68 protein-coding genes, 1 tRNA gene and 1 pseudogene (1 of these 70 only partly in view) are annotated in these 51801 nt (G+C 66.6%); 25 read left to right on the plus strand and 45 right to left on the minus strand.

Going from position 1 to position 51801, the window contains the following annotated elements; translation table 11 throughout:
* A pseudogene (locus ACFSGJ_RS16320) lies at positions 1–103 on the plus strand (IS5/IS1182 family transposase); the annotation flags it as partial.
* 72 nt (positions 104–175) lie between these two features.
* Here the strand turns inward: ACFSGJ_RS16320 and ACFSGJ_RS16325 are convergent.
* The 3 genes from ACFSGJ_RS16325 to ACFSGJ_RS16335 all read right to left on the minus strand — a co-directional run bounded on the left by ACFSGJ_RS16325 (position 176) and on the right by ACFSGJ_RS16335 (position 2171).
* Complete coding sequence (locus ACFSGJ_RS16325; protein ID WP_390264215.1) at positions 176–574, minus strand: TIGR02588 family protein; 399 nt, start codon at positions 572–574, stop codon at positions 176–178.
* Complete coding sequence (locus ACFSGJ_RS16330; RefSeq protein ID WP_390264218.1) at positions 574–1425, minus strand: TIGR02587 family membrane protein; 852 nt, start codon at positions 1423–1425, stop codon at positions 574–576. Before ACFSGJ_RS16330 ends, ACFSGJ_RS16325 begins: the two co-directional genes overlap by 1 nt.
* Positions 1426–1550: 125 nt before the next feature.
* Positions 1551–2171 carry a hypothetical protein gene (locus ACFSGJ_RS16335; protein WP_390264221.1) on the minus strand — a complete coding sequence of 207 codons (621 nt, stop codon included), beginning with the start codon at positions 2169–2171 and terminating at the stop codon, positions 1551–1553.
* 277 nt (positions 2172–2448) lie between these two features.
* On the opposite strand from ACFSGJ_RS16335, the gene ACFSGJ_RS16340 reads away from it, so the two are divergent.
* From ACFSGJ_RS16340 to ACFSGJ_RS16360, 5 genes are all read left to right on the plus strand, one after another.
* Positions 2449–2742 carry a hypothetical protein gene (locus ACFSGJ_RS16340; protein ID WP_390264224.1) on the plus strand — a complete coding sequence of 98 codons (294 nt, stop codon included), beginning with the start codon at positions 2449–2451 and terminating at the stop codon, positions 2740–2742.
* 68 nt (positions 2743–2810) lie between these two features.
* The gene (locus ACFSGJ_RS16345; RefSeq protein ID WP_390264226.1) at positions 2811–2984 is read left to right on the plus strand and encodes a hypothetical protein; all 174 of its coding nucleotides are present in this window, start codon (positions 2811–2813) and stop codon (positions 2982–2984) included.
* A 925-nt stretch (positions 2985–3909) separates the two neighbouring features.
* On the plus strand, positions 3910–4098 hold the full coding sequence (locus ACFSGJ_RS16350) for a hypothetical protein (protein WP_390264229.1): 189 nt from the start codon (positions 3910–3912) through the stop codon (positions 4096–4098).
* Between the two features lie 4 nt (positions 4099–4102).
* Complete coding sequence (locus ACFSGJ_RS16355; RefSeq protein WP_390264232.1) at positions 4103–4516, plus strand: hypothetical protein; 414 nt, start codon at positions 4103–4105, stop codon at positions 4514–4516.
* Positions 4506–5063 (plus strand): MucR family transcriptional regulator, encoded by a 558-nt coding sequence (locus tag ACFSGJ_RS16360; protein ID WP_390264235.1) that lies wholly within the window; start codon positions 4506–4508, stop codon positions 5061–5063. The genes ACFSGJ_RS16355 and ACFSGJ_RS16360 overlap by 11 nt, the downstream gene beginning before the upstream one ends.
* Before the next feature lie 95 nt (positions 5064–5158).
* Here ACFSGJ_RS16360 and ACFSGJ_RS16365 read toward each other — a convergent pair whose 3' ends face one another.
* Both ACFSGJ_RS16365 and ACFSGJ_RS16370 read right to left on the minus strand, forming a co-directional pair.
* Positions 5159–5494, minus strand: a complete 336-nt coding sequence (locus tag ACFSGJ_RS16365) for a hypothetical protein (RefSeq protein ID WP_390264238.1) — start codon at positions 5492–5494, stop codon at positions 5159–5161.
* A 13-nt stretch (positions 5495–5507) separates the two neighbouring features.
* Positions 5508–6140 carry an N-acetylmuramoyl-L-alanine amidase gene (locus tag ACFSGJ_RS16370; protein WP_390264241.1) on the minus strand — a complete coding sequence of 211 codons (633 nt, stop codon included), beginning with the start codon at positions 6138–6140 and terminating at the stop codon, positions 5508–5510.
* A gap of 253 nt (positions 6141–6393) precedes the next feature.
* On the opposite strand from ACFSGJ_RS16370, the gene ACFSGJ_RS16375 reads away from it, so the two are divergent.
* The gene (locus ACFSGJ_RS16375) at positions 6394–6630 is read left to right on the plus strand and encodes a hypothetical protein (protein WP_390264244.1); all 237 of its coding nucleotides are present in this window, start codon (positions 6394–6396) and stop codon (positions 6628–6630) included.
* Between the two features lie 542 nt (positions 6631–7172).
* On the opposite strand, the gene ACFSGJ_RS16380 is transcribed toward ACFSGJ_RS16375, so the two are convergent.
* From ACFSGJ_RS16380 to ACFSGJ_RS16525, 30 genes are all read right to left on the minus strand, one after another.
* Entirely contained in the window at positions 7173–7541 is a 369-nt protein-coding gene (locus ACFSGJ_RS16380; protein ID WP_390264246.1) for a hypothetical protein, read from the minus strand.
* Between the two features lie 13 nt (positions 7542–7554).
* Positions 7555–10995 (minus strand): hypothetical protein, encoded by a 3441-nt coding sequence (locus tag ACFSGJ_RS16385; RefSeq protein ID WP_390264249.1) that lies wholly within the window; start codon positions 10993–10995, stop codon positions 7555–7557.
* Positions 10996–11077: 82 nt separating this feature from the next.
* Positions 11078–12136, minus strand: a complete 1059-nt coding sequence (locus ACFSGJ_RS16390; protein ID WP_390264252.1) for a pyocin knob domain-containing protein — start codon at positions 12134–12136, stop codon at positions 11078–11080.
* On the minus strand, positions 12136–14679 hold the full coding sequence (locus ACFSGJ_RS16395) for a phage tail protein (RefSeq protein ID WP_390264255.1): 2544 nt from the start codon (positions 14677–14679) through the stop codon (positions 12136–12138). Before ACFSGJ_RS16395 ends, ACFSGJ_RS16390 begins: the two co-directional genes overlap by 1 nt.
* The gene (locus tag ACFSGJ_RS16400) at positions 14679–15077 is read right to left on the minus strand and encodes a DUF6950 family protein (RefSeq protein ID WP_390264258.1); all 399 of its coding nucleotides are present in this window, start codon (positions 15075–15077) and stop codon (positions 14679–14681) included. Before ACFSGJ_RS16400 ends, ACFSGJ_RS16395 begins: the two co-directional genes overlap by 1 nt.
* Entirely contained in the window at positions 15074–15622 is a 549-nt protein-coding gene (locus ACFSGJ_RS16405; protein ID WP_390264260.1) for a hypothetical protein, read from the minus strand. Before ACFSGJ_RS16405 ends, ACFSGJ_RS16400 begins: the two co-directional genes overlap by 4 nt.
* Positions 15623–15630: 8 nt before the next feature.
* Positions 15631–16740, minus strand: a complete 1110-nt coding sequence (locus tag ACFSGJ_RS16410; protein ID WP_390264263.1) for a phage head spike fiber domain-containing protein — start codon at positions 16738–16740, stop codon at positions 15631–15633.
* The gene (locus tag ACFSGJ_RS16415; RefSeq protein ID WP_390264266.1) at positions 16737–18776 is read right to left on the minus strand and encodes a tape measure protein; all 2040 of its coding nucleotides are present in this window, start codon (positions 18774–18776) and stop codon (positions 16737–16739) included. The genes ACFSGJ_RS16410 and ACFSGJ_RS16415 overlap by 4 nt, the downstream gene beginning before the upstream one ends.
* Positions 18758–19042, minus strand: a complete 285-nt coding sequence (locus tag ACFSGJ_RS16420; RefSeq protein ID WP_390264269.1) for a hypothetical protein — start codon at positions 19040–19042, stop codon at positions 18758–18760. The genes ACFSGJ_RS16415 and ACFSGJ_RS16420 overlap by 19 nt, the downstream gene beginning before the upstream one ends.
* A gap of 26 nt (positions 19043–19068) precedes the next feature.
* Entirely contained in the window at positions 19069–19428 is a 360-nt protein-coding gene (locus ACFSGJ_RS16425) for a hypothetical protein (RefSeq protein ID WP_390264272.1), read from the minus strand.
* A 2-nt stretch (positions 19429–19430) separates the two neighbouring features.
* On the minus strand, positions 19431–19859 hold the full coding sequence (locus tag ACFSGJ_RS16430) for a phage tail tube protein (protein WP_390264275.1): 429 nt from the start codon (positions 19857–19859) through the stop codon (positions 19431–19433).
* Between the two features lie 14 nt (positions 19860–19873).
* A complete protein-coding gene (locus tag ACFSGJ_RS16435) occupies positions 19874–20293 on the minus strand; it encodes a hypothetical protein (protein ID WP_390264278.1) in 420 nt (139 codons plus the stop codon).
* Complete coding sequence (locus ACFSGJ_RS16440) at positions 20293–20616, minus strand: head-tail joining protein (RefSeq protein WP_390264281.1); 324 nt, start codon at positions 20614–20616, stop codon at positions 20293–20295. Before ACFSGJ_RS16440 ends, ACFSGJ_RS16435 begins: the two co-directional genes overlap by 1 nt.
* A 4-nt stretch (positions 20617–20620) precedes the next feature.
* Positions 20621–21643: a major capsid protein gene (locus ACFSGJ_RS16445; RefSeq protein ID WP_390264284.1), complete on the minus strand. Its 1023-nt coding sequence runs from the start codon at positions 21641–21643 to the stop codon at positions 20621–20623.
* A gap of 25 nt (positions 21644–21668) precedes the next feature.
* Positions 21669–22067 (minus strand): head decoration protein, encoded by a 399-nt coding sequence (locus ACFSGJ_RS16450; RefSeq protein ID WP_390264287.1) that lies wholly within the window; start codon positions 22065–22067, stop codon positions 21669–21671.
* Positions 22068–22203: 136 nt separating this feature from the next.
* Positions 22204–23625: a S49 family peptidase gene (locus ACFSGJ_RS16455; RefSeq protein WP_390264290.1), complete on the minus strand. Its 1422-nt coding sequence runs from the start codon at positions 23623–23625 to the stop codon at positions 22204–22206.
* Positions 23622–25124, minus strand: coding sequence for a phage portal protein (locus tag ACFSGJ_RS16460; protein WP_390264293.1), 1503 nt, complete (start codon positions 25122–25124; stop codon positions 23622–23624). The genes ACFSGJ_RS16455 and ACFSGJ_RS16460 overlap by 4 nt, the downstream gene beginning before the upstream one ends.
* Positions 25124–25348 carry a phage head-tail joining protein gene (locus ACFSGJ_RS16465; RefSeq protein ID WP_390264296.1) on the minus strand — a complete coding sequence of 75 codons (225 nt, stop codon included), beginning with the start codon at positions 25346–25348 and terminating at the stop codon, positions 25124–25126. Before ACFSGJ_RS16465 ends, ACFSGJ_RS16460 begins: the two co-directional genes overlap by 1 nt.
* Positions 25349–25350: 2 nt before the next feature.
* Complete coding sequence (locus tag ACFSGJ_RS16470; RefSeq protein WP_390264298.1) at positions 25351–27525, minus strand: terminase gpA endonuclease subunit; 2175 nt, start codon at positions 27523–27525, stop codon at positions 25351–25353.
* Complete coding sequence (locus tag ACFSGJ_RS16475) at positions 27525–28190, minus strand: hypothetical protein (RefSeq protein ID WP_390264301.1); 666 nt, start codon at positions 28188–28190, stop codon at positions 27525–27527. The genes ACFSGJ_RS16470 and ACFSGJ_RS16475 overlap by 1 nt, the downstream gene beginning before the upstream one ends.
* Positions 28191–28316: 126 nt before the next feature.
* Positions 28317–29033: a hypothetical protein gene (locus tag ACFSGJ_RS16480; protein ID WP_390264304.1), complete on the minus strand. Its 717-nt coding sequence runs from the start codon at positions 29031–29033 to the stop codon at positions 28317–28319.
* A 10-nt stretch (positions 29034–29043) separates the two neighbouring features.
* On the minus strand, positions 29044–29385 hold the full coding sequence (locus tag ACFSGJ_RS16485) for a DUF2513 domain-containing protein (protein WP_390264306.1): 342 nt from the start codon (positions 29383–29385) through the stop codon (positions 29044–29046).
* Positions 29386–29501: 116 nt separating this feature from the next.
* Positions 29502–30296 (minus strand): hypothetical protein, encoded by a 795-nt coding sequence (locus tag ACFSGJ_RS16490; RefSeq protein WP_390264310.1) that lies wholly within the window; start codon positions 30294–30296, stop codon positions 29502–29504.
* Positions 30293–30883 (minus strand): hypothetical protein, encoded by a 591-nt coding sequence (locus ACFSGJ_RS16495; RefSeq protein WP_390264313.1) that lies wholly within the window; start codon positions 30881–30883, stop codon positions 30293–30295. Before ACFSGJ_RS16495 ends, ACFSGJ_RS16490 begins: the two co-directional genes overlap by 4 nt.
* 207 nt (positions 30884–31090) lie before the next feature.
* Positions 31091–31735, minus strand: coding sequence for a DUF1376 domain-containing protein (locus tag ACFSGJ_RS16500; protein ID WP_390264316.1), 645 nt, complete (start codon positions 31733–31735; stop codon positions 31091–31093).
* A complete protein-coding gene (locus tag ACFSGJ_RS16505) occupies positions 31728–32105 on the minus strand; it encodes a hypothetical protein (RefSeq protein ID WP_390264319.1) in 378 nt (125 codons plus the stop codon). The genes ACFSGJ_RS16500 and ACFSGJ_RS16505 overlap by 8 nt, the downstream gene beginning before the upstream one ends.
* The gene (locus tag ACFSGJ_RS16510; RefSeq protein ID WP_390264322.1) at positions 32102–32608 is read right to left on the minus strand and encodes a DUF1937 family protein; all 507 of its coding nucleotides are present in this window, start codon (positions 32606–32608) and stop codon (positions 32102–32104) included. Before ACFSGJ_RS16510 ends, ACFSGJ_RS16505 begins: the two co-directional genes overlap by 4 nt.
* Positions 32605–32874 (minus strand): hypothetical protein, encoded by a 270-nt coding sequence (locus tag ACFSGJ_RS16515; RefSeq protein ID WP_390264325.1) that lies wholly within the window; start codon positions 32872–32874, stop codon positions 32605–32607. Before ACFSGJ_RS16515 ends, ACFSGJ_RS16510 begins: the two co-directional genes overlap by 4 nt.
* A gap of 207 nt (positions 32875–33081) precedes the next feature.
* Entirely contained in the window at positions 33082–33318 is a 237-nt protein-coding gene (locus ACFSGJ_RS16520; RefSeq protein ID WP_390264328.1) for a hypothetical protein, read from the minus strand.
* 183 nt (positions 33319–33501) lie between these two features.
* Positions 33502–33930 carry a hypothetical protein gene (locus tag ACFSGJ_RS16525; protein WP_390264330.1) on the minus strand — a complete coding sequence of 143 codons (429 nt, stop codon included), beginning with the start codon at positions 33928–33930 and terminating at the stop codon, positions 33502–33504.
* A gap of 346 nt (positions 33931–34276) precedes the next feature.
* On the opposite strand from ACFSGJ_RS16525, the gene ACFSGJ_RS16530 reads away from it, so the two are divergent.
* Positions 34277–35014 (plus strand): S24 family peptidase, encoded by a 738-nt coding sequence (locus ACFSGJ_RS16530; protein ID WP_390264332.1) that lies wholly within the window; start codon positions 34277–34279, stop codon positions 35012–35014.
* Positions 35014–35397 carry a hypothetical protein gene (locus ACFSGJ_RS16535; RefSeq protein ID WP_390264335.1) on the plus strand — a complete coding sequence of 128 codons (384 nt, stop codon included), beginning with the start codon at positions 35014–35016 and terminating at the stop codon, positions 35395–35397. The genes ACFSGJ_RS16530 and ACFSGJ_RS16535 overlap by 1 nt, the downstream gene beginning before the upstream one ends.
* Positions 35398–35646: 249 nt before the next feature.
* Here ACFSGJ_RS16535 and ACFSGJ_RS16540 read toward each other — a convergent pair whose 3' ends face one another.
* Positions 35647–35871: a hypothetical protein gene (locus tag ACFSGJ_RS16540; RefSeq protein WP_390264338.1), complete on the minus strand. Its 225-nt coding sequence runs from the start codon at positions 35869–35871 to the stop codon at positions 35647–35649.
* Between the two features lie 71 nt (positions 35872–35942).
* Between ACFSGJ_RS16540 and ACFSGJ_RS16545 the strand changes: the two genes are divergently transcribed.
* From ACFSGJ_RS16545 to ACFSGJ_RS16555, 3 genes are read left to right on the plus strand one after another with little or no spacing between them, the layout of a single operon-like run.
* The gene (locus tag ACFSGJ_RS16545; protein WP_390264341.1) at positions 35943–36071 is read left to right on the plus strand and encodes a hypothetical protein; all 129 of its coding nucleotides are present in this window, start codon (positions 35943–35945) and stop codon (positions 36069–36071) included.
* A gap of 8 nt (positions 36072–36079) precedes the next feature.
* Positions 36080–36337 (plus strand): hypothetical protein, encoded by a 258-nt coding sequence (locus ACFSGJ_RS16550; RefSeq protein ID WP_390264343.1) that lies wholly within the window; start codon positions 36080–36082, stop codon positions 36335–36337.
* Positions 36334–36669, plus strand: a complete 336-nt coding sequence (locus ACFSGJ_RS16555) for a hypothetical protein (protein WP_390264346.1) — start codon at positions 36334–36336, stop codon at positions 36667–36669. The genes ACFSGJ_RS16550 and ACFSGJ_RS16555 overlap by 4 nt, the downstream gene beginning before the upstream one ends.
* Before the next feature lie 8 nt (positions 36670–36677).
* Here the strand turns inward: ACFSGJ_RS16555 and ACFSGJ_RS16560 are convergent, their stop codons facing one another.
* Positions 36678–37268: a hypothetical protein gene (locus tag ACFSGJ_RS16560; protein WP_390264348.1), complete on the minus strand. Its 591-nt coding sequence runs from the start codon at positions 37266–37268 to the stop codon at positions 36678–36680.
* 170 nt (positions 37269–37438) lie between these two features.
* Here ACFSGJ_RS16560 and ACFSGJ_RS16565 point away from each other — a divergent pair, with 170 nt between their 5' ends.
* Genes ACFSGJ_RS16565 through ACFSGJ_RS16605 form a run of 9 tightly spaced genes read left to right on the plus strand, consistent with a single transcriptional unit; the run spans position 37439 to position 42332 of the window.
* A complete protein-coding gene (locus ACFSGJ_RS16565; RefSeq protein WP_390264350.1) occupies positions 37439–37849 on the plus strand; it encodes a hypothetical protein in 411 nt (136 codons plus the stop codon).
* A gap of 22 nt (positions 37850–37871) precedes the next feature.
* On the plus strand, positions 37872–38858 hold the full coding sequence (locus tag ACFSGJ_RS16570; protein WP_390264353.1) for a DUF2303 family protein: 987 nt from the start codon (positions 37872–37874) through the stop codon (positions 38856–38858).
* Between the two features lie 50 nt (positions 38859–38908).
* Entirely contained in the window at positions 38909–39232 is a 324-nt protein-coding gene (locus ACFSGJ_RS16575) for a hypothetical protein (protein WP_390264357.1), read from the plus strand.
* Positions 39233–39269: 37 nt separating this feature from the next.
* Complete coding sequence (locus ACFSGJ_RS16580; RefSeq protein ID WP_390264360.1) at positions 39270–39791, plus strand: hypothetical protein; 522 nt, start codon at positions 39270–39272, stop codon at positions 39789–39791.
* Entirely contained in the window at positions 39784–39963 is a 180-nt protein-coding gene (locus ACFSGJ_RS16585; RefSeq protein WP_390264363.1) for a hypothetical protein, read from the plus strand. Before ACFSGJ_RS16580 ends, ACFSGJ_RS16585 begins: the two co-directional genes overlap by 8 nt.
* Positions 39960–40199 (plus strand): hypothetical protein, encoded by a 240-nt coding sequence (locus tag ACFSGJ_RS16590; RefSeq protein WP_390264366.1) that lies wholly within the window; start codon positions 39960–39962, stop codon positions 40197–40199. Before ACFSGJ_RS16585 ends, ACFSGJ_RS16590 begins: the two co-directional genes overlap by 4 nt.
* Positions 40196–40831, plus strand: a complete 636-nt coding sequence (locus ACFSGJ_RS16595; protein ID WP_390264369.1) for an HNH endonuclease — start codon at positions 40196–40198, stop codon at positions 40829–40831. Before ACFSGJ_RS16590 ends, ACFSGJ_RS16595 begins: the two co-directional genes overlap by 4 nt.
* Positions 40828–41097: a hypothetical protein gene (locus tag ACFSGJ_RS16600; protein WP_390264371.1), complete on the plus strand. Its 270-nt coding sequence runs from the start codon at positions 40828–40830 to the stop codon at positions 41095–41097. Before ACFSGJ_RS16595 ends, ACFSGJ_RS16600 begins: the two co-directional genes overlap by 4 nt.
* Before the next feature lie 20 nt (positions 41098–41117).
* On the plus strand, positions 41118–42332 hold the full coding sequence (locus ACFSGJ_RS16605; protein ID WP_390264374.1) for a tyrosine-type recombinase/integrase: 1215 nt from the start codon (positions 41118–41120) through the stop codon (positions 42330–42332).
* A 51-nt stretch (positions 42333–42383) separates the two neighbouring features.
* Here the strand turns inward: ACFSGJ_RS16605 and ACFSGJ_RS16610 are convergent.
* Positions 42384–42460 (minus strand) — tRNA-His (locus ACFSGJ_RS16610).
* Between the two features lie 101 nt (positions 42461–42561).
* Here ACFSGJ_RS16610 and ACFSGJ_RS16615 point away from each other — a divergent pair.
* The gene (locus tag ACFSGJ_RS16615; protein WP_390264376.1) at positions 42562–42783 is read left to right on the plus strand and encodes a DUF6324 family protein; all 222 of its coding nucleotides are present in this window, start codon (positions 42562–42564) and stop codon (positions 42781–42783) included.
* Here the strand turns inward: ACFSGJ_RS16615 and ACFSGJ_RS16620 are convergent.
* From ACFSGJ_RS16620 to ACFSGJ_RS16645, 6 genes are all read right to left on the minus strand, one after another.
* Positions 42764–43231, minus strand: a complete 468-nt coding sequence (locus ACFSGJ_RS16620) for an MmcB family DNA repair protein (protein WP_390264379.1) — start codon at positions 43229–43231, stop codon at positions 42764–42766. The two genes, ACFSGJ_RS16615 and ACFSGJ_RS16620, sit on opposite strands and share 20 nt — an antisense overlap.
* A 255-nt stretch (positions 43232–43486) precedes the next feature.
* Positions 43487–43789: a hypothetical protein gene (locus ACFSGJ_RS16625; RefSeq protein WP_390264382.1), complete on the minus strand. Its 303-nt coding sequence runs from the start codon at positions 43787–43789 to the stop codon at positions 43487–43489.
* A gap of 93 nt (positions 43790–43882) precedes the next feature.
* On the minus strand, positions 43883–44350 hold the full coding sequence (gene nusB, locus ACFSGJ_RS16630; RefSeq protein WP_390264385.1) for a transcription antitermination factor NusB: 468 nt from the start codon (positions 44348–44350) through the stop codon (positions 43883–43885).
* Positions 44347–44871: a 6,7-dimethyl-8-ribityllumazine synthase gene (locus ACFSGJ_RS16635; RefSeq protein WP_390264388.1), complete on the minus strand. Its 525-nt coding sequence runs from the start codon at positions 44869–44871 to the stop codon at positions 44347–44349. The genes nusB and ACFSGJ_RS16635 overlap by 4 nt, the downstream gene beginning before the upstream one ends.
* Positions 44872–45969 carry a 3,4-dihydroxy-2-butanone-4-phosphate synthase gene (ribB, locus tag ACFSGJ_RS16640; RefSeq protein ID WP_390264390.1) on the minus strand — a complete coding sequence of 366 codons (1098 nt, stop codon included), beginning with the start codon at positions 45967–45969 and terminating at the stop codon, positions 44872–44874.
* A complete protein-coding gene (locus tag ACFSGJ_RS16645) occupies positions 45966–46586 on the minus strand; it encodes a riboflavin synthase (RefSeq protein WP_390264392.1) in 621 nt (206 codons plus the stop codon). The genes ribB and ACFSGJ_RS16645 overlap by 4 nt, the downstream gene beginning before the upstream one ends.
* A 238-nt stretch (positions 46587–46824) precedes the next feature.
* Between ACFSGJ_RS16645 and ACFSGJ_RS16650 the strand changes: the two genes are divergently transcribed.
* From ACFSGJ_RS16650 to ACFSGJ_RS16660, 3 genes are all read left to right on the plus strand, one after another.
* Positions 46825–48144, plus strand: coding sequence for a capsule biosynthesis protein (locus tag ACFSGJ_RS16650; RefSeq protein ID WP_390264395.1), 1320 nt, complete (start codon positions 46825–46827; stop codon positions 48142–48144).
* Positions 48145–48229: 85 nt separating this feature from the next.
* A complete protein-coding gene (locus ACFSGJ_RS16655; RefSeq protein ID WP_465262136.1) occupies positions 48230–49357 on the plus strand; it encodes a polysaccharide biosynthesis/export family protein in 1128 nt (375 codons plus the stop codon).
* 5 nt (positions 49358–49362) lie between these two features.
* Entirely contained in the window at positions 49363–51381 is a 2019-nt protein-coding gene (locus tag ACFSGJ_RS16660) for a capsular polysaccharide biosynthesis protein (protein ID WP_390264399.1), read from the plus strand.
* Here ACFSGJ_RS16660 and ribD read toward each other — a convergent pair.
* Positions 51378–51801, minus strand: partial view of a bifunctional diaminohydroxyphosphoribosylaminopyrimidine deaminase/5-amino-6-(5-phosphoribosylamino)uracil reductase RibD gene (gene ribD / locus ACFSGJ_RS16665; RefSeq protein ID WP_390264402.1) — the final stretch only. 683 nt of this gene lie beyond the right edge of the window; 424 of the gene's 1107 nt are visible here — the last part of the coding sequence; its start codon lies off the right edge, out of view; the stop codon is at positions 51378–51380. The two genes, ACFSGJ_RS16660 and ribD, sit on opposite strands and share 4 nt — an antisense overlap.

Consider the following 51801-nt stretch of genomic DNA (forward strand, 5'->3'; position numbering starts at 1 on the left):
CAGGCTGAAGGACTGGCGCCGTATCGCCACACGCTATGACAGATGCGCCACGACCTTCCTCTCCGCCGTCGCTCTCGCCGCAACCGTCATCTTCTGGCTTTGAAAATCAATGAGTCTGGAGCCTAGGTGTCTCTCCACCCATGCCTGCCGAGCCACAACTTCGCTCCGCCACCTATCAAGGCGCAGAATACCCGGTAGCCTGCAACTTGACTTGATACTCCGATGGATCATTCTCGAATATCAGGCCGCCCGTTCGTTCCGCCTTTTGGGGCAGGTAGTCGAGCGTCATCTCGCTTTCCTCGACGACCTCGCCACCGTCCATCAGCGCGCCTTTCACGACAAGGTTGGCGGCCGTGGAATTGCCGTTGTTCTGGGCAGTGAACTCCACCAGGTGCCCGTCAGAGAGGGCTCGGTAGGACGTGGGCGTGATGATGATATCCGGCGGCCCGGACGGATAGGTCACGCCGAAATAGATGAGGTATCCGAGGGTCGCCGCAATGAACGCCGCGCCGATCCCCGCGACGGCCCATTCGAGCCAGGAAGTGGATTCGGGAAGCTGTCGCTTGTCATCCATCAAAGAACCAGCCGTGCGACGGCCGCTCCCAATGCGCCTGGAAAGGCGAGCACCACGGCCGCGCTCAGGACCTCTTCCATCGACGATCCCGCGGTCCGCCCGAACAGCCAGAGCACGCCCAGGCTGACCAGCAGCACGACTGCATATCCACCGCAGCTGTAGCGTAGGAAGAGGCTGATGAAGGACTGATCGCCCCGGGCCGAGCCGCCCCGGAAGCCCACCGAATAGACGAATGCATGGATCAGCGCCAATGACAGCAGCAGGAGGCCGATCTCCTGCCAGGTCGACATCTTGTAGGCGATCAGGATCATTTCCTCGGTGGGCGCGACGTTCAGCGACAGGTAGAGCGCGCCTGCGCCCATCAGGAACAGCTCGCTCCAATAGGACTCGCGGCTTTCCCCTTCTCCCTGCGCCTTGCGCGCATCGCCCAGCTGGCTGCGCGCCAGCATGGCGCCGATACTCGCCGGCACCGTCTGGATCACGATCTTTCCGACGACCTCCCGCGCGGGCATGTCGGCCGTCACTATCCCGAGCAGACAGAGGATGGTTCCGGCTGCGATACCCGCCACCACAACCGCCACAAGAACATCGGCCACATCATCGCGCAGCCGGTTCGTATAGCGAAACCCGCCGAGGCGGGAGAGGCCGAGCAGCAGTGGCAAGACGACGACCAGCATGATCGCGATGCGCCACGGCTCGAGGTAGAAGCCGAGCCACCACATCTCCATCGTCATGAGCATGGGGAGCGAAAAGAGCAGCGCGCCGGCGAAGGCCCGCCCCACCCCCACCACGAACTCGCGCGTGTCGGGGGCTGTCACCTCCTGATGGTCGAGCGGTCGACCGGCTGGCATGGACGGCATCTTCGTGGAGACCTTGTTCGCGCCGAGCGCTGGGATAGACGCTAGACAGTCCTTCAGATCATTCTAGCGGTGCGGCGGCCCGGGGCAATGCCCTGGACCGAAGCAGATCGCCAGGATCACTCTTCCGCTTGGCCTTCCGACGCCAGCTGAATGATCGTCCCGATGAGCAGGCCTGAGAAGGTGATCTGTGCATCGTCGACGTTCAGCGGCATCGAAGGCCGGTTCGGCGTCGTGATGGACACGGAGACGATGTCGTCCCCGTCCTGCGTCAGGCAGATCCGGTCAGAAAGCGCCATGGGCTCTGCGCCCTCCTCGACACGGTCTTCGGCTTGCGTCCGCTCGATGTAGCCGCAGGCAAGCGATCCCGCCATCGCATCGCCGCCATCGATGCGGATCATGAAGAGCCGCACGGGGTTCGTTACATATCCCTCGCCCAGGGCGTTGGTTCCTTCGCTCAGGTTGCGCGACAGCAGGTCGAGCATGGCGCGCTGCGCGGCCGGCGTCTCGCCCGAGGTCGGGGGGTCTTCCGCATGCTGGCCATTCGCATCCGCCCCCGGCGCCGGAAAGATCCGCAGCGTGGCACGGCCGATCGTCTCGCCGTAATAGGCGACGAACTCGTTCTCGAGCAGCGCGTAATCCACCAGCTCCATGTCGTTGATGTTGTGCGGGATATAGTCCGCGTAATCCTCCGGTGCAGCGGCGGCCTGAGTGGCGGCCAGAAGGGCAAGGGCTGTCATCGCGAACATCCTGCGGGGCATGGGCACAGTCTCCGTATTGCTTTCGGGTTTAGGGCGGGGATATCTCGCCGACCCTCCAGCCAATGGCGGGGAGCGGCGTGCGGTTCCGACTTCATCGGTTCAGGGCGGGTATCTGCCGGAGCGACGGCGACAGAAAGCCTTTTTTGGGTTGTGCGTCTGGCAAGAACCCGCCCACCACAACCGTAGCGAGCACTTCCCGCATTGGTTGTGGCTCGTCCGACCTGTAGATTCCTTCGATCAGTACGGGAGACGTGTGGTGCGGAAGGAAGTCAGTCTCGAGCTCGACGGTGATGCGTTAGCACTTTGTGCCAGCATTCGGGCCTTCATCCTGGCGAGCGGCGCGCCTGCGCGCGGGATGAGCGTGCGTGTGACGGCCTCGGGACCGTCGGATGCGGAGCGGGATGCATCCGACGCGCTGTATAGCGATGTTTCGGGGTTTGACCTGGAAGCGGACGGGGGGCTGATCGTCCATTTGCCGGACGGGGCGACGCTTCGGCTGCCCCCCGCTGCCTGGAACAAGCTGAAGATCAGCCTTCGGCCCGCCTCTTGAATCCACTCAACCGGGACTGGGTCTGCTCGCTTTTGCGTGTCGCGCCGAACGTCGTGCTCGGTCCATTGATGGCGAACCACTACGACGCGATCGACATCATCGACATCCTGAGAGGTGCCGCCTTCCAAGGCCGCTTCCTGGCGGCAGCGCCCGCCATTCCACGTCCAGCATTTGTTGAGCAGGAATTGCGGGCCGCAGCGGAGAGTTTTTCTGTCGAAGTCCTCGTGCCGGAGCGGCCGTGATCTTTCGCAGGCACATGCACCCTGAATCTTGCAGGAGATGTGCCCTACGGGGATGCGCGGCATGGGTAGTCCACTCGCCTCTCCTCGAGAGACTAAGAACCCTCGTTCGGCAGCAACCCCCTAAGGGCCACAGCCTGTGGAATAGCCGCCCGACACCACTTCGGGACGCCCCTTCCGGCCGCGCCTCGAGCAGCGCAAGCGCGAGATCGTATCGAGCTTGAGGTGCATCGGATCACGAAGATGCTCCGGCCATTCCCGGAGCATCTTCTCGGACGTATGACCGCACCGGCAGATGAGGAGGACGTAGTGACCCTTCGGCTTCATGTGAGAACGTTTGCGGAACATTCGGCGATTCTGGAAGCCGCATATCCGTGCTATGGTCGCTGGGAATCGTCACGCCCTCGTGAGGCCGCATGTGCAACCTCTACACCCAGACCCGCAGTCAGGATGCGATGCGGCACCTTTTCGGGCCGCGCCTGACGGCCGACCGAACGGGCAACCTCGCGGCGCCTAGCGGGCTAAGCGCGGCATGGCGCCCCATCACTCTTCATTGTGTTTTTCCCAAAGAGGCATCGGTGACCTGTCGAACCCCGGCTTGACAATCTTCAGGGGCTTCCCGTCCCGCGCAAGGGAGCGCCAAAAAAGAAAAAGCTCCGGAACGGATCCCGGGGCTGGTAGGCCCGAACATCAACCCGCTGTTGCAGCAGCAAGTCAGAGGAGGCAGATCCAGTGCTTAGATTACCCTGAGTGCCCCTCATCCGGACAGAGATCACATTACGCTCTGTTCCCGATGAGGGCAAGGCCCGTGCATAAAAAAATCGTCTTCCGCTGCATTTTTTCTCTTGCCGAATGTCCCAAAATGTCCCATAATAGCTCATGAGGCAAGGGGATCGGCCCCGGCCCAGAGGTCCAAGGAGACACGGAAATGGAACTGCACGAAATTTTCGCCCATTACGTTCGTGGTTCGCAGGGGTTCTGCATCGCGGTCGACACGCACGGCGGATTTGAAATCAGCCGTGACGAAATCGAACGGATTGCGGAGCGGGCCGAGAACGCCGAACAGTTTATCGAAATCTGGGAACATGAAAACTGGTGGACCGATGCCCAACAGTAAGCCCATGCACCGCGCCGAGTTCGAAAGGCTCGGCGCGACCATCTGGGGCGGGCACGGCTGGAAATCGGAGGCCGCTCGCGCTTTCGAGGTCAACCGCAAAACGATCTCGCGGTGGATCGCCGACGATATGGTGCCCGACTGGGCGGCAACCCGACTGCGGGCGATAGGGCACATCGCCCCCCCTCCTGGAACAACAGCAGACGAGGACCGTGACGACGCCTGCGCGGAGGCGATTGAGGGAGAGCTGTCTCGCCTGATGGAACTGGCGACGGATGCCGGCTGGCAGCGCGCCGAGATACAGGTGGCAATCCTTTCGCTGACCGTCACGGACATGATGGCACATGCCGGAACAGAGGCCACTATGGAATTGCTGGATCAGGCCAAGGCGTTGCTCCAGCAGAGTGACCATGGCCGATAGCAAGCCCGGGCTGGTCCAGTGCCTGGAGTGCGGGCGGTGGTTTCGGGCTATCGGATCTCACCTCACCCGCGTCCATGGCATGACAGCTCGGCAATACAGGGAACACCATGACCTGCCTGCGGGCCACAAACTGGCGTCGGATGATTTGCGGGAGGCACAGTCCCACCGAACGCGGGCGATGATCGAGGATGGCACTCTGCGCAACGACCCTGTCACCGCATCCGAGGCGGCGAGGACGGCCGGTCGCGGTAACCGTACCGCTGCCGACTTGGCCCGACAGGCCGATATCGCCCGCAGCATCCCTCGCAAACAGTTACCGCTTGGCGCGAAACGTGCTGACGGTAGGGATGCCGACCGGGCACGCGAAACGCAGCGCCTGCGGCGCGCAGGAATACGGACTTCCCCCGGACCTAAAATCACCCCTGAGAACATAGCGGCAGCGAGGACGATGTGGTTCGACCTGTCTCTATCGCGGCAGGAAGTGGCGGCTCGCCTTGGAGTCCGCCTCAGCACGCTATACCGCCGTTTCGGCCCACGGGGCCGCTGACTACCAGCACCCCCCGCGCCAGCCCAGGGCTCGCTCTACACCCAGACCCGCAGTCAGGATGCGATGCGGCAGATCTTCGGGCCGCGCTACAATGCCTACCTCCCCCGCCCCAGCACCTCCCGCACCTTCCCGCTGATCAGGTTGCCCAGCACCTCGGGCGGCGGCGCCAGGCGCTTCATCGCACCGGGAACGCTGCGGGTGACATAGGCCGTGACCTCCTCCGCGATGTTGTCGGGATGCGACTTGCCACGGGCAAGCGCTGCGCGGATGCCGCTCATGATCGCCTGGTGCAGCGCTTCCCGGTGACGGGCGTCGATCTCGACCCCGGTGCGCGCGTGAAACCGCGCGGCCATCCAGCCGATCAGGCAGGTGATGATGAGCCCTAGCAGCTCGAGGATATAGGGCATCATCGCCGCGAGTATCGTGTCCATGATCGTTCTCCTTTCAGGCAGCCGCCAGCCAGGCCGGGACGTTGAAACCCGGGCAGGCCTTGGCGGCGTATTGGTTGTGGCCGGTGATGAGGGTGATGGCGCTGCGCCCGCGGATCTCCGCGATCAGCTGGCGCAGGGCTGCGTCCTGAGCGGGTGTGAAGTTGGCGGCGAAGGCATCCCGTTCCGAGGAGCCGTGGCCGCCGAGCAGGCAGATGCCGATCGTGCCGGAGTTGCGGCCCACCGTATGGGCGCCGATCTCCGTCTCCGCCCTGCCCTGCGCCCGGGCGCCATCGCGATCGATGATCCAGTGATAGCCGATGTCGCGCCAGTTGTTCGGGGGCGACATGTGCCAGCGCCGGATCTCCGCCACTTTCTCCGCGAGCGGCCGACCTGCCATCCAGTCGGGCCGTGTGGCTGCGCAGTGGATGATGATCTCACGCACCGGATGGCGGGTTGCACCCTGGTGGATCATCGCGCCACCAGCTGGTGCCGGTCGGGGTGCAGGCGTGGCAGCCCGGCCGTTCGCATCGATCAGCGCCTGCGCGGCCGCGCGGGTGCGCGCGCCCCAGAGGCCGTCGATCGGACCCGGGTCATACCCGAGATCGCGCAGGCCCGTCTGGACCCGCGCCAAGGCTTCCTTGGTCATGGTGGTGCTCCATATGAAAAAGCCCCGCACGGGGCGGGGCTGGGGTTAATGAAAGGTTGAGATGTCACATCAGCGGAGTAGCCTGATGCGGTTAACGAGGGCGCCGGGTGTGAGTCGCAGGCAGCGGGTCCGGGTGATCCGCTGCCTGCTTATCTGCAAGTTCCGCCCCTTCATCCGGCTGCGCCATCAGCCTGGACCGGAACATCTCCCCGCGGACCCGCGTTTGCGCAGGCAACGTGAGAAGGGGCTGAACATGGCGGAGAACGAGCTTGGATCAGGCGAAACCGACCACAAATTCAACACGGCAGCCCTCCGCATGACCTTCGGCCGCTCGACGATCGAGAGCGAGGTTTCGATCTCGTCGGGCGGGCTGCTGGCGATCGGCGGACTGGTGTCCAGCATCCTCCTTTCGGTGACCGCGCTGGTCTGGGTCTCGACGCGAAAGCTGCCGGAGGACTCGGTGCCACCCGGGATCAGGAAGGAAAGGTGAGGCGGGGTTTCCGCATCACCCTCCTGAGCCTTCAGCCACAGCCAAAGGTTACCGCCTGAAGTTCGTGGTGCTCCACCAGGACGGGTCACGAGACGGGAGGTCCCGCTCGAGACCCATGTCCCGCAGAAGATTGTCATCGAGATTGTCCAGGGACACGCGACTGGACGAAGGGAAGATGGCGGAGAGCAGGCCGGCCACGCGGGCCGCCGCTCTTGTAACACAGGAAAACATGGAAAGAGTCCTTCAGCGCACAGAATGCAGCCGTGAAAGCTGCTATCGGGCAGATCGAAGAACCGGGTTAAGGTGCTCGATCAGCCCTGCGAGTTAGCGAGATGCCAACGACGTCGCAGGGCTCCAGTGGGTCCGGAGCGATCAAGGCGGTAGACTGGATGTGACACCTGATCCTCCTTTCTGATCGGCTGATTCCATTCTGTCGCGGAAAAGCGGCGACGCCGAAGCTTCTGCAGCAGCATCTCCCCACCTGTCAACACGCAATTCACGAGGCGTCGCCGGAGACCGGAAGCCGCCAAACTCTGCGCCGCCTACCCTCCCCCGCCCTGCTGGGCGATCTGCCGCAGCATCTGGTTGGTCTCCCGCTGGGCGGCCTTCAGCTCCTCGAGCGACCGCGCGAGGGCGTCATAGCGTTCACTGGCCCGGGCCTCGTTGACCTCCAGGCGCTGGATCGACTGACGGTGATTGACGATATCGGCTCGGATGTCCGTGATCTGGCGCTCATGGGTCGCACGCATCCCCTCCAGGGCGGCGCGGGCGTCGCGCTCGATCCGCGCCTGCTCCGTCAGCATATGACCCTGGTTGATCTGAAGCGCGACATATCCCGCGATGAGCGAAGCTGCGATCGCCCCGAGGTTCAAGAGGTTACCGAGCGTGATCCCGCCGGAGAGTGTGGGCACCTATGTCCTCCTGTCAGGCCGCCACCACGGGGCCGATAGCAGGCCCATCCACGGTGGTCGTGCCGTAGACGTTCGCCCGGGTGTTGCGCGGGGCGATCATTGCGCCGAGATCAGCACTGGTAAGGGTATAGTTGACCCCGGACGCCCCACTGATCACCGAGCCATTGCGAAGGTGGCGCACGGTATCCGTGGTATAGGGTTCTACTCCCTCCCATGTCGGCTTGATCATGGTAATCACCTGCCCAACACGCGGCCCCGGCAGCGGCGCGCCGCTTTCCGGATCTGTAAACACCTCGTAGCTGTAATAGGGCAGGTTCAAGGCGCGAGGCTTGCCGAGGATGGGCGGGGTCGGGAGGCTCATAACCACTTCGGTCTGGCCTGTTGCATCAGTGCCCGTTACCTCGCAGGCAAATTGCTTGTAGTCGTCAGTCGCAGCGAAGGTGTAACTTTGGCCCGTCGCGACCGGAGTCGGGTTTCCGATCTCAAACCAGCGGAAAGCATAATTGATCGCGCCGGTACCAACCCACACCCGAGGATCGCACGTCGCGGTCTGGCCGCGCTCGTACGAAGGGGCTGTAATAATCGGCAGCTCGATGTTGGTCAGGACGGCCGTGCTGGCCTGCAGCATCACAGCCGCCCAATCGACGCCAAACACATGTCCCGATCCCGTAGTCAGCCGCTGATACCCCTCTCGGATCAAGCCCCCCGTCGCGACGGTGCTGCGCAAGACTGCCCGCGTCCCGGCGATGCAGCTGCCGACCTGCGGCATGCTGTTGACCTGCAGGCCGAGGCGAGGCGCCCAGCCGACATGCTGATCACTGCCACCCGAGACCGCGGCAAACTGCGTCGTTTCGGCGCTGAGGAAGCCGAGATTTGAAAGGCTGCAAGGCCCCTGCGTCCGGAAGTCGCGGAAGACCACGGAGCGGGATTGCGGCGCCACCGCATCCGCGATGAAAGCCCCCTCGATGTTCGGATCGGCTGGATTGTAGATGCCCCGCAGGACATATGTCTCGATACCGTCAATGCTATCGGGTCCATATGCTGCGGACTTTCCGGCGTCATTCATGATCAGACTGCCGCCGATCTCCGCTCGGTTCAATTCCGCGAACGCAAACCCGTGACGCCCGCTGCCGGCGACGAAATTGCGGTAGTGGACGCGCAGGTCCTCAACGCCGTGTGCAAGGCCCGCACTGCCATAGGTGTCCGAATAGTTGGACAGGCTGGAACCAAAAGCACCCGGAACGAAATCGCCGACGTGACCAGATATATCGAGGCTGATCTTCTTGGGTTGCATCGACGTTCCGGCCTTCGCGATGATAAACGGTGACCGGACCACCCCAAAATCACCCTGCATCTCAATGGACGTGTCCTCGACGGCGCCGAAAATCGTCAGGAGCGCATTGGGACGCCAGCGGCCCGCCGGATCGCCATATTCGTACTCCTGATACTCGGTCTTGGCTTGGATGCCGGTCGCCATAAATCCGAGAACCTTGGATTGGGGATGGTTCGCGACAACCGCAATGCCGCCAAGCGAGCCTTTGGTGTTGTGGGCAAAGCACCTCACGATATCCCCCATGCCCTGGTAGTAATTCGCGCCCCCGACGTAGAGCAACCGGGCGCGACGGCTCTGGCCAAATACGCCATTGTACCCGATGTTTTGTGCGCCGCCGTCGAACCCGAAGAGCATAGCAAAGTCGTCGCCAGAAACACCCGACGCGCCATGCACAGTGGAGTCCCGCCCGCCCTGCCAGCGGAATCCGCCGGACCCAGGGCGCGTGTCCTCGGTATAGACCCATGGCGAGTAGACATTGCTGTCGATCAGAGCAAAGTTCATGGCCTGCGAGCCATGATAGATGATGTTGATGCCGTGCAGCTCACTCTTCCGGAAACGCCCCAGGAGCCCGTTGCCGGTCATCGGAACCGTTGACCCAGAGACTTCCTTTGTGAACGGTTCGAGACGCAGTCCGAATAATCTGACGTTATCCAGATATGGGAAATCCACCCGATTGCCCCAGAGGCTGTAATTCATGCGCACGAAGGCGCCGGTATTGTCGCGGGTGGCCGCAAGCCGCGCGCTGTCGGGCATTTCGAGCATGAAATTTCCGCCGCTCGGCAGGTTGATCTGATGGAACGGGATGTGCCCTGCAATCCGCACCGCGCGGCCGGTGCCCACCGCTGCAGCCAGTGCCGCGTTTATGATCGCATTGTTGTAAGGTGCAATTTCGAGGTCATTGACCGTTGAGTCCGCGGACGCCTCGCGGAGCGATGCCATGTCTACATAGCCGCGACCGCTGTTGATCATGGCCGTGCGGATCGTGTCATCCCACATCTCGATACTCTGCACCTCGATGGTGATCCCGGCGTAGTTCCGGAATTGCAGCCGCGCATCGACGGTCTGGTACGCAGCGGCTTCGAACCGCGCCTCATGCGTTACATATGACGTGCCGATATCCGTCCAGTTGCCATTGACCGACACCGATGCCCCGCCGCCGCGCGGCACGAAAGTCATCTGCCACCGGAACGAGGCGCCCGCAGCCGACGCCCGAAGACGGATCGCCTGCCGCAGAAAGTCCACGTCGATGCTTTTGACCTCCGGCACCTCGCGGATCTGATTGAAGTTCGCGTTGGGTACGTCCGGCTGGCCCGTCAGGACCATGATGCCCCCGAAACCAGCGATGGTCATGCGGCTGGTGAACTGCGTGGCCCACCCGGTGATGCCCGACGCGAAAGACGGGCGCGCGAAAAACTGCCGCTGACGCCAATCCCGCTCCACCCGCGCCACCTGCGCCGGCACCGCGGCGGCAAACCCCGCGGCATCCTCCGCATACCCCTTGGCGCTCTTGGTCCCTGCCCCACCCGGCGTCGCGCCCTCGGCCCATTGCTGCGCCAGCGTGGCCCGCTGTTGCGCCAGGCCTGCGCTGATCTCCGCATCCTCGGCCTTGGCATCGGCATAGGTCGCACTGGCATCGGCCGCGCCAGCCGCCATCTCCGCAGCCGAGGCGCGCTGATTGACCTGCGGCAGCAGCACGCCCTCGACTGTCTGGCGCTCGCCGGCCACGACGCCCCTGTCCTCCCCGGTCTGCCTTACCGCATCGCGGATCTCGCTGATCACGGCGGGCGGCTGGGGCTCTTCATCCTGCCAGAGGGCGAGGACGGCCTCCTCTTCCTGCGGCACGACGGTGTGGAAGGTCTGGAAGCGGTTGCCCTCGGCATCGCGGACGCGGACCTTGTAGGTGCCGGGGTTGAGCGGGATCTCGCCCCGGCCCTCTTCATCGGCGGTGACGGTTTCCAGGGCCGGCACCTCGGTATCCTGGCCCACCGGGCGCGGGACCTCGGTCGCCTGCAGGAAGGTGATCGTGCCACCGGAGAGGAGCTTGCCGGCCGGGGTGACCAGCCGGAACCGCATCAGGCAGGGCGTGGGATCGGCGACAAGGGGCGGGGTCAGGTCGTTCATGCGATGTCCCTGTAAACGGTGGCCATGCAAAAAGCCCCGCGCGTGGCGGGGCTGTGAGAAGGAGGTTCGGGGTGGTGCGGGGTCAGGCGCGGCGGACACCGTAGACGCGCACGCTGCCTGCGCTGAAGGTGCTGTTCATGATCTGGATCGCGTTCACGACGCCATCAGGCGCATGGTAGGCTGCGACCGGAACGCGGGAGGACCCGGTGGTCGCCTGTGACAGCATGACCGTCCGGCCGGGCGTGCTCATGTTCCTGAGCAGGATCTCGCCCGCCAGGATGCCGGACGCGCCGCCCCGGTTCAGGCGCATGACATCGCCCGATCCCGTCGCCGAGACGCCATCGGTCACGCCGCCGCCATACCCTGTGTTCTGCCAGGAGGCGCCGTTGTTGTAGCTCACACGAACCGCGGTCGCGTCGTTGTTGACGACGAAATCGAACACCACGCGGATATCGGACCAGCCGGCGAGCCCCGTGAAGTCGATCTGGTTGACGTTGCCTGAATGCGACCATTCGCCAAGGAGCGGCTCGGCATAGCCCTCGCGGAGGAAGCGCTGCCATGCGCCCCAGACCTCATTGGCCCGGGCGCGATGCCAGATCTCGCCGGTGTTGATGTTGGTCACGACCTGCGTTCCGCCGGCGCCGCCGTTCCGGAACGAGGCAAAACCGGCATAGACGCCTGTGGGCGCAGGGCCATTGGCCGCGCCCGCTGCCGCCCCGAAGAACCCCCCGCGGATCGCTGCGTTGAAATCCGTGACCTCGTAGGGCGTGCTGGTGGCCCCGAGACCGAAGGCCCCGACCAGGAGGCCGCGGCCTGTCGTCGTGTCCATGGTGGTCGCCTGCTGGCGGGCCACCTGCAGGAGCGCCCGCGCCTGCGCCGGATCGTCGGTCAGCGCGCCGATCCAGCGCAGCTCGCCACCTTCGATCTCGGCCAGCGGGATCCAGCCGTTGTCGGCGGCATTGCGCATCATCAGCATCGGGATCTCGGCGCCGGTATAGAGCCAGAACATGAAGGGGACGGTATCGGGCGGCGCGCCGGTGCCGCTGTTGAGCGAGACCAGCGATGCAACCACCTGGTTGATGACGCCGCGGACGATCGCGCCTGCGGCGTTCTCGACGGTGAAGGAGGGGGTTTGCGCCATCAGGCCACCTCATCTGCATGGACCCGCAGTTGCGAGACGATCACGTTGAAATCCTCCGAGGCCGAGACGAGGCGGGCGCGGGCGCGGATGCCGCGTGCGGCCACCTCGGTCGATTGCAGGCGGAACCAGTCCGACCAGCCGGGATCCGGGCCGGCCGGATCGTCGCGGGTGATCTGCGCCTCGACGCGCACATCGATCTCCGCATCGTCCGTCCCGTCGAAATCCGGCCAGCTGTCGATCGGGTCGCCCCGGTCATCGACCGTGAGGCCGAGCGCGAGGCCCGCCACGGTGACATGGCTGCGGAGCCGGAGATTGCGCACGGAACCGAGGTCCATCGCCGCGGCGAAGGCATAGAGGCCCTCCGACGGCGCCCCCGTCAGGCGCAGCGTGTTGTCCACCAGCTCGACCCCGTCCCGCGCGCCGCCGAAGGACGGGTCCTCCTGCAGGATGCCTGCTGGCACATAGTCGAGGACCTGCGCCGCCTCGGTGCGGATCATCGCGGCGGGGCCGAGATTGCCGCTGTTGTCGCGGGCGCGCAGCAGGTAGGTGCCGGGGATCAGCGTCACCACGGCGGAACCGTCGGATCCGGCCACCTCGGCCACCGAGACGCTGTTCGACCAGCTGGGCGTCTCCGAGGCGCTGTGGCGGATCAGGATGCGCCCGCCCACCCGCACATCGAGATCGGCGGCCGACTGCCAGCGCAGCACGGCGATATTGCCGCCCACCTGGATGTTCAGCCCCTGCAGCTGCGCCGGCGGCGCGGTCAGCCCGAGGATCGTGCGCGCGGCCTGCGCCCAGTCCGACGAGACGCCGAGCGTGGTGACGGCCTTCACGCGGATCTCCCAGCGGCCCGGCTCGATGTCATGGATCTCGGCCAGCGTCTGCTCGGTCGAGGCATAGGTGAGCCAGTCGTCGCCCGTGGGGGTGCCGTCCGGTGTCTCGACCCGGCGCGCCTGCACCTCGTAGCGCGCCACGGCCACGGTCGGGGACGGCTCCCAGGTCACGCGGGCCAGCGCCTTCACGCCGGTGCCGTCGCGGGTGACATAGAGCTCTTCCGTGATGGCGGGCGTGCCGGGGCGATCCACATCGAAGGCCGAAGGCAGGGTCGTGCGCGGGGCCGCCGCATAGATCTGCTCCTCGCTCGCCGTCCAGTCATAGACGAGCGGGCTCGTCTCGCGCAGCGCGAGCTCCGGCAGCACGCCGCCGGCCTGGGCATCGAGGGTGAGGCCCCGCACCTCGAAGGGCTTGGCCGCATAGCCCCAGCGCGGATATGTGAGCGCCACGGTCCCGCCCACGGTCGCGCGACAGGCGCTGATCTTGCCCGGGAGCCGGACCGACTGCTGGCGGCGGGCCCGTTCCAGCGTGATCTTCGCGAGCCGCTGCGCCATCGAGGCGGAGATCGTGAAGGGCAGCACGATGTCCTTCCAGACCCGCTCGCCATCCTCGGCGAGATAGACCTCGCTGGCATAGGCCGGAAAATCGTCCGGCTGCCAGTCGTTCTCGGGGCTCACGAACTGGCCGCGCACCGCGTTGAAGTTCTCGCGCCGGCTGATCCGGGTCTGGACCGCGATCCCGCCCTCGCGGATATCGCCGGGTCCCAGCTCCACGGTCGGCGCGCGCCAGGCGCCGGCATGGATCCGGAACACGCCCCCCGGCCAGGCGAGCGTGCCGGCCATGGCCGAGAGCATCCCCTCGATCACCGTCTTCGGGGCGGCGTCGAGCCCGATCACCCCGTTGCAGGTATAGCGCGGCTCGCTGCCTCCCTCGGCCAGCGGGACCGCCTCGTCGCAGATATTGGCCGCCTCGATCAGCGCGTCCTCATCGGTTCCGTCGGGTGCACCGATCGCGGCACCGATCGAATAGCGCTCGAGCGAGAGGTAATCCGCAAGGCAGAGTGCTGCGTTCTCGCTGTAGACGCGCTGCCCGATGCGGGGATCGAGGATGTCGTCCTTGCCCTCGATATCGAGGGTGATGGAGGGGATGCCGTTCGGGAAGGCGCTGTTGCTGTGGCTGAGCCGCAGGTAGATGCAGGCGATGCCCGAGAGCCGGTGATCCGGGGTCCAGAGCGCCGGCGCGGCCGCGACGAGGCCCGCGAAAGCGGTCTGGTCGCCAGCGCCCCGGCGGCTGTCGAAGCCAACGCGGTTTGCCCATCGGCCCTGGGGGATGCCGGCGGCATTGATCGCCAGCTGCCCGTCGAAATAGACCGCGCCGATGGTCTTCACCCGGTGCCCCGCCAGCGCGATCACGAGATGGAGCTGCTTGTTGCCCGAGCCGGTCGAATGGACAAAGACGATCGTGCCGCCCACCCGGGCCCGGCCATAGATGATCCGGCGCGGCTCGACCGGGGCGCGGACCGTGACGGTGCGGTCCCGCATCGGGATATTGGGATTCATCAGCGCCGAGGCCGCCGTCGAGACGAGCATCGAGGCGCCGAACTGCGCCGCGAAGCCGGTCAGACCCGTGGCAGCGAGTGCCGCACCAAGCCCGCCCGCCGCGAGTGCCGCACCCCCAAGCGCGACAGCGCCGGCCACGACCGGCGGCATCAGACCCTCCAGGCCATGGCGCAATCGCGCAGGCGCAGGCGCCGCAGCCCGTCGGGCGCGACGAAGGCCACCTGCGCGCCCTCGCAGATCCCGAAGGCCTCGGCCGAGAAGACGATGTCGCCGCGCTGCGCCAGCAGGACATGCGGCAGGGGCTGCCCCAGCAGCGCGATGCCGGCGGCCGGCAGGCTGGGCCAGCCGAGGCGCTTCATCACCCGGACCGCGCCGATCGGCGTCTTGTACCGCCCGCGCCAGGCATCGGCGGGCGAGGCCTCGCCGCGCAGGCCTGCGCGCAGGTCGAACGCCCAGGTGGCGCAGTCATGCACCCCCCAGCGGAACGGGCGATGCGCCGCGGCAGTCAGCGCCTCGGCCAGCCTGATCTCCCAGCCCTCGCGCCTCATCCCCGCCCCCATTTGATCTCCCGCTCCTGGATGGCCGCGACATGCGCGAGGCCCAGATCGCCGGGCGCCAGGACCTGCTGGGCCTCATGCGTGTAGCGCCATTCCCGCGGCGTCTGCAGATCGACGAGGCGGCTCTCGTAGCTGACCGTGATGCGGCAGGTCTCCGCGTCGTCCGCGATCTCGGGCACGTCGCAGCGCCCGGAGAAGACCAGCACCGGATCGGGCACGATCTGTCCCGCCCCGTCCAGGAAGCCGAGCCAGATGCGCCCCGGCAGGCCCTGCCGCACCTCGGCGATCCCGATCTGCACCAGGTCGAGCGGCACGCCCGAGAGCGTGACGCTGGTGCCCTCGGCCACGACATCGGTGGTCTCGGAGACCGATCCGAGCCCGATCAGCGTGCCCGCGCCCTGCCATTGCCGCCCGCCCCATTGCAGGAGCCCGATCCCGGACCAGAGCCGCACCCAGCCCGAGAGGAACTGCCCCTCGAAAAGGAGGAACGGAAAGACCTCGGGCGCGGCCATCGCCTCGACCACGGCCGGCGTCATGTCCCGGCTCATATCGCCTCGCGCGCGGTGAAGCTGAAACGATAGGTATGGGCCGTGTCGATATCGCTCGGCACCGGCGAGCTCAGGCGCAGGAGCACCATCGGCGCATGCACCTCGAGCGGCGCACCGAACACGGGCTCGCCACGCAGGCGCGGAACGACCCTGACTTCGGCCGTGCCGTCCGGCGCCGGGGTCACATCTTCCGTGACCCGGTAGAGGCGCGTGTCGGCATCGGTGCCGAGCTGGATCAGGTCGCCCGCCTGCATCACCACGCCCGGGACGGGCTGGTAGGCCGTAAGCTGGCCCGTCTCGACCTGGGCGCCGTGGAAACGGATGCCGGCCGACGGGTCGCCCTCGTAACTCGGGCTGCCATTCCCGGGCTGCTTCAGGCGGATCTGGAAGTTCGCGGACCCGTCCGTTGCCGATATGGCGGTCCACCAGACGCGCAGCCTGCCTTGGCCAAGCGGCTCCGCGCCTGTGGCGACAACGGAGGCCTGCCCCGAATTGATCACCGCCGCGCCGCCGGGCAGGCTGAATGTCACGCGGACAGTCGTCGTCCCCGACATGTTGCTGTAAAGTTCCACGTCGCGACCCTGAGGGGCGACAATGGCAGAGAAGGTGATGGCCTGCCCCTCGACGACATCGAGGGAGGTGTTGATCGAGTGCTGGCCGGTGCTGTCCGTCTCGCGCAGGAAATACCCGTCCTGCACCGCCTCCACCGTCACGCGCGACTTGGCCCAGGCGCTGGCCTGCGCATCGCCGGACATGTCCAGCAGGTTGCGCCGGTCTTCGGCGAGGGCCCAGCCCTGGGTCTGGAGCATGTTGCTGCGGGCAGCGCCCGCCATCGCCACCGGCTCGCCCACGCTGCCGATCCGGCGGCGGGTGCGGTCGGGCAGCAGGAACCGTCCCCGCGGCCCGCCCAGCTGATCGAAGAAGGCCGAGAGGCGGCGCGCGGCGCGGCCCTGCACGGGCGACATCTCCACCTCGTATTCCCACCATTCGCCGCCCCAGTCCTGCACCTGCGCCTGGCCCGTGAAGGGCGAGACGGAGACGGCGGTCGCGGTCATCAGCCGGCGGGTGATCCGGGCCGTGTCCGGCAGCGGTATCGTGGGGATCATGCGGGCCGGCCCCGCCGCTGGGCCATGAGGACATCGGCACGGACGCTGCGGCTGATATCGGGCATCCGGCGCTGCAGCACGGCGTCGATCTGTTCCGCGACCCCGACCTGCGCGCCGCGGGCGTCGATATTGACGACCGGGCTGATGCTGCCCGCCGGTCCGCGGTCGATCATCCGCTTCGAGAGATCGTGCGGGATGACGGTGGTGCCGCGCGGCAGGTGCATGATCTCGCCGCCCTGCTCGTTGACGCGCGCCCATCCGCCGGGGGCGAAGCTGGTGCCGGCGGCGAAGGAGGGGCGCGGCATCGGCCGGGGGCTGGTGGCGGGGGCGAGCGCGGTGCCGAAGGCCGCACCCCAGAGCGACATGAAGGCCTGGTTGGCCAGCATCCGTGCAAAATCGTTCAGGAGGTTGCCGATCACGTCGCGCAGGGTGTTGGCGCCGGTCACGAGGTTCACGAAGGCGTTCTGCATGCTGTTCCTGACCGCCTCCATCCGCTCGCCGAGACCCGTGACCGAGTCCTTCAGCTGGTCGACACCGTCCCTTGCGGTCGCGGCCGATCCCCCGCCGCTGCCATCGCCGAGGGCGGCCAGCGCATCGTTGAGCCGGTTGGCCGCATCGCTGCCGTCCTCGACCTCCTCCCGGGCCCTGGCCAGCACCTCGCGCAGCGCCGCGATGCTCTCCATCGGGCGTGCCGCTGCGCGGTTCAGCGCGTCGGCAGCGGCTTCGGATGCGAGGGCAAGTCCGCGCAGTTCCCGCTCGGTATCCGCGAAGCCGCTGGCTTCGCGGCTGCTGGCCATCAGTCCTTGATATGCGGCCTGCATGCCCGGGATGAACCGCAGGGCCGGGGCGATCCGGGCCGTGAAGTCGGCCCATCGCTCTGCCATGACCGAAAGCGCGCTGACAAAGTTCGCCTTGAGCGTCTGCCATGCCGCATCGAGAGAGGCGACGAGCGCCTTTCCCCGCAGAACCATGCGGTCCCAGACCTCCCGCGCAACATCGCCCAGAAGCTCCATCGCCTCGCCGAACCCGCCTGCGGCATGAACCAGCCGGCTGAACTGGTAGATCAGCTCGCCCGCGGCCACGACCAGCAGGCCGATGCCGGTGCTGATGATCGCGGCGCGCAAAAGATACATGCCGACCGTCAGGCCGGCGGCAGCCGCGCGCGCTGCAACAAAGGCGGCTACCCAGCGGCCGGCCATGAACGCCGCCAGCGGCACGACGTAAGAGACGATCCGCCCGAGATTGTCGGCCAGCAGGATCAGCCCCTCCGCGAGCGTCGCCGATCCCTGTACCGCCTGGTCGAAGGTCCCGACGAGGATCGTCATCGAGTTCCGGATCAGCACGACCGCATCGCCGATCGTCGCCGGCATGGAGGCCGCCTCCTCGCGGAGCTGTTCGAGGCTGCCCGAGAGCGCGTCGTAGATCACCTGGCTGGTGATCTTCCCCTCGCTGCCCAGGCGCCGCAATTCGTTGGTCGTGACACCCAGATGCGCGGCCAGCAACTCGCTGAGCCGGCCCCCGTTCGCGATCACCGTGTTGAGATTGTCCCCGGAGAGCTTGCCGAGCGCCATGGCCTTGGAAAGCGCATTCGTCACGCTTTCCGCGCGCTGGCCGCGGGCGCCGCTGACCACGAGCGCGTTGTTGAGCGCCTCGGTATAGTCGAGCTGCTGCCGGGTCGAATAGCCGAGCTCCCGGAGCGAGGTCGCGTTGGCGAGGAAACTCTCCGCCGTCTGGCCGAGATCGCTGTAGGTGCGGCGCGCCATGTCGGCGATGCGGGCCATGACGGCGGGCGCCCGGTCCATCTCGCCCACGGCCAGGCCCACGCGCGCCTGCATGTCCGACCAGCTGTCCGCCATGCCCATGACCGCACGGCCGCCGAAGGCGAGGCCGAAGGCGCCGGCCAGCTGGGTCGCGAGCCCGCGCATCTGCCGCACGAACCCGGCGGTCTGCGCCTGGGTCGCGCGCAACCCGCCCGTGAACTGGGTCGAGTCCAGCCGGAGCTGCGCGCGCATCTGGCCTACATACGACTCCGCCATTCCTTCCAGGTCCTCTTCGGCAAGCTGTTGCTGAGGGCGCGCATCTCGGCGCGCAGTTCTTCCGGCGCGGGTCGCCCTTCGGGGCCGCGCAGGAGCTGTTCGAGGGGCGGTATCCTGGTCGCGCGGGACAGCATGGCGGTCAGCCAGGCCGCCTCGATCCGGGCCCGGGCTTCACCGCGGATGCGGGCCAGCGCGCCCTGCATCTGGATCACGTAGAGCCGCGGCGTGAGCCGCCAGAAGGCGTCCGGATCGAAGCCGTGTTCCACATGGGCCGCGAGCAGCCCCGCGAAGTCTAGGCGCGCCGGGCCCGCGCCCGGGTCTTTTTTGCGGGACCCTCCCCGTCCGGCGGGGGCACATCCGGGGCGGGCGGGGCTGCGGCCGCCATCGCCTCGGCCAGCGCCTCGGGCGCGGCCTGCAGCACATCGCCGGCATCCAGGAGCGTGGCCCCGGGCTGATGGCGCAGGAGCGCGCAATGGATCATCTGCCGCAGGTCGTTCATGCGGACCACCGCCCCCTCCTCGACGGCGGCCAGCACCTCGAGCGCGGGACGGCCCGTCACCTCCTCGAAGGCGCAGAGCGCGTTGAAGTCGAGGCAGATCACCCAGATCCGCCCGTTGCACGGCACGCGGATCTCTCCCCTGATGGCGGCCATGATCAGTTGCCCCCTTCGGCGATGATCTCGCCGTTGATCCGGAAGCCGATGGTCGCGGTCGCCTTGCCGTTCACCGGCGCGCTGCGGCCATAGGACTTGACCCAGGCGGCCCAGAGCTCGGGCGTGCCTCCGGCCGGCGTGATCTCGAGCTGGATCAGCTCGCCCGTGCGCCGCAGCTCGCGCAGCAGCACGTCCTGGTCGTTGCCGGGGATGTAATCGACCGGCACGGTCATGGTGCCGTTGTCGGTCAGCCCGGGGATGAACTCCTTCGTCCGGTTCGGGCTGTCATGGCTGGTGGCCTCGATCTCGTCGACCTCGCCCGCCGGCAGCTCGAAATCCCCCGGCCCGATCAATGTGGTCCAGGCAGGGGTCGCGCCCCGCCCGATCCGGATCCGGGCCCCGTAGCCCAGGCCCACGCCCGTGAAACTCATCTCGATCTCCTCTGTCAGGAAGGAAGGGGGGCCGACCAGTGCCAGGTCAGCTCGAATGTCAGTTGCAGCGTGCCCACGCGCTGCGCGCCCTCGCCGTTGACGCTGACCTGCACCTCGCGCAGCTCGATCAGCCGCAACACCGTCAGGAGCGCCCCGGTCAGCGCATCGCCGATCGCGGCCTCGTCCTCGTCGAGTTCGTCTTCCAGCCCGTCCTGGCCGAGGCGCTTGACGACCACGACCAGCGTCGTGACCCGCTCGACCGTGCCATGGGAGACGAGGCGGCTGCGTTCGACCGGCGTCGCGACCGCGATCGCCGGCAGGGACCGGGCGTCGATGTTCTGCGCCCAGGCATTCAGGAACGTGAAGCGCCGGAAGCGCGGCGCCTCCCGGAGCGCGTCCCGCGCCCGGGTGCGGATCTCGCGCCGGGGATGCATCAGGCGCGCTCCTCTTCCAGCTCGCAGAGCCAGAAGGCATCGCCGGCGGGCGAGCCGCCGGGCTGGGCATTGACGATCTCGTAGACCTTGCCATTGCCCGGCTCGATCCGGTCGCCGCGCGCGACCTCCGGCACCAGGTCCCGGCGCACGCGCCAGGTGGGCGCCACGATCAGCACCGCCCGCCCGTCGCTGTCGGTCACCTCGATCGGCGTCTCGCGGAAGACCGAAGCCACGGTCCGCGGTTCTTCGAGCGCCGGGCGGAAGAGCACCGGCGCCCCGAAGATCTCCGTGAGCAGCCCGGCCATGCCGTCGAACGGGGGCATGGCGTCAGTTCGAGCTGTGCACCCGCACCACGAGGCGCGGCCGCTTGTTCACGGGCAGGATGTTCGCCTCGGTCATGAGGTCGATCCAGCGCCCCTTGGGATCGAGGAGCTGGCGCGCATAGATCGGCTGGCCGATCGTGTTCGCGGCCTCCAGCAGATCGGCCGGCGCGCCATAGGTCCGGAACGTGTCCATGGTCCCGAGCGGGAAGGCGGTGCCTTCCTGGGCGGGCACGAGCCGTTCGGAGGCGCCGGTCGCAAGGGTGACCGAGCCGATATATTCCTCGAAGACGAGGCCTCCGAAGGGGAAGCGGCGGCGGACATCCTCGCGCAGGGGCTGGGCGCCGCTGGCGGTGTAATACTTGTAGGCCTCCTCGACCTTCGGATGCCCGATCAGCTTGTCGAAGAATTCCGGGCTGACCAGCACATGGATGCCGGACATGGATTCGCCCTTGAGCTCCTCCTCGATATGGCGCGACACCTCGCGGCACTTGGCCTGGACATTGGTCCCGGCGGTTCCCAGCAGGAAATCCACCGAGAGCTGCTCGAGCGAGAACTCGGTGAAGTAGTTGTAGAGCGTGACCCCTGCCCCGTCCTTCACGATGCCGCGGAGCGCGTTCATCTCCATGTATTCGCGGGTGGCGGCATGCTTGCGGCGCATGAGCGCGAGCTTGCGCGCCATGACCTCCGCCAGCGGATCGGCCTGCGCCACGGCGCCGAGCGCCGGCTGGCCCTGCACATCGGCGACGGTGATCACGTCGTCATGCGGGATATGCGGCAGGGCGAAGGAGCGCATCGAGCGGCCCTCGCGGCGGCCGACCGTGGCCGGCGCGCCCCAGGGGCGGGTCGGCAGGAGCGACAGGATGCCCTCGTATTGCTCGATGATCACGCTGCGCTGCGTGACGCCCTCGAACTGGAAGAGGCCCATCTGGCCGAGGCGGGTATAGAGGTTCGGCAGGATGTTGATGGCCTGCGTCATCTCCGCGAGGGAATAGCCCCCCGCGTCGAACGGGTTGCGCGTGATCGACATGTTCGGATCTCCTGGAAAAAGGGGCTCAGGCCGCGTCGCGGACGACGATGCCGAGGGCGGTGAGCTGCGCGAGCTTGGCGGTGCGCTTGGCCGTGTCGTCGACGCTCGGGTCGAAGACGATCTCCGCCGAGGACAGGATGGCGGGCCCGCGGCGGATCACGACCGCGCTGCGGTCGCCGTCGCTGGCATCGACATGCTCGATGAGCACGGCGGCCGCGACCTGGTCGCCGATATCGGGGCTGCCGGCGGCGTTGCGCGACAGGCGGTACTTGCCGGCATTGGCACCGGAGGTGATCAGCCCGAGGATTGCGCCGAGCGGATAGTCGGTGCCGGCGAGAAGCGTGACCGCTTCCCGGGTGTAGTTCTTCTCCAGGTCATACTTCAGGAGATCGCCCTCGGTGGGCGCCTTCACGAGAGGGGCCATCGCTTCATCCTTTCAATGGCAGGGGAACTCCACGGCGCCCGTCGCTGTGGAGGGGGTGACCGCCCCGGAACCGGGGCAGGCGAGATCAGGGCCGCGTTACCGCGGCGAGGTCAGGGCTGCGTTACCCGCGGCGAGATCAGTGCCGCGCGGCCGCCGTCTGGGCGTCGGCCATGCGCTTCGTCGCCGCGACCAGCGGGCTTTCCTTGCGCAGGCCCCCGGCGGCCGGGGGGTTGTGCGCCTGGATGTCCGCCCCGTCGGCCCGGGCCGCGAGGCTGGTCAGCACCGACTGGCGCAGCGCATCGGCACTGAGCCCGCGCCGGAGCGCATCGGCGACATCGACCGTGACGCCGAGCCGCGCGGCCTGCTGGCCGATCTCGACCAGCGCCGCCACCTGGGCGACGGGAAGCTGCCCGGGCACCGCCGCGCCTTCGGCCGGCGCCGTAGGGGCCACCGGTGCAGCGGGGGCAGCGGGGGCCGGTGCTGCGACCGCGGACGCGGCTTCCGGCGCGGATGTGGGCGCGAGGGTGGGCGTGGGTTCCGCTGCCGCGGGGGCCGCCGCCTGCTGATCGGGGGTCGGGGTATCCATCGGGGTATTCTCCTCTGCTGCGGCCGCCAGCGCGGCCGGGGATCGTGCCGCCCGGGGACGGCTGGCTTCCGCCACGAAGGCGGTGAAGGCGCTGCGCATGTCCGAAACCTCGTCGGCGAGACCCGCCGCGACCGCATCCGCGCCCCGGTAGACCTGCGCCTCGGTGGCGAGCGCCGCCGCATGCGTCAGCCGACCCGCGCGCCCTGCGGCGACGGTGGCGGCAAAGAGGTCGCGGGTTCTCCCGACCCGGGCCTGCATGTCGGCGCGCACATCGGGCGGCATCGCCTCGAAGGGATTGCCATCGACCTTGTGTGCGCCTGCATGGATCAGCGTGATGGCGATCCCGCGATCGGCGAGCGCCTGGCTGTGATCCGCATGGACCCAGAGCACGCCGATGCTGCCCGCCTCGCCCGTCCGGGGCAGGATGATCCGGTCGGCCTGGCTTGCCAGCGCATAGCCGCCGGACAGGGCCGCCTCGGCCACGAAGGCCCAGACCGGTTTCTGCGCCCGCACCGCCCGGATCGTGTCGCAGAGATCGAATACCCCCGCGACCTCGCCCCCATAGCTGTCCACCTCCAGCGCGATGCCCCGGACCACCGGGTCCTCCGCCGCCGCGAGGATCTGCGCCGTGAGGCCTTCATAGGACGTGGTGCCAGAGGACTCGCCGATCCATTCCCCGCGATGCACCAGCGTGCCCGTGGCCTCGATCACCGCGATCCCGTCGCGGATCTGGTAGAGCCGCTGGCCCCGGACGCGCGCCCGGGTGCCGACGCTGTCGGCGAGGATCGAGGCGCGCTCGCCCACCCGGCCCGCCCGGGCGAGCCGGTCCTCGGGCAGCCCGTCAAGGCCGCGCAATTCGATCGCGCCGTTGACGATCCGCGGCCCGAGGCCTGCGAGGAACGCACCCCCCTTGGAGGGATCGACCAGGAGCGGGGTTCCGAACACCCGCTGTGCAATCATCGGATAGCTCATGTCCCCTCTCCGTTCCGCCGGCGTTCCTCTTCCTCTTCGTCGTCCTCGCCGAGCGCGTCGCGCTCCTCCGGATCCTCGCGGTCGCGCCGGCCCCCCGGGGCCCCGCCGGTTCCTGGCGCGGCAACCCTGCCCGGTTCGATCCCGAGCCGGCGTTCACGCGCCCGGTCGGCCGCGATCTGCACGTCGACTTCCTCGGCGTCGTAGCCCCGCTCGCTGATCGCCTGGGACCGGCTCTTCAGCCCGGCGCCGATCTCCTCGATCTCGGCCCGGATGTCCTTCAGCGGATCGACCCATTGCCAGCGCGGCGGCAGCCAGTCGCAGGCCACGTAATCCCGGCGCTTCTTCCCGTAGCCCGGGAGCCGCACCGCCCCGGACAGCACCGCCAGATCGACGAAGCGCTCCCAGATCGGGCGGCACATCTGGAAGACCAGGACCGAATGCTGGAAGGCCTCGATGCGCCGGCGGAACTCCATCAGCGCGGTCCGCGCATTCGAGAAGTTCGCCTTCACCATGTCCTGCGACAGATGCGCATAAGGGATGCCGAGGGCGGCCGAGACCTGCAGCAGCGTCCGGTACTGGAACGGCTCATAGGTGCTGCCCGAATCCGCCGGATCCGCCGTCGTCACCTTCTCGTTCGGATCGAGGCGGACGATCTGCCCCGGCGAGACCTCGGTCACCGGGTCCTCGCCCTGGAGCGGATCGTTGCCGTCGCTTTCCGAGGTCACGAAGATCGCGTACATCGCCGCGACCTTCTTCCGGTCCAGTTCCGCATCGTCATACTGGTCGAGCAGGAAGAGCTTCACGATCGCCGGCGCGAAGCGCGACACGCCCCGCAGCTGCCCGCTCTCGACCGGGTCGATGACATGCAGGACCTCGCTCGCCGGAACCCGGCTCGTCTCGTTGGAGAGCCCCGGTTCGGTCGCGTCGCCCGGATGGCGGCGATGGAAATGGTAGGCGATGCGGCGGCCGATCGCGTCGAACTCGATCCCCTGCCGGATCACCCGCCCGCCCTCGAGCACCTGGTTCAGCTCGATCGGCAGCATCTCCGAGGGCAGGAGCTGCAATTGCAGCGGCACGACCAGCCCGTCTTCCGGACGGCGCGGACGCAGCCGGATGAAGCATTCGCCGGCGAGGAAGCATTCGCGCGCCGCCCGGCGCTGGATGCCGTAGAAATCCGTCAGCCCCTCGGCATCCGCCTCGTCGGTCCAGTCCTGCCAGAGCCGCTGCAGCTCGGCCTTGCGCTTCGGCTGGGCGATCAGCGAGGAGGGCTTGATGCCGGTGCCGATGCAGTTCGCGGCCCAGCTGTCGAGCGCCCCATGGGCATAGCCGTTGTTGCGCACCAGGTAGCGCGCCCGCGCCGTCACGTTCGGACCGGCCGCCGCGAGGAGCGTGTTGACATGGGCGCGGGTCGTCGGAAAGCCGCGCAGCCGCCGGTTACCCTGCGCCGCGTCGAACCCGCCGACCCAGGCGCCGAGGCGCTGGCGGAGCGAACCGATCATCAGAGATCCTTCACCGCGTAAGTGCCGCGCGCCCGGCGCCGCGGGCGCCCCTCCATCCCGGCGATGCGCCGTTCCAGATCCGCGACCGCCGCGGCCAGATCCGCATCGGTCGCGTAATCGACCCGCTCGCCATTGATCGAGGCGGAGCGTACCCCGCGCCAGCGGATATCCTGAAGGGCCGCGAGCCGCGCCTTCATCTGCAGCAGTTGCGCATCATCGGTCATGATCACTCCATGTATCGGGGCGTATAGCTGCGCCGGCGGCGCCGCGGCGCGGGGGCCGGGTCCGGCAGGGCCGCGTCAGGGATCGCCACTGCGGCCCGCAGGGCGAAGGGGTTCGCTTCGCTCAGCGGCATTGCCCAGAGCGGCGGGGCCTCCCAGTTGATCCGGTTCAGCCCCTTCTGTTCGGCGACGGCGAGGGCCTGCACCGAGAGGTCGAGCGTCTCGTTGCGCTGCACGCCCGGCTTCTTGCGATAGCCCTGCGGCGTGCGGTATTCGGAGAGCAGCTCCCCGATGTGATCCGCCTCCATCCAGTCGGGCGTGTGCTGGGTGTTGATCCGCGCCTCGAACCGCCCCAGCGCCGCGATCACCGATTCCTTCAGCCGGTCCACCGCCATGTTGAGCAGCTTGATGCTGCGGGCCCGCTTGCCCTTCGAGCCCCGCTCCGGCGTCTCGTGCCAGACCCGCGCCGGCTTGTCGAAGCCGCCCCGCCCGACCGAGAGCCACCAGAGGCCGCCCTGCCCCGCCTTGCGCCGCGCGCGCCAGAACCGCTCGGCATTGTCCGCCCAGCCCGCCGGGCCGTTGAAGTCGAGAACCAGCGCGCAGGGCTTCAGGCTGATCTCGGTCCCCTCGACCGGATAGGCCCGGTCGGGCAGATCGAGCAGGCAGTCCGCATCCGCGAGATAGCGCCCCGGGTCGATCGCCCGGTAGCGGCCGTCATCGCCCTTCGCCTGCGGCGCATGATCGGGCGGCTGCGCGATCTCGAACCGGTCGACCGGGATCCGCTCGCCGTTCTCGCCCCAGGCCATCACCAGGACCTCGAAGCGGTTGCCCTGCACGTCGATCGAAGTGGTGATGAAGCGCGTCCAGGACGGCGCGGTCCGCCGCGGCAGCGGACGCCGCTCTTCGGTGATCTGCGCGAGGCTCAGCGCCCCGTCATCCTCGATCGCCTTGCCGGCATAGGGCAGCCCGATCCGGGTGTAATGGACGTTGCCGAACTCCACATCGTCGCCCGTCAGCGCCGCATGACGCTTCTGCGTCTCGTAGAGCGTCACCAGCTCCTCCCAGGACACCCGCGTCGCGGCGGCGCCGTTGAAGGCATAGCTCACCGTCGGCGTGCGCCGGATGGTGCTGTCGTCGACCGGCACCAGCAGCCGGTTGCCCGCCTCGTCGAGCAGGCGCGATTCATGCAGCCAGCCGCCCCGCCCGGCCAGCGCCTGCTTGTTGAGCCAGACCTTGTGGCGATGCCCGATCAGGCTGCCGCAATGCGGGCATTCCATCTCGGCCGATGCCCCCGCCTCGGCGGGCTCCAGCGTGTCGTCGTAATGCAGCCGGTCGAAGCGCGGCTCGAAGAGCTGGCTGCAATCCGGGCATTCCCAGTACCAGCGGCCCCGGGTGCCCTCGTTGTAGATGTTCACGATCCCGGCCGTCACCGGCGGCAGCATGTGCGGATGGCCCGGATGCGGCGCCCATTCGATGGTCCGGTCGATCGGGAAGGCCGGGGTGCTTTCGACGAAGACGCAGCCGCGGCTCATGTATTCCGTGATCCGCCGCAGGGCCATGCCGTGGGGATTGCCCTCGGGGCTGTCCTTCGGGCCCAGCTGCTGGGGCATGTGATCGTAATCGGTCAGGAGCACCATGCGCTGGGTGCGCGACGAGAGCTGCGTCGAGACCGGATAGCCGATCGTCAGGCGCATCCCCTTGAAGCGCTTGCGGCTGAAGGTGCTGTCGTCGCGCCCGCTCCCCAGCCGCTCGCGCAGGTCCTTGCTGTTCAGGATCGCCGGATCGAGCTTCTCCTCGACCCAGGCATCCGCATCGGTCTTGGTCATGTGGATCAGCTGCACCGGGCCCGGGGCGCAGGTGACCGCATGGGCCGCCACCGACAGGAGCATCTGGCTCTTGCCGCATTGCGACGGGCCGATGAAGCACACCGTCTTGAACCGCCGCGACTGGCTCATGTCCTGCGGCTCGACCGTATAGGGCATGATCGTCCGGTCGTAGCGCTGCCAGACCCCCTGCACCGGCACCCGCAGCGAGCGTTCCGCCGCCTCGGTCACCGTGATCCGGCTCGGCGGATCGATCAGCGGCAGCGCATCCGCCAGCAGCTCCTCCGGGGTCAGCCAGGGCGAGAGCGGCGGGATCTGCGTGAGCGGCCCGATGCCCCGGTCCATCATCATGACCATCAGAGCGCCATCTCCTCCTGCCGCCCGGCGCCCGCGAAGGGCAGGACCGTCGCCGGGCCAAGGAGGTCGGCCTCGATCGTGGCCCGCAACTCCGCCCGCGCGAGATCGCAGCGCGACTGGAGCTGCGCCACCTGGTCGACCGAAAGGCCGAGATTGACCTCCGCCCAGTCCGGCAGCGTGTCGAAGGTGTTGCCCACCAGCACGAGGAGCTGCTCGAAGACCCGGCTCACCGCCTCGGCCCGCACCAGGCGCCGGCGCTGCTCGTCGACGCGGTTGCGGTGGAACTCGGCCTCCGACCATTTGCGCAGCTCATCCGCCGTCAGCCCGCCCTCGGCCTCCTCCTGGTCGGCATCGAGGTTGCGGAAGGCGAGCGCCGCCTGCATCGCCAGCTGGTCGCCCCGCGCCTTGGCGGCCCGGGCCTTGCTGTCCCGGTCCTGCCGCCAGGCATAGCAATGCGAGAGCTGGAACTCGTAGGCCACGCCGTTCTGCCCGTCCGACAGGACCGGCATCCCGAGCGAGATCCACTTGGTGATCGTGTTCTCCGAGACGGAGAAGGCCCGGGCGAGCTGGACGCGGTTCATGACACCGTCCTCCGCACCCTCCGGCAGAGGCCAGGCCGACAGGTCCAGCACGCTGCCATCGGCCAGCGTGACCATGGACATCATCCCGATAATCCCTTCAGATACAACAACAAGAACGGCAACCGGCACCCCCGGCCGGCGCCGCGCCATCAAAAGCAACGGGGTGCGAATTACCCCCGTGCACACCCGCCCCCGGAAGGACCCGCGGCCTCACCTCCGCCGCGTCGCCATCGCCCGCTGAAACGCCCGCCGGAAATGCATCGGGAAGCTGCGCGCATAGACCTCCCGCGCGCCCTCGAAGAAGCCGAGGCGCCGGGTATAGGCCGGCATCGCCGCCGTGAAGTGCAGCACCTTGCGGATGCGCTGCCGCCCGTCCCGCTGCCACACCCCCTTCGAGAGCTTCGAGCCCGGACGCGGCACGAAGAACCCGGTCCGCTTCGGATTGCGCTTGCGCGAGGCCGCCGTGGTGTTGGCCGACCGGTCGCCCTGCGCCTGGATCGCCGAGAGCACCTGGTTGCGCTGCCCGCTCGACCAGTTGCCCCGCCCGTCCAGCCGGGCCCCCGCCGCCGGCACCGCCGCCACGATCTGACCCGAATACTTCAGCCGGTTCTGCAACAGCCGCTCGAGCCCGGTGCCCGGACGCCGCCCGCCTGCCTCCTGCACCTTCAGGAAATGCCGCCGGCCCACCGAGGGCCGCTCCTGTACCGTGGCCGTCATGGTCTGCCGCGTGGCGCGCCAGACATGGAACGCGTTCTTCGTGAAAGGCGTCGGACGGTCGAACACGACCTCCATCCGCCGCTGCATGTGCTCCAGCACATCCTTCGCCGTGTGGTTCAGCGCCCAGACCGTCGCCTGCGGCACCTGACGACGCTCCACATCCGTCAGACCCGCCTGAAGATCCCGCGGGTCAATCGACATCTGGAACATGGGCCTGGGATCAGCCGAGCGTGACGCCGCGCCGGACCAGCTCATCACGGATGAAGCCGATCCCGACATCCTTGAGGAGGCAAAGCGGCAGCCCGCCCACCGCGGCCGAAGTGTCCATTGCCTTTCGCCAGGCGTGTTCATTCCGCACCGCGTCCAGGAACGAGGCACCCCCGCCGGTCAGCGAGACGCGGCCCTGCGCATCCCGCCGGACGAAGCCCGCATCCTCGAGCAGCATCAGGTGATACTGCTCCGCCGAGGGTACGGCATCTGCTTCGCGGCCAGCCTCCGGCAACGCCGCGCCGGCCTCGACCGCCAGCAACAGCCGGCGCATGAGCTGGGGATCACGCCGCATGGGACCTCCGGAACGATATAAGGGGGGCTGGAAATGCAAACGCCCGCCGGGTCGGTATGACCTGCGGGCGCAACTGTAGATGATGCCAAGCAAGATGCATCCGGCCGACTTAAGCGTCAAGCCCCTTTTTCGAGATGGCCCCTCATACGCTCCAAGGCGGTCGCCAGCGCCAAGCGCGCGGCAATGATGTTTTCGCCCCGGTCGGGCCACCCATGCCGCGCCAGCACCGCGCTCAGCGTCATGTCCTGCAGGCACACCATGTCCACCAGCACCCGGTCGGGGATCGCGCGCCGTGCACTGCCGGCCCGCTGCCGACGCACCGGCATGGCAATGCCGTCACCGATCCGGGCCCGCAGCCGGTCGATGTCATAGCCCTCGGCCAGGAACGCGTCCATGAAGCTGCCGCCCCGCCCATCGCCGCGCCGCACTGTCTCCAGCGAGGCGCACTTCATCCCGCCCGCGTCATGGCGCTCGACCAGCGCACGATAGTGCCGCGCGATTGCCACCTGCCCGGGCGTGAAGGGCGCAACGAACGCAGCCGCCGCCCCGCGATGAGCCCGCCGAGCCTGATCCTCCATCACGTCGAACGCATCGGCCTGCCGCGCCGCATCCCGGCCCCGATACCCCACATGCTCCAGCTCGTAATCCTCGAACCCGCCCGGCATCGCCACCCGGGCACTGGCCCGCAACTCCATCGGCTCGAAGGCGACCAGCCGCCCCCGTGCCGGCGGCATCGTGATCTCGGGGCCGCAGCGGTCGCGCAGATGCTCTGCATCCTCGATCAGATCGCCCCGGGCCCGCGCCATCATCCGCGCCAGCACCTTCTGCTTCTCGCGGAACACCCGGTTCACCAGCTCGGCCCAGCCGGGCACCGTCGCGAAGTCGAACTCTGTTGCCGGTATCTCGGTCATCCCGCCGCCCTTTCACTCTGCGCGCGCCGCCGCGCGCCTTCATCCACGATCCGCTGCGCCGCAGCCTGATCCGCCCGGTACTGCGCCAGCCAGGCGCGGTCCTCTTCCGTCACGACCTCGCGCCGCAACCGGTCCTGCGCCAGATGCACCTGCCGCCCGTTCGCCTCCGCCTGTTCCCGGATCAGCCGCATGTCCATCGCCAGCGGCGGCCGCCCGTGCCGGATCAGGAACCGGTAGAGCTCCACCAGATACCCGCCCGCCTCCGCCAGCGGCCCCTCGACCGAGGCAAGCCAGCTCGACACGATCCGGTGCTGCTGGATCGGCGGCGCCTGCAGCGCCCGCGCATATTGCCGGATCAGAACCTCCGACGGCCACACCCCGCCCTGCGCCATGTCGATCAGCGTCTCGGCCAGCGTCCGAAGGTTCTCCTCATCCATATAGGCCAGCTGCTCCGCCACCCGCCCCAGGAACGCCTCGTGCTGCGCCACCGCCTGACCCCTGGGCCGCGTCATCCCCGCTTCCTGCAACCTGCCGATCAGCAGATCCCGGACGCGCGCCTTCCCCGTCTTCTGTCCGTCGCTTTCCATCCTCGCTTCCTTTCTCAGCAGTCTCGCCATCCGCCTTCGCAACGTCGGTGTCCGGGGTGAAAGGTGTTTTGTATTGTTCTGTTTTGTATTGTCTTGTCCTGTAGGGCAGTCACACCAAAAGCCCTGAAAAGAGGGCGTGATACGCCCTGATATTCACTGTGAGTTAACTGTTAGATCACTGTGAATAACTGTTACGATAACACCCCGTCACACATCATCCTTGCCCCCGATCCGGCGCACCACGCGGGGCACGCCGGCAACCTCTTCCATCCCTGCCGCGACATTCTCGGCCGTGCAGTAGAGCTTCGACTTGTCGAGCCAGTCGGCGACCGTCGCCACGACATGGTCATTGTCGGCGAGGTTCGCGCGCCCCAGCGACCGCAGCTTGGCCCGCACCCGCGACCGCAGCATGGCCATGCGGCCCGCCTCGCGCGCCTGGTCTCGGCCCGACTTGCGCCGGTGCATGTCCACGGCGATCCGCGCGATCATCTCATGGCCAAGCCAGCGCCGGCCCGGCCTGTCGTCGCCCTCGACATGGGTCACCCGCCAGCCGTAGAGCGCGCCGGGCCGGGCACGCAGCCAGGCCTCGATGTCGCTGCCGAACCCGGCGAGGCGCGCCAGCTGGACGTCATTGTCCGGCAGCGCCCCTGCGGGATCGAGCTTGAAGCTCTCGCACCAGAGGATCAGCGCCGTGCCGATATCCTCGCGACGGCCGGCCGCGATGGCATCAGCGACGAACTGCGATGTCAGGAGCCGGTTGACGTAGAGCGGGATCCACTCATGGTTCGACAACGTATCGCCCATCTGCAGCGGATAGGCCCAGAATTCGAAATCGTTTCCGCTGTCAGGCATGTTGCCTCTCTTGTCCTGCCCTCGCCTGCCTTGTGCCGGCAGGTCCTGAAATTGCTGAAAGGTCTGCGCCTTTGGCGCCAATCCGTGCGGCAAGACGGCGGCGCATCTCATCGACATCGACGCCGGCGAACAGGCACACCACTTCGCAGTCGTTCGACCCGAACCAGTCGCGCGCGTCCTCCTGGATGCGGATGATCCGCCTGACATAGTCCGAACGGCGGGTCAGGTCGCAGGGCGCGCGCTCCCGCGTGGCAAGCTGCCATTGCGCCAGCAGCACATGTCGCCAGAGGCGCTGGCAGGCCTCGGCCGCAGGATCCTGATTGCCCGACTGATCGGGGGAGGCAGAGGCAATGCGCGAATACCGCATCATCCCGCCCCCACCGGAAACAGGAAAACCGGCATGTTGTGGGTCAGCGCGACCGACACGTCCCGCCGCACGGCCGAGGACCGCCGCCAGCCCGGCAGGTCCGGCACGATCACCGCGCGGGAGGCATGCAGCATCTGGCGGCGCAGCGTCCCGAAGGCATCCTCATCCGGACCGGCGCCCCGCGCCGCCGGCGGCAGCGCATGATGCGCCGCGGCACCCAGAACGACCGGCGAGACCGCGGCGATGCCGAGCGGGATCAGCACCGACAGGACATAGGCCGCGCGCATCTGCATCTCGACCGAACCCGCGAACTGCCACCGGCCCTGCCCGTCCCGGACCTCCTCGGCATAAGGCGTCGCGAGATAAACCTGTCCCGCTGCGCAATGCTGCGACAGCGTGATCCGCGTCGCGTCCACATGCAGCAGCGGCCGCCAGCGGGACGCGGGCGCGGTCAGTTGCTGCCAGTACCGCTCGCTCTCGATGTCGATCGGCTGGATGGCGGTCACCTGGATACCCTCCCACGCCGGGGACCATCGCCGCGCTTCTTTGCGCGAGCCACGTGTGGCCAATACTGCGCCTTTACTGCCTCGTAATCCTCGCCGCTCTCGTCCAGATCCGCGTCGCGGACGCGATTGGTCGCAACGCGCACGCGCTCCTGCGAAACGCCGAACCTCTCGCCGATCACATTGCAGTCCAGCTGCGCGTCGGTCCGCAGCGACAACCACCGCAGCACCAGCTCATCACTCGCCCGGGTGACAGCATGTCCCGCCATCAGAACGCCCTCCTATTATGGACTTGATGAGATCGACGACTTCCCAGCGGTCGAGGCGCCTGCGCAGGGCGTCCCCGCAGAGAAGGGCGAGGAAAATTCCCCCCGCCAGCCACCACAGAGAGCCACCGGCAAATGTGAGCCAGGCACCACCGGCCACAAATACGATCTGCTGAACGCAGCAGCAGACCAGGAAGACCGATCTCAGCATCACCCCTCCTGTTTGTTCGTGAGCAGCGCGCTGAACCGCGCCGTCTGTGCATCGAAAAGCGTTCCGCATTCCGGGCACTCTTGAAAATCATGCTCAGGGGCGACTGCGCCCGCTTCCTGATCCAGCGCCTCATGTTCAATCAGGAAGGCGTTGTCGCAGCATCCGCAGGTGCAGAACAGCGCCGCCACCTCAACGGCTGTGATAGGGACGATGGGCAGATCTTCGGATGCGGACACAGCTCTCTCCTCACAAAGCCGCCGGGGCCGAAGCCCCGGCGCAGTCACAGCCAACAAGGAGGAATGCGCGGTTCTCCCGCCGCGCGCGGGGTTCGATGGGGCGCATCGCGGCAGACGGCCGCGCCCCCGGTAGCCGTATCCCGCGGGGAGACGCTGTGCCCCGCTCTGCCGCAATTCCGGAACTCATGACTGCCTCCCACGCAGGATGGCCGCGACACGCGCCAGCGCGTCCTTCACGTCCTCGATCTCCTTGATCGCCTGGGCGACCTCGCCGGCGCTGGCCGATTGCTCGACGCTCAGGATCGCCGACATCGCCTCGCCCATCTCGCGCGAGATCTCGGCGGCCCCGGCGATCAGGCAGCCCTCGGCCGCCTCCTGCGACTTGCGCTGCACCAGGAGCCGCGTGACCGGATAGGCCGTCAGCGCATCCTCGAACGCGACCACGTCCCGCAACGTCCAGTCGAGCGTGCCGTTGATCTTGCGGCTGATCGTGCCCTTGGAATGGCCGCCGCCATAGCGCGCGTTCAGCAGCTCCGCCGCCGCATCGAGACAGCCCAGCTTCCGGATCAGCGTCACCATGTGGGCATGCGCCACGGACATCACGTTAGGCATGGCTGAAAACCCCGTTTTCTTGTGAGGAGAATGGGCTGATGATGATGTTGGGACGAGAACTTAGCGAAAGGAGAGGAAGACTATGACGCGCCGGGCGGCAGGGCCTGCTCGCATTCGTCATGTGTGAGCCAGCACTCACGGGGATGCCCCCCCAGAGGTTTTGGGAGCGGGATTTTCAGCCATGTACGCGATAAGACGTCGCGCCGCCTCCTCATCGCGAGCAGCCCGGCTTTTCAGTCGGTCGAGAAATCTGCTGTTTCCAAGGACTTTGACGCCCAGTGTGGTGGGGCTGATGCCAACGGCTTCACAATAACTTTCGATCGTCTGGATGAGGGCTTTGCTTTCCATGGCGAATTATCTGGCCAATTGGCCAGATAAAGTCAAGGCCAAATGGCCAGTGGATATGGACAATCGGCGTTACCAATATGGCCACATGCAAAAACAGACCTTTCGACAACAAATGATTGATGCCCTGGATCGAGCGGGCATGAGCGTGGCCGAGCTATCCCGTCGATCAGGCGTGAGCTATGATGCGATCAACAAACTCAAGCGCCGCCCGAACGCTTCAACCTCAGCCGAGAACGCGGCAGCGCTTGCTGAGGCACTCGGGATTGAGTGGGATCAGGGTTCGGGCGTAATAGAAATCGCGACCAAAGAAGGCGAACCGGAAAATGTCCACCTCGTGCCGGTGTACGGTGTCGCGGCGAGTGCAGGCTTCGGCGCTATTGTCGACGAAGAATCTCCTGTCTCTAGTCTCGCCTTCCCGCCGGCGTACCTAAAGCGGCTCACCAGCAGCAGCCCAGCACATCTGGCCATCATCAGTGTAAAAGGTGACAGTATGGAGCCAACGCTTCTCGATGATGACGTGGTGCTCATCGACACCAGCAAGACGAGCTTGGCCCACGACGGCCTTTTCGTCTTCCGATACGATGACGCGCTGCAGGTGAAGCGCGTCGGACGGGCTGCACGCAGAGGTTACGTCACAATCCTGTCTGACAACCGGACGCTCTACCCAATCTTTGAAGCGGCCATACAAGATCTCACCGTGGTCGGAAAAGTCCTTTGGTATGGGAGGAAGGTTTGATGACGCACGTGCGCACGTCGCTTACTGTTATGGTGCTGGCCGGCCTAGCAGCCTGCGCCCAGCCGCAGGATATGTCCGGAGACGCCCTCTGCGCGGCCATTCGCGCCAACCAAATGTTCCCATCCGCAGCGCGGGGCCAAGAACTAAGATCGGAGTATGCGCGTCGAAATCCGGGCTACTCCGCCCGGACGGTTGATGCGGTTCTCCGCGGCAGCGTCTTCGTCGGTATGGATGAGTATGCCGCAACATGCTCTTGGGGCGCTGAACTGGCGGGCGAAACAATGGGTTATGGTCAACACACAAGGCAATACCGGAGCGGAGGCGGCGCGAGCTTTTTCTTCGTCAATGCACGCACCGGACAAGTCGAGTACATCTCATCCTGACGCACATCAACAAGTGACCTACCTAGAGCAGTAACGGGGAGGAACATGAAGGGCCTTATTCTTCTCATAATCGTTGGCGTTCTAGGCTTCTACGCTTGCTCGTCGATCGCGGGCCGCGAACCTGTAACACGGGGCGAAGTCCGCGACCGAATTGCGGCAGACAAAGTGATCCTATGTGCGCAAGGCTACATAAACCGCGGGAGTGCGGCGAGCGACGCTTGGCCAGCCTGCCTGCACAGTACGTCTGAGTTAGAGGGCCGCGATCCGATCAACGTTGCCAAGCAGGTTAACCGGGCGCAGCGCCGCGAGGTTTTTGCGGTCGATCAATGACATAACCAGCCCTTCCGAAGCCTGGAAGAAAAAGGGCAACTCACTACCAAACGCGCTTTCCCAAGGCAGTGGTTGCCAGGCCGGTTGCAAGGCAGGAGCTTGGGATCGCGGGGCGCGAATCGTTTCGGCGCCCAATTTGGCCATACGGCCATTTTATTGATTGACTATTGGCCATATGGCCAATATTTTCTCCCCGACGCTACGGGAGAAAAGTCATGCCCCTCACCCACCGCATTGCCACGGCCCTGCTGGCCACGCTGACCGTCGCGGCCTGCGTCGTCATCGCCCGCAGCGCGCTCCTGACCGCCCTCGCGCTCTCTGCCCCGCAGGTGGCGGCATGGTGAGCGCGTACATGCAACGCATGGAGCGCGCCTCTAGCCTCGCGATCCGCGCCCGCGGCCACATCGAGGCCGACGGGCTGCGCGGCAATGAACTGATCCGCTGGTTCGAACGGGCCGGCCCGTCCGATGTGTGCAGCCGCTCTGGCAAATGGCGCTGCCGCTGCTACGGCGTCGAGACAGCCGCCACCACGCCCGAGGCCGCAATCATCGCTTGGTGCGATGCGATCGACAGCCTTTGCGACGAACTGATCGGGGAGCCGTCACGATGAACGACCTCGTTAACCATGAATTCATTCTTTTCCGGCAGGCTGAGTCTCGGAAGGCAGGAAGACCCAACAGGCGAGAAGACGGGACGCAGTGCGGTGCGTCCCGTCACCTCTCCCCCACCGAGATCGCCCTCGCCGCCCGCCATCGCATCGAGGTCGAGGACCTCTGCGGTGATGCCCTGGTCGAATGGTTCGGCCGCCTCGGCAATGTCACGATCACACAGAACGCCGGCGTCTGGTACTGCCGCGGCTACGGCCAGACCGGCTGGGCCCGCAGCCCCCACAGCGCGATCCTCAGCTGGTGCGGCCTCATCGATGGCGGGGTCGAGGCATGACGCTCGCTTTATATCTTGTAGGGAAAGTTGGCCGCGCTGGACGGCAGCATGTGCCGCAAAAGGCCCCGAACCCTCGGCACCGCCAGTCGGCGACCTCCATCGCCATAGAGGGAGCTTACCGCCGCGTTGTGCGCGATCGCATTCACGCCATAGAAGATCGCCGGCTCATCTGCATAGATCAGGGTCATCTGAGGCCCGATGTCGCGCCCGGAAGTGCCCGCCTCAAGCTGGGAGAGAAGCGTGTAGAACCTGCGCTTCAGTTCCATGTGGTCGCGCGCGCGACCGCTGAAGTCCCACACAAGAGAGGCGGCGGACACCACCGCTACCGCAAAACCCGTCAAGATCGCGAAGAACGGCTGATCGGCACCCATGACGGCGACCGTTCCCGAACCCAGCAGGATCGTCACGAACAGCGAGGCGCGGTGCAGCGCCCCGAACCAGCTTGCCCGCATGTCGTGGTAAAGCGCGGACCGCAGAAGATCGAATTCGGCGCCGCCTATCGAGGTGGACGGATCGGCGGTGGTTCCCCCATCGGCCCCGGCGGCCTTGGGGCCGGGCTCGACGGCAGCGGGTTCGACGGTGTCGGCGTCCTTACACATTTCACATTCCCCATCTTCGCATGCGCCCTTTCTGAGTCATCGGAGGGAAGGGTGTATCGCCGCCTGCGCCTGGTACGCGCAGGCGGCACCCAGATCGTGCCAGCGCAGCGCCTTGTGCGTCAAGCGCCCCGTCTTGCTGCAAGCAGTCACCACCCCGAGGAGCACCTGTGATGACCGTCACGCCGGCCCGCAACGCCTCACCTATGGAGAAACCCATGCACGCCCCCGAACTTCGCGGGATCGACCAGATCCTGTCCCTGGCCAACAACGGCGACTATCTGCCCGACCTGCTCCAGCGCCTCGAAGCTCTCATGACCGAAATGCGGGACTTCAGTGAAGCCTACGGCACCGCCGCCGCAGGCAGCCTTACCCTCAAGCTCGGCTTCAAGCTGGACCGGTTCGGCCAGATCGAGATGACCGTCGACGACGACATCAAGGTGCCGAAGCCGCCCAAGGCCAAGGCCGTCGCCTGGACGACCGAGGGCGGCCGCCTGACCCCGCACAACCCGGCGCAGACGCGGATGGAAATCCGCGACGTGGGCGGCACCCGCGAATTGCGCACTCCGAACAGCAACGACTGACCCATCGAGAAGGAACGAGGACATGACCGACGAAACGCCACGCAACATCCTTGAAACCTTTATCGCCGCCACTGAAAGTCGCGCGCCCGAGGTGATGATTTCTCACCCTGGTTCAGGCGATATCACCACGCCCCTGATCACCGCCCTGCCCGACGGCATGCGCGTGCATGACTTCAGCGACAAATGGCGTGCTGCGGAAGAGGCGCTTCAGCCCTTCCGTCGCAAGGGGACCGCGGTACTGCAGGATCTCGACAGCTTCATCGCCTGGGCAAACCGCTTCAAGGGCGAGACCTCCGCGATCTTCGCCGAGATCGCGAGTGGCGGCACGCCCGGCCTTCTCTGCATCTCGGACTACCTCGGCCATGGCGCGCCGGTGATCGACGCCGAAAGCCGGGATCCGACGGCCTCGCACTGCCTGCACAAGGCCCGCTACGGCTTCCCGATCTCGGACGAATGGAAGATCTGGAACGGTATCAGCGGCAAGCCTCTGTCGAAGAATGAGTTCGGCGAGTTCATCGAGGCGAACGCGAAGGATCTGCTGGATCCCACGCCGGCGCTCCTCGATCGGAAGGGCAGCAGCCAGAAGGTCGAGCCTTGGGAAGCACGCATGATCGAGGTTGCTGCGCAGCTGCAGGGGCGGTTCGGGCAATATGCTGCGCTCGTCCAGCTGAGCCGCGAATTCCAGGTCAACGAGACCAGCAACCTCTCGGTGAGCACCAACCGGGACACCGGCGAACAGTCCATCCAGTTCGTCGATCAGCATGCGGCGCCGGACGGCCAGCCCATCCGCATCCCGAACCTGTTCATGATCGCCATCCCGGTTCTTGATCGCGGGGCGCTCTACCGCCTTCCGGTCCGCTTCCGCTACCGCAAGTCCGGCGCCGACATCCGCTTCATCATTCAGATCCACAACCCCGATATCGCCCTGCGCGATGCGCTGGATGAAGCCATCGCCCGTGCCGGCGCGGAGACCGGCCTGCCCGTCTTCTTCGGCAAGCCTGAAGCCTGAGCCACACCGCCCCGCAACTGCGGGGCGGCACAATCCCGCCGGAGCACCCCATGACCCACAGCCGCCACCCCGCCCCCGATGATGCCGCGCGCATGGCGCAGCACTGGGAAGACCTGAATGCCCCGGCCATCCGCCGGGACCGCACCCGCCGCATCGCGCGGATGGCCCTGCCGGCCGCCATCGTCGCAGCCCTCCTGCTGGGCGCAAGCGTCCTGCTGGCACAGACCCCGCCCGGCCTGCAGACCTGCCCGCCCCGACATGACAGCCTCACGCGCCACTGTCGCGAGCCGGCTGCGCCCAGCGTCAGTCCGAGGCCGAAGCCGCGGCCCAGTTCGCCGTTTTTTGGGCTGAAGGTGGGAGGCCGCTATGGGTGACCGCCCCATCATCTTCTCCGCGCCGATGGTCCGCGCCATGCTCGACGGGCGCAAGACGCAGACGCGGCGGGTGTTGAAGCGAACCGATCTGATGGAGTGGAATGGTCGCGAGATGAAACCTATCCCGGTCGGTTACGCACCCGGCGACCGCCTATGGGTGCGGGAGGCGTGGACCGCCCGGATGACGCACGGCTGGACCATCGCCGATGCTCGTTCGCGTATGTATCAGGAGGAAATCCTCTACCGCGCCGATGGCCACGAAAGCATTGATGGCTGGTGGCCCTCAATTCACATGCCGCGCGAATTTTCCCGCCTGACGCTAATCGTCACGGATGTGAGGGTCCAGCGGCTGGAGGAGATCAGCCGCGGTGACGCGATGGAGGAAGGTTGTCCGCATGCCAACATGGCCGAAGGGCCGGATCCGCGCAGCTGGTTTTCGAGCCTCTGGAACAGCCTGCACGGCCCCGAGGCATGGAAGGCCAATCCATGGGTGGCCGCGCTGACCTTCACTGTCCATCGCTGCAACATCGACCGGTTGTCCGGAGGCCGCCATGTCTGACGACATCCGCACAGCCTATCACACCGCCCTCGCCGAGATCCGCAACCGCCTGCCCGGCGGCGTCCCGCTGGCCGAGGACCGCGAGGGCATCCTGCGCCGCGTTGCGAGCGAACACGGGCTGTCGATCGAGACAGCGCGGGAGATCATTGTCGATGCAGGGGTGGCCCCATGAAAAACAAGCTTTCCGACCTGAACAACCACCTCTTCGCCCAGCTCGAGCGCCTGGCGCAGGAGGACCTGACGGCCGACCAGGTCGAGCACGAGGCCAAGCGCGCCGAGGCCATCGTGTCAGTAGCGGACCAGATCACGCGCAACGCCGAATTGCAGCTGAAGGCCGCGAAGCTATTCGCGGATCACGGCCAGCAGATCCTGCCGATGCTGCCCCAGATCGGAGGCCGGTCGGAATGAAGGGGCATGCCATCCAGTATTTCGATGACGAGCTCGCATGGATCGAGGCGAACAAGGACATGCCGCGCCGCGAACTGCACGCCATGTTCTGCGCCCGCTTCCAGCGTGACGACGTCAGCCTTGGCGCATTCAAGGGCCTCTGCAAGCGCAAGGGCTGGCACACCGGCCGCACCGGCCAGTTCGCAAAGGGAAACGTCTCCCACAACAAGGGCAAGAAGATGCCCTACAACCCGAACAGCGCCGCCACCCAGTTCAAGAAGGGCGAGCGCCGGGGCCGCGCTAATGAGAACTATCAGCCGATCGGCACCGAGCGCGTAAGCAAAGACGGATACCTGGAGCGCAAGATCCATGACGGCCTTCCGCTCCAGTCCCGCTGGCGTGCGGTGCATCTTGTCCGCTGGGAAGAGATCCACGGCCCCCTGCCGAAAGGCCATGCCCTGAAATGCCTCGATGGCGACAAGACCAACACGGATCCATCGAACTGGGAGGCTATCCCGCGGGCGCTGCTGCCGCGCCTGAACGGCCGCTTCGGCCGCGGCTATGACCACGCCCCGCCCGAGCTGAAGCCGACGATCATGGCGATCGCGAAGCTCGCCCAGAAAGCCCAGGACGCACGAAAGGAGCAAGGATGAACGAAGACCCTACCATGAACCCCCTTGCAGCATATGGCTCCGACCGCTGGTGCGCCATCACGCTTGGCCGGGGCCTCGAATGGTTCCGCAAACGGCGGGATCAGCTCGAGGTGGCAGGCTTTCCCGCAAAGGATCCGATCACCGGGCTGACGATGAAGGCCGACGTGAACGCCTGGCTTGCCCGGCGCCGGCGGATCGCGGATGCTGAAACCTCCCGGCACAAGGCGCACAAGCCGCCTTCGGGAGCAAACTTCGACGCATTCTGAACACCCAAAAGGAGACGAAGATGCCCTACCTGCCTGCCCTCTGGGACGGGTCCGATCCCCTATACGCGCCTGGTCTTGTCCGGACCAAGCGATGGTTCTACTGGAAGCCACCCGCCAAGTACGTCAAGGCGGGATACGTCATCCGCAACGTCCGCCTGCCGGGCGAGGATGGCGATGGCCGCGATGCCGAACGCGCTCTCCGATGCCGGGAACTCACCCAGGACATGCTGACCTGGTATGAAAGCCCTCAGATCAAGGTCGAGCCGGGCACATGGAAATGGCTGATCGCGCGCTACAAGTCTGACGAGTTCTCCCCCTACCGCGACGTGAAGTCGAACACGCGCGAGAGCTATGATTACAACATCGCCCGCTGGGAGGAGAGTATCGGGCATCTGCCCCTTGAAGAGGCCGATCACGTCCAGCTCATGCGCTGGCGCGCAGCCATGCAGGCCAAGGGCCGATCCGTCTCCTACATCGCACGCATGTTCCGCGTTCTCCGGATCGTCGTGAACTACGGCGCCGCGACAGGCAACAAAGAGGCGGAACGGATCGCGGGCATCCTGAGCCGGGTGCGGATACCTGCGGCCCGACCACGGAGTATCGCGCCCACCAGGGCGCAGATCTACGCGGTCATCGCCGCAGCCGATGCCGCCGGGCAGACGGCCTTTGCCACGGGGCTGATGATCCAGTTCGAGTTCGCATTACGCGCGGTCGACGTGCGCGGGCAGTGGCTGGACGCCAAGGCCGGGGAGACCGGGATCATCCGCCACGGGAAGCGCTGGCAGGATGGTCTGACCTGGGGAATGATCGATCGCGATGTGACCAGGATCACCAAGACGCCATCGAAGACAGAGCGGCACATGGAAGATGAAATGGTCTTCGACCTGACGCTTGTGCCCGAGCTCCGGGCGCGCCTCCAGGCAATCCCCCCGGCCGAACGCATCGGACCAGTCATCAAGAGCCGCAGCGGCCAGCCCTATGCCCGCAACGTCTGGGCACGGATGTTCCGGCGGCACGCCATGACAGCGGGATTGCCCGACGACATCTTGCTGATGGACACCCGCGCCGGGGCGATAACCGAGGCGCGGCTCGCAGGCGCCAATCCCTACGACCTGCGCGATGCTGCCGGCCATAAACTGCTTGCGACCACTGACCGCTATGCGCGCGCCAGGAATGAGGCCGTGTCCAATGTGGTGAAGATTCGACAGGTTGGAACGAAATCGAAACCGGCCTGATACAACTCGTTACAACTCATTTATGAGCCAAGTCATAACGCCTTGATTTCATGGTACCGCCTCCCCGGCTCGAACGGGGGACCCCCAGATCCACAATCTGGTGCTCTAACCTACTGAGCTAAGGCGGCACTGGCGGTCGTTTAGCGCCAGCCCCGGGCGATTGCAAGAGGCTCGCGCTTGAAATGGCGCTCAAAGCGGCGTATCCCTCGCGCCCGGCAAGGAGGCATCCATGGGCATCGACAAGCAGAGCGACATCGCTGCAGATCTTCAGATCGGACCGACCACGCTCGGCATGGTCCGGATCTATATAGAGGCCGAGGGCATGGAACTGCCGCTCGATTTCACGCCGGACGAGGCCGAGGAAATCGCCGAGGAATTGCGCGCCGCGGCAACCCGCGCGCGCAAGAGCGAGACGCAGCCTGGCGGCACGCCTAAAAAGAAAAAGCGCTGAAGGCGGGATCGCGCGCCGCCAGCAACCGCCGGGCCGAGAGGCGGGCAAAGAGTTGCGTCACGGCGCGCCGGCGGGCGGGGGCAAGCCTTGTCTCTGGTGCCATTCGCGCGATTTCGGCGTCATAGCTGTCGGCCAGGATCAGCCCGGTGTCATCCGGCAAAAGCTCGGCCGGGAAATCTGCGTCCACGGCCCAGAAGTAACGGTCGCACCAGTCGAGATAGCCCTGCCATTTGCGATCCGACACGAAGTCGGCGCGGCCCGATTTGCACTCGACCACCCAGATCTCGCCTTTCGGGCCAAGCGCCATCACATCGACGCGAAGGCCGCTCGCAAGCGTGACCTCCGTCAGCCCCATGAAGTCGTGCGACAGAAGATGGCGGCAGACGCCGCGCGCAAGAAGCTGGCCCGCGGGCCGGCCCAGATCATCGGTGGTGTGGCTATCCGACATCCCGCCATTATGAACGAAGCGGGAACAGACCGCAATCCATCTCACGCTTCTTGCAGGCCCCCGATCGCCGCCTTATGTAAAGATCGTGGCGGGTGCTGCTCTTCTCGTGCGGGACATTTTTCCAGTGGCCGATAAGCATTTCCGAGGGGGCTGGCTCTGACCGGGTCCTGGCCCGATTACCTGGCTCCCACCTGAATCATCAGGCTCTCGGGAATTACCGTTCCCACGGTTGCTGCGGGCCCGTCACATCATTCTTCAACGCCGGCGACGATCAACGCGCACCAGCGCGGGCGTCGGCAGATGAACGGGCTGCATCCGTCCCTTGCGCGGCTCGTCATCCTCGGCAAGCCGCATGACGGCAATCCCGAACTGCGCCGCCGCAAAGACGGTGGTATTCGCAATCAGCAGAAGGATAAGCGCAAGCCACCCTTCGCTGCTGTTGAGGATAAGATGTCGAAGCCCGGCCACGTCAAAGGCAAGAAGCATCGCGACAAAGACAACAGACAGGACAAAGCCGACCATGGTCTGGGTGATGTAAAGGCGAATCAGAGGAGGCATGAGGGCACCTTCTGGTGTGCGTGATCATGCGTTCAACCCGAAACGCAAGCCGAAAGTGCCTTCACATTTTCCGGCGCAGCGCGTGATCTGCGGTCAAAAGGCCTCGGGCCGCGCCTCGCGCGCCATATGGTCAAGCACCGCGTTGACGAATTTGCCCTCCCGGCCCTCCGGGAAAAACGCCTTCGCGATATCGACGAACTCGTTGATCACCACGCGCGGAGGCGTCGTGCCCTCGATCAGTTCGGCCCCTGCCGCCCGGAACAGCGCCCGAAGCGTCGGGTCGATCCGGGCAATCGGCCATTTTTCGACCAGCGCCCGGTCCGTCATCTGGTCGATGATGGCCTGATTGCTCACCGCGCCCTCCATCAGGCGACGGAACAGGGGGATGTCCCCCTCGGCCATCTCTTCGCCTTCATAGACGCCGCCCATGCGCCAGTCCTCGAATTCGCGGCGCACCTTGTCGACGGTCTGGCCCGAAGCCTCCATCTGGAACAGGGCCTGCACCGCATAAAGTCGCGCGGCCGAGCGCATCTGGCGCTTGTCCGACTGGGTGGTACTCATGTCCGATCTTTCCCTGACGCAGGCACGCGAAAGCCGATGCCCTTTTCCACGCGTCCCCATTTGCGTGACAGCGCGACAAGATGCAAGGCCGCCGCCGCCGCACCGCCGCCCTTGTTCTGACCTGCCGGATCGGCACGCACAACTGCCTGTTCACGGTTTTCAACCGTCAGGATACCGTTACCGATGCAGACGCCCTGTAGTCCCATGAGTGTCAGACCGCGACTACTGTCGTTGCAGACCGTGTCGTAATGCGTGGTCTCGCCGCGGATCACGCAGCCAAGGGCGACGAACCCGTGATAATCTGCCATCCCCTGCGCCAAGGTGATCGCCGTCGGGATTTCCAGCGCGCCGGGTACCTCGACAATGTCAACCTCGGCGCCAGCCTCCTCGGCGACGGCCCTGGCGCCTGCGATCAGATTATCCGCGATGTCCTTGTAATAGGGCGCCACGACGACCAGCAGCCGCACCGGTTCATCGAACTTCGGCAGGGGCAGCGTGTAATGCGTTTCGAAAGCGGCCATTCATTCCCCCTTGATCGGACATGTGCCCGCGATGTGCAGACCATAGGCTTCCAGCCCCACGACGCGGGGCGCGGGAGAGTTCGTCAGAAGCACGAGTTCATGCAGGCCCAGCGTTGCCAGGATCTGCGCCCCCAGCCCGTATTGCCGCAGGGTCTGCGGCGAGGCCGCACCATCGGTCACAAGCTTCATCGTCGTATCCCGCAACAGCACGACGACGCCGCGCCCCTCCCGGGCAATCGCCTCCATCGCGGCGGGCAGGTCATCCGGGCGCCCGCCGGTGCTGATCCCCAGCAGGTCCTCAAGCGGGTTGAGCGCATGCATCCGCACCAGCACCGGCTCGGGGGTAGAGATGTCGCCCTTGGTCAGCACGATATGCTCGGCGCCCTGCGTCTCATCGGTGTAGACGCGCATGATCCAGTCGCCACCATGCACCGAGGTGACCTGCCGCACCGCGTTTTCGTGCACAAGGTTATCGTAGCGACGACGGTAGGCGATCAGGTCCGAAATCGTCCCGATCTTGAGATTGTGCTTTTGCGCGAAGGCCACGAGATCGGGCAGCCGCGCCATAGAGCCGTCTTCGTTCATGATCTCGCAGATGACACCCGCCGCATTCAGCCCCGCGAGACGAGATATATCGACCGCCGCCTCGGTATGCCCGGCGCGGACCAGCACGCCCCCGTCCCGCGCGCGGAGCGGGAAGATATGCCCCGGCGTCGCGATATCGGCCTTGGTCTTGGTCGGGTCGATGGCCACCGCAACGGTGCGCGCCCGATCATAGGCGGAGATGCCGGTGGTGACACCTTCTCGCGCCTCGATGGAAATGGTGAAGGCCGTTTCGTGCCGGGAAGAATTCTGCGAGGCCATCAGCGGCAGCCCGAGCGCATCCACACGCGGCCCCGGCAGGGCAAGGCAGATAAGCCCCCGCCCATGCATCGCCATGAAATTGATCGCCTCGGGCGTCGCCATCTGGGCGGGGATCACCAGATCGCCCTCGTTCTCGCGATCCTCATGATCCACAAGGATGAACATGCGGCCGTTGCGGGCGTCGTCTATGATTTCCTCTATAGAGGAGATCGCATCCTGATAATGCTCGCTCATGCAGCGCCCCATTCCCGCAGGCGGGCGACATAGCGCGCCAGCGTGTCTATCTCGATGTTGATCCGGTCGCCGGGCGCGGCCGCCCCCCAGGTGGTAACGGCCTTGGTATGGGGGATGACGTTCACGCCAAAGACCTCGCCTTCGACCTCATTCACCGTCAGCGATGTGCCGTTCAGCGCGACCGAGCCCTTGGGCGCGATAAATCCGGCCAGCGAATGCGGCGCGCGGAATGTCATGCGCGTACTCTCGCCCTCGTCCCGCAGGTCCAGCAGTTCCGCGACGCCATCCACATGCCCCGACACGATATGGCCGCCCAGTTCGTCCCCGACCCGCAGCGCGCGTTCCAGATTGACCGCCCGACCCACCTGCCAGTCTGTTCGCGCCTGCAGCAGGAAGTTGGTCTTGGAGACGGTCTCGGCCGAGATCTGGACATCGAACCAGGATTGCCCGGCCTCTTCTCCACGCTCGATGACGGTCAGGCACACCCCGTCGCAGTTGATGGATGCGCCAATGTCGATCCCCGCGGCGGGATAGGCCGTGGCGATCCGGGCGCGCAGGTCGCCCCGCTGCTCCAGCATCAGGATGCGGCCGATATCGGTGATTATGCCAGTAAACATGCCCGGTTCCCCTTCGCCATCCCAACTAACTTGGGCATCGGCGCTCTGCAAGAGCGGTCGCGCCGCACAGACGCTGTTGAAGAATGCGGCACGAGCCCGCACGGAGACAGCGGATTGGCGACTTTCCGCGCGTTATGCTGCATGTGCGAAGAAGATTGTCCCTGCGAGGGTGACACCCGTTAGAATTTCGTTCACACCTTTTCGTATGTAAATAGTATCGAATCGCTATAGGTGTGCCATGCTTGAAGCGATGCCCTTTGAAGCGGTCAGCCCTGCGTCATGGGATCAGCGTGTCTTTCTGATGTTGCAAGGTCCCCATGGCCCCTTTTTCCATCAGCTGGGCAAATCGCTCCGTGCAGCGGGCGCAACCGTGTGGCGCATCGGCTTCAATAATGGCGATCAGGTTTTCTGGCCGGACCGCGACAGTTTTATCGCGTTTCAGGGCGCCCCCGAGGACTGGCCGGCCTTTTACGGCCACGTCCTTGCAGAACAGAACGTCACCGACATCGTTCTTTACGGCGACACAAGGCCCGTCCATGCGCAGGCGGTGGCGATCGCGCGGCGGCTGGGCCTGACGGTCCACGTATTCGAGGAAGGTTACCTGCGCCCCCATTGGGTGACGTATGAGCGGAACGGGACGAACGGGAATTCCCGTCTCATGTCGCTCGACGTGCCGGAAATGCGCGCGGCCGTGAACGATCTGGAACTGGAAATGCCCGCCGCCCCCGCCCGGTGGGGCGACATGCGTGAGCATGTCTTCTACGGCGCGCTCTACCATTTCTGCGTGATGGCCGGCGGCCGGCGTTTCCGGAATTTCCGCCCGCACCGCTCGATCCCGATCGCGCAGGAATTCAGCCTCTATCTGCGCCGTCTGCTTGCGATGCCGATCCATGCGCTGGAGCGGTTTCGGGAATCTCGCGCCATCCAGCGCGGCGGCTTCCCCTATCATCTTTGCCTGCTGCAGCTTGAACATGACAGCAGCTTCCGGATGCACAGCCCCTTTTCCACCATGACCGAGTTCGTGGAGCTTTGCATAAGCGGCTTCGCACAAGGGGCGCCGCGCCATCACCATCTGGTGTTCAAGGCCCACCCGCTGGAAGACGGGCGCGTCCCGCTCAAGTCCGAGATCCGCCGGCTGGCCCAGGAATACGGCGTCGCCGACCGCGTGCATTTCGTGCGTGGCGGCAAGCTTGCCATGCTCCTCAATCTCACGCGCAGCGTGATCACGGTGAATTCCACGGCGGCACAACAGGCGCTCTGGCGCGGGCTGCCGCTCCGGGCCTTCGGCAAGGCCGTCTATGACAAGCCCGAATTCGTCTCGACCCAGCCGCTGCCTGAATTCTTTGCACATCCGACGCGGCCGGACACACGGGCCTATCACGACTATCGCCACTACCTGCTCGAAACCTCGCAGGTCACCGGCGGCTTCTACTCGGTGCGCGGACGTCGCACGCTGCTACGGCAGGTGGTGGACATGATGCTGGCGCCGCAGGACCCTTATGATGCGCTCCAGTCCGGAAATGCGGCGCCCCGGCAACAATTGCTTCTGGCAAGCTGATCCCGCGCCTGCACGCTGGCATTTTGCGCCGCGCTTGGGTAGAAAAGATCAAAAATAACGAGAACGCATCCAAGGAGCGCTGACAGTGAAAAAATCGTCATCGCGCGGCATGTTGCTTGCCGCGCTTGTCGCGACGACCGCCCTTACCGCATGCGGCCTTCCCCGGTCCGGCCCGAACCGAAACGAACTTCTTGCGGGCGTCGAACAGACGGCCGGCGCCCCCTTTGCCATCCCGGTGGATGACAACGTGGCCCGGATCACCGCCTATGAACCGCCGCTCACCTTTCCGGCCGCGTTCCGCAATGCTGGAGTGCTTGGGCCCGATACGATCAATGCGGGCGATACCCTCGGCCTCACGATCTATGAGAACGTGAACGAGGGGTTGCTGGCCGGCCAGGGCCAGAACTTCGCCGTTCTGGACACCGTGCAGGTCGATGGCGCCGGTTTCATCTTTGTCCCCTATGCAGGCCGCATCCGCGCCGCCGGCAACACGCCCGAGGCGCTGCGCCAGATCATCACCGCGCAGCTTGAAACGCAGACCCCGGAACCGCAGGTGCAGGTGCGCCGCCTTGCCGGCGACGGGGCCACGGTGGCGATCATGGGCGATGTCGGCGGTCAGGGCGTCTATCCGATCGAGCGACCGACCCGCACACTCGCCGCGATGCTCGCCCGGGCTGGCGGCATCTCGAACGAGCCCGAGACGGCGCTTGTCACCGTGATCCGGGGGAATACCGAGGGCACGGCCTGGCTGAACGACCTCTATACCGACCCGTCGCTCGACATCGCGCTTCGTGACGGCGACCGGATCGTGGTCAAGCAGGATGACCGGACCTATATCGCGCTTGGCGCCACGGGGGGGCAAAGCCGTATTCCCTTTGGCAAGCCGGTGGTCTCGGCGCTTGACGCGATCGCGCAGGCCGGTGGCCTGAACACCAACCTTGCCGATCCGCGCGGCGTCTTCATCATGCGCAACGAAAGCCCCGAGATCGCGAACGCCCTTCTGGGCCGCAACGATCTGGTGGGCGCACAGCGCATCGTCTATATCATCGACCTCACGCAGCCGAACGGCATGTTCTTTGCGCGCGAGTTCCTGATCCGTGACGGCGATACCGTCTACGTCACCCAGGCGCCCTATGTACAGTGGCAGAAAACGCTGTCGGCCATCACCGGTCCGGTCGGAACCGCGGGAAGCGTCAACAACGCGCTGAACTGACGCCGGTGCCCGCCCGCGATCCTGCCCCCCGCACCCGCGCCTACAGCCTGGGCCTTTTTCGCGGGCGCGTGGCGCGCATCCTGTCGCTTGCCGGATATGCGCCGCGTTTCGGTCTGCCGGGCGCGGGGGACGCGGTGCTTGTCTGGGGGCACGGCCGCACCGCGTGGCGGGGCGAGGCGATGGCAAGACGCCGGGGCTGCTCCCTGATCCGGGCCGAGGATGCGCTCCTGCGCTCGGTCCATCCCGGGCGCAGCGGCACGCCCCCGCTGGGCCTGCTGATCGACCGCCGGGGCATCTATTACGACGCGACCGGGCCCAGCGACCTGGAACACCTGCTCGCGCAGCATCCCCTTTCGGACAAGGCGCTGCTGGACCGGGCGCGGCTGGGCATCGAGCGCCTGATCGCCGGCGACCTGTCGAAATACAACGCGCATGATCCCGCCGCCCCGCGCCCCGCGCCGGGCTATGTTCTGGTGGTCGATCAGGTCCGGGGCGACGCATCCATCCGGCTGGGCGGCGCCAATGATGCCAGTTTCGCCCGGATGCTGGCAGCCGCGCGGACGGATCACCCGGATCGCCGCATCCTGATCAAGACCCACCCCGAAACGCAGGGCGGCATAAGGCCGGGGCATTTCGGCCCGGCCGACCGCGACGCACGGACCGCGCTTTGCACCGATCCCCTGTCGCCCTGGGCACTGTTGCAGGGCGCTGTTGCTGTCTACACCGTCACCTCCCAGTTCGGGTTCGAGGCGATCCTCGCGGGGCACCGACCCGAGGTCTTTGGCCAACCCTTTTACGCGGGCTGGGGGCTCAGTTCCGACCGCGTTCCCGCCCCGCCACGACGGCAAAGGAACCTGTCTCCGGAACAGCTCTTTGCGGCGGCGATGATCCTCTTTCCGGTCTGGTATGATCCCTGCCGCGACCGTCTTTGCGAATTCGAAGATGCGGTGAACCAGCTTGAGGCCGAGGTCCGCGCCTTTCGCGAAGACCGGCACGGGCATGTGGCGGTCGGGATGCGCCTGTGGAAACGCGGCGCGCTGCAGCGGGCTTTCGGACGTGAACGACGGCTGCTGTTCGAGGATGACCCGCAAAGGGCGGTCCAGCGGGCGACAGATCAGGGGCGCGACCTGCTGATCTGGGCCGGGAAGGAACCCGCGGGCCTTGCCGCCCCCGTCACCCTCCGCCGGGTCGAGGACGGGTTCCTCCGATCCCGCGGTCTTGGTGCCGCGCTGGTGCCGGCGCTGTCGCTGGTGACGGATGACCTCGGGATCTATTACGATCCGAACCGCCCCAGCCGTCTGGAGCGTCTTTTGTCCTCCGCCCCACCGCCCGGCGCAAGCGCGCGGGCCATGGCGCTGGTCGAACGGATCGTTGCCACCGGGCTGTCGAAATACAATCTGAGCGGCGCGGCCCTGCCCCCCTTGCCGCAGGGTCACCGCATCCTGGTCCCCGGTCAGGTAGAGGACGACGCCTCGATCCGCCTTGGCGCCGGGGCCGTGCGCACCAACCTCGCGCTTCTGGCGCAGACACGCGCCGAAAACCCCGGGGCGGTGATCCTCTTCAAGCCGCATCCGGACGTGGAGGCCGGGCTGCGGCCCGGCGCGCTCAGACCCAATGACGTCGCGCGTCACGCCGATCTGCTGGTCACGAATGCCGATCCGATCGCCCTGATCGCCGAGGTGCAGGAGGTCTGGACGATGACCTCGCTTCTGGGGTTCGAGGCTCTGCTGCGGGGCAAACGCGTCACCTGTCTCGGCGCGCCGTTCTATGCCGGCTGGGGCCTGACGCGCGACCTTGGCCCGGTGCCGGCGCGGCGTCAGGCGCGGCCCGATCTCGCGACGCTGGCCCATGCGGCCCTGATCGCCTATCCGCGCTATTTCGACCCCGTGTCCGGCCTTCCCTGTCCGCCCGAGGTCATCGCCGAACGCCTTGCCGCCGGAACGCCCCACAGCCCCGGCCTGGGCCTTCGCCTGCTGGCCAAGGCCCAAGGCGCGCTGGCCTCCCATGCAGGATGGTGGCGCTAGGCCCGCACCCAACGGTGCAGGACATCCGGCCCAACGGCCTCGGTCGCGGCCAGCCGGAAGCGCGGCGCGTCCTGCAGCGCGTCGACGCCCATGGCGCCCAGTGCCGGGCGCCCCTCCGCACCCAGCGCGAGCCCTGCGGTAAACCCGATCAGCCGGTCCACCATCCCGGCAGAGAGGAGCGAGGCCGCAAACTGGCCGCCCCCTTCGCAAAAGACGCGGGTAATCCCCGCCGCCCCGAGCGCCCGCATCATGCCCGGTGGATCCAGCTGCCGCCCCGGCCCAAGCGGCACGGGCAAGAGCCTCGCCCCAATCGCGCGCCAGCGATCCTCCAGCGCCAGATCGACGCTCGCCTCCTGATAAAGGAGCCACAGAGGCGCCGCATCGACAGACCGGGCGAGCCGGCCGTCGAGGGGCAGGTTG

This window comes from Halodurantibacterium flavum (assembly GCF_042681825.1).
GTDB classification, from domain to species: domain Bacteria; phylum Pseudomonadota; class Alphaproteobacteria; order Rhodobacterales; family Rhodobacteraceae; genus Halodurantibacterium; species Halodurantibacterium flavum.

Coding starts and splice junctions, on each gene's coding strand:
- ACFSGJ_RS16325 (WP_390264215.1), bottom strand. CDS start 574: ATGGATGACAAGCGACAGCTTCCCGAATCCACTTCCTGGCTCGAATGG.
- ACFSGJ_RS16330 (WP_390264218.1), bottom strand. CDS start 1,425: ATGCCAGCCGGTCGACCGCTCGACCATCAGGAGGTGACAGCCCCCGAC.
- ACFSGJ_RS16335 (WP_390264221.1), bottom strand. CDS start 2,171: ATGACAGCCCTTGCCCTTCTGGCCGCCACTCAGGCCGCCGCTGCACCG.
- ACFSGJ_RS16345 (WP_390264226.1), top strand. CDS start 2,811: ATGGCGAACCACTACGACGCGATCGACATCATCGACATCCTGAGAGGT.
- ACFSGJ_RS16350 (WP_390264229.1), top strand. CDS start 3,910: ATGGAACTGCACGAAATTTTCGCCCATTACGTTCGTGGTTCGCAGGGG.
- ACFSGJ_RS16355 (WP_390264232.1), top strand. CDS start 4,103: ATGCACCGCGCCGAGTTCGAAAGGCTCGGCGCGACCATCTGGGGCGGG.
- ACFSGJ_RS16360 (WP_390264235.1), top strand. CDS start 4,506: ATGGCCGATAGCAAGCCCGGGCTGGTCCAGTGCCTGGAGTGCGGGCGG.
- ACFSGJ_RS16365 (WP_390264238.1), bottom strand. CDS start 5,494: ATGGACACGATACTCGCGGCGATGATGCCCTATATCCTCGAGCTGCTA.
- ACFSGJ_RS16370 (WP_390264241.1), bottom strand. CDS start 6,140: ATGACCAAGGAAGCCTTGGCGCGGGTCCAGACGGGCCTGCGCGATCTC.
- ACFSGJ_RS16375 (WP_390264244.1), top strand. CDS start 6,394: ATGGCGGAGAACGAGCTTGGATCAGGCGAAACCGACCACAAATTCAAC.
- ACFSGJ_RS16385 (WP_390264249.1), bottom strand. CDS start 10,995: ATGAACGACCTGACCCCGCCCCTTGTCGCCGATCCCACGCCCTGCCTG.
- ACFSGJ_RS16390 (WP_390264252.1), bottom strand. CDS start 12,136: ATGGCGCAAACCCCCTCCTTCACCGTCGAGAACGCCGCAGGCGCGATC.
- ACFSGJ_RS16395 (WP_390264255.1), bottom strand. CDS start 14,679: ATGCCGCCGGTCGTGGCCGGCGCTGTCGCGCTTGGGGGTGCGGCACTC.
- ACFSGJ_RS16400 (WP_390264258.1), bottom strand. CDS start 15,077: ATGAGGCGCGAGGGCTGGGAGATCAGGCTGGCCGAGGCGCTGACTGCC.
- ACFSGJ_RS16405 (WP_390264260.1), bottom strand. CDS start 15,622: ATGACGCCGGCCGTGGTCGAGGCGATGGCCGCGCCCGAGGTCTTTCCG.
- ACFSGJ_RS16410 (WP_390264263.1), bottom strand. CDS start 16,740: ATGATCCCCACGATACCGCTGCCGGACACGGCCCGGATCACCCGCCGG.
- ACFSGJ_RS16415 (WP_390264266.1), bottom strand. CDS start 18,776: ATGGCGGAGTCGTATGTAGGCCAGATGCGCGCGCAGCTCCGGCTGGAC.
- ACFSGJ_RS16425 (WP_390264272.1), bottom strand. CDS start 19,428: ATGGCCGCCATCAGGGGAGAGATCCGCGTGCCGTGCAACGGGCGGATC.
- ACFSGJ_RS16430 (WP_390264275.1), bottom strand. CDS start 19,859: ATGAGTTTCACGGGCGTGGGCCTGGGCTACGGGGCCCGGATCCGGATC.
- ACFSGJ_RS16435 (WP_390264278.1), bottom strand. CDS start 20,293: ATGCATCCCCGGCGCGAGATCCGCACCCGGGCGCGGGACGCGCTCCGG.
- ACFSGJ_RS16440 (WP_390264281.1), bottom strand. CDS start 20,616: ATGCCCCCGTTCGACGGCATGGCCGGGCTGCTCACGGAGATCTTCGGG.
- ACFSGJ_RS16445 (WP_390264284.1), bottom strand. CDS start 21,643: ATGTCGATCACGCGCAACCCGTTCGACGCGGGGGGCTATTCCCTCGCG.
- ACFSGJ_RS16450 (WP_390264287.1), bottom strand. CDS start 22,067: ATGGCCCCTCTCGTGAAGGCGCCCACCGAGGGCGATCTCCTGAAGTAT.
- ACFSGJ_RS16455 (WP_390264290.1), bottom strand. CDS start 23,625: ATGAGCTATCCGATGATTGCACAGCGGGTGTTCGGAACCCCGCTCCTG.
- ACFSGJ_RS16460 (WP_390264293.1), bottom strand. CDS start 25,124: ATGATCGGTTCGCTCCGCCAGCGCCTCGGCGCCTGGGTCGGCGGGTTC.
- ACFSGJ_RS16465 (WP_390264296.1), bottom strand. CDS start 25,348: ATGACCGATGATGCGCAACTGCTGCAGATGAAGGCGCGGCTCGCGGCC.
- ACFSGJ_RS16470 (WP_390264298.1), bottom strand. CDS start 27,525: ATGGTCATGATGATGGACCGGGGCATCGGGCCGCTCACGCAGATCCCG.
- ACFSGJ_RS16475 (WP_390264301.1), bottom strand. CDS start 28,190: ATGATGTCCATGGTCACGCTGGCCGATGGCAGCGTGCTGGACCTGTCG.
- ACFSGJ_RS16480 (WP_390264304.1), bottom strand. CDS start 29,033: ATGTTCCAGATGTCGATTGACCCGCGGGATCTTCAGGCGGGTCTGACG.
- ACFSGJ_RS16485 (WP_390264306.1), bottom strand. CDS start 29,385: ATGCGGCGTGATCCCCAGCTCATGCGCCGGCTGTTGCTGGCGGTCGAG.
- ACFSGJ_RS16490 (WP_390264310.1), bottom strand. CDS start 30,296: ATGACCGAGATACCGGCAACAGAGTTCGACTTCGCGACGGTGCCCGGC.
- ACFSGJ_RS16495 (WP_390264313.1), bottom strand. CDS start 30,883: ATGGAAAGCGACGGACAGAAGACGGGGAAGGCGCGCGTCCGGGATCTG.
- ACFSGJ_RS16500 (WP_390264316.1), bottom strand. CDS start 31,735: ATGCCTGACAGCGGAAACGATTTCGAATTCTGGGCCTATCCGCTGCAG.
- ACFSGJ_RS16505 (WP_390264319.1), bottom strand. CDS start 32,105: ATGATGCGGTATTCGCGCATTGCCTCTGCCTCCCCCGATCAGTCGGGC.
- ACFSGJ_RS16515 (WP_390264325.1), bottom strand. CDS start 32,874: ATGGCGGGACATGCTGTCACCCGGGCGAGTGATGAGCTGGTGCTGCGG.
- ACFSGJ_RS16525 (WP_390264330.1), bottom strand. CDS start 33,930: ATGCCTAACGTGATGTCCGTGGCGCATGCCCACATGGTGACGCTGATC.
- ACFSGJ_RS16530 (WP_390264332.1), top strand. CDS start 34,277: ATGGCGAATTATCTGGCCAATTGGCCAGATAAAGTCAAGGCCAAATGG.
- ACFSGJ_RS16535 (WP_390264335.1), top strand. CDS start 35,014: ATGACGCACGTGCGCACGTCGCTTACTGTTATGGTGCTGGCCGGCCTA.
- ACFSGJ_RS16540 (WP_390264338.1), bottom strand. CDS start 35,871: ATGGCCAAATTGGGCGCCGAAACGATTCGCGCCCCGCGATCCCAAGCT.
- ACFSGJ_RS16545 (WP_390264341.1), top strand. CDS start 35,943: ATGCCCCTCACCCACCGCATTGCCACGGCCCTGCTGGCCACGCTGACC.
- ACFSGJ_RS16550 (WP_390264343.1), top strand. CDS start 36,080: ATGCAACGCATGGAGCGCGCCTCTAGCCTCGCGATCCGCGCCCGCGGC.
- ACFSGJ_RS16555 (WP_390264346.1), top strand. CDS start 36,334: ATGAACGACCTCGTTAACCATGAATTCATTCTTTTCCGGCAGGCTGAG.
- ACFSGJ_RS16560 (WP_390264348.1), bottom strand. CDS start 37,268: ATGTGTAAGGACGCCGACACCGTCGAACCCGCTGCCGTCGAGCCCGGC.
- ACFSGJ_RS16565 (WP_390264350.1), top strand. CDS start 37,439: ATGACCGTCACGCCGGCCCGCAACGCCTCACCTATGGAGAAACCCATG.
- ACFSGJ_RS16570 (WP_390264353.1), top strand. CDS start 37,872: ATGACCGACGAAACGCCACGCAACATCCTTGAAACCTTTATCGCCGCC.
- ACFSGJ_RS16575 (WP_390264357.1), top strand. CDS start 38,909: ATGACCCACAGCCGCCACCCCGCCCCCGATGATGCCGCGCGCATGGCG.
- ACFSGJ_RS16580 (WP_390264360.1), top strand. CDS start 39,270: ATGCTCGACGGGCGCAAGACGCAGACGCGGCGGGTGTTGAAGCGAACC.
- ACFSGJ_RS16585 (WP_390264363.1), top strand. CDS start 39,784: ATGTCTGACGACATCCGCACAGCCTATCACACCGCCCTCGCCGAGATC.
- ACFSGJ_RS16590 (WP_390264366.1), top strand. CDS start 39,960: ATGAAAAACAAGCTTTCCGACCTGAACAACCACCTCTTCGCCCAGCTC.
- ACFSGJ_RS16595 (WP_390264369.1), top strand. CDS start 40,196: ATGAAGGGGCATGCCATCCAGTATTTCGATGACGAGCTCGCATGGATC.
- ACFSGJ_RS16600 (WP_390264371.1), top strand. CDS start 40,828: ATGAACGAAGACCCTACCATGAACCCCCTTGCAGCATATGGCTCCGAC.
- ACFSGJ_RS16605 (WP_390264374.1), top strand. CDS start 41,118: ATGCCCTACCTGCCTGCCCTCTGGGACGGGTCCGATCCCCTATACGCG.
- ACFSGJ_RS16615 (WP_390264376.1), top strand. CDS start 42,562: ATGGGCATCGACAAGCAGAGCGACATCGCTGCAGATCTTCAGATCGGA.
- ACFSGJ_RS16620 (WP_390264379.1), bottom strand. CDS start 43,231: ATGTCGGATAGCCACACCACCGATGATCTGGGCCGGCCCGCGGGCCAG.
- ACFSGJ_RS16625 (WP_390264382.1), bottom strand. CDS start 43,789: ATGCCTCCTCTGATTCGCCTTTACATCACCCAGACCATGGTCGGCTTT.
- nusB (WP_390264385.1), bottom strand. CDS start 44,350: ATGAGTACCACCCAGTCGGACAAGCGCCAGATGCGCTCGGCCGCGCGA.
- ACFSGJ_RS16635 (WP_390264388.1), bottom strand. CDS start 44,871: ATGGCCGCTTTCGAAACGCATTACACGCTGCCCCTGCCGAAGTTCGAT.
- ribB (WP_390264390.1), bottom strand. CDS start 45,969: ATGAGCGAGCATTATCAGGATGCGATCTCCTCTATAGAGGAAATCATA.
- ACFSGJ_RS16645 (WP_390264392.1), bottom strand. CDS start 46,586: ATGTTTACTGGCATAATCACCGATATCGGCCGCATCCTGATGCTGGAG.
- ACFSGJ_RS16650 (WP_390264395.1), top strand. CDS start 46,825: ATGCTTGAAGCGATGCCCTTTGAAGCGGTCAGCCCTGCGTCATGGGAT.